Consider the following 57,671-nt stretch of genomic DNA (forward strand, 5'->3'; position numbering starts at 1 on the left):
AACGCCCGGACACATTCCGAACCCGGAAGCTAAGACTCGCAGCGCCGATGGTACTGCAGGGGGGACCCTGTGGGAGAGTAGGACACCGCCGGACAAACATTGAGGAGAGAGGCCACCCGAAGACGGGTGGCCTTTCTTCGTTAACGGGGTACTTCACAAGGTGCCCCATTACGGTTGAGTCCCATGAGGACTCCACACACGACGGGACTATCGTGAGCGACTCCAAGCACGGCTCGGCAGACCAGGGACGACCTGAGCGACGCGATCAGCGCAGCAGCGGCGGCAACGGAGCCGACCGACCGGCGGGAGCGCGCTCCGGTCGAGACGGCGCTCCCTCGAAGAAGCCGTATGGGGACCGTGACGCGAAGAAGCCGTATGGCGATCGCGACGCGAAGAAGCCGTATGGCGATCGCGACGCGAAGAAGCCGTATGGCGATCGCGATGCGAAGAAGCCCTATGGCGATCGCGATGCGAAGAAGCCCTACGGCGACCGGAAGCCCTATGGCGATCGTGATGCGAAGCCGTATGGTGACCGTGGTGCGTCCAAGCCGTATGGGGACCGTGACAACCGCAAGCCCTATGGGGACCGTGACGCGAAGAAGCCGTATGGGGACCGTGACGCGAAGAAGCCGTATGGCGACCGTGACGCGAAGAAGCCGTATGGCGACCGTGACGCGAAGAAGCCGTATGGGGACCGTGACAACCGCAAGCCCTATGGGGACCGTGACGCGAAGAAGCCGTATGGCGACCGGAAGCCGTATGGCGACCGTGACAACCGCAAGCCCTATGGGGACCGTGACGCGAAGAAGCCGTATGGGGACCGTGACGCGAAGAAGCCCTATGGCGACCGGAAGCCCTATGGCGACCGTGATGCGAAGCCGTATGGTGACCGTGGTGCGTCCAAGCCGTATGGGGACCGTGACAACCGCAAGCCGTATGGGGACCGTGACGCGAAGAAGCCCTACGGGGACCGTGACGCGAAGAAGCCGTATGGGGACCGCGACAACCGCAAGCCGTACGCCGGTCGTGACGATCAGCGCGACGCTCCTCCCCGCGAGGTCCATGGCGCGCCCGAACTGCAGGTGCGTCCGCGTCACGACGACCCGTTCATCCCCGAATCGATCGAGGCACGTGACCTCGACAAGGGCGCTCGCGCCGAGCTGAAGACGCTGAGCAAGGAGAACGCCGACTGGGTCGCGCGGCACCTGGTCGCAGCATCCGAACTGCTCGACGACGACCCCGAGCTCGCGCACCAGCACGCACTCTCGGCAGGACGCCGCGCCGGCCGCATCGCGGTCGTGCGCGAGACGCTCGCGATCACCGCCTACGCGACCGGGGACTTCGCGCTCGCGCTCCGAGAGCTGCGCACCTACCGCCGCATCTCCGGCAGCAACGACCAGCTTCCGCTCATGGTCGACAGCGAGCGGGGGGTCGGCCGACCCGACCGCGCCCTCGAGGTCGGTCGTGCGGTCGATCGCTCGACCCTTCCGGCGGCGGTGCAGGTCGGACTCGCCATCGCGATGTCGGGCGCCCGACTCGACCTCGGTCAGCCCGAGATCGCTCTCGCCGAGCTCGAGATCCCGCAGCTCGATCCCGACCGTGCGTTCTCGTACAGCCCAGCACTCTTCTCGGCCTACGCCGAGGTGCTCGAAGAGCTGGGACGCGCCGAGGAGGCCGCGAAGTGGCGGGCCCGTGCCGACCGCGCGGAAGCGGCGCTCGGCGGCCCCGCGGAGGCGGAGTCGATCGAGATCTTCGAGGTGGAGCTCGAGGATCTCGCCGACGAGGTCGACGAGACCGATGCCGGTGAGCCCGAGGTCGTCGACGAGGTCGAGATCGAGGCGGCCGGCGAGATCGAGGCCACGGATGCCGCGGCGACCGCCGATGCCGACGAGGCACCCGAATCCGCCGGCGGGGCCGTCGATACCGACGAAGCCGACGACGCCGATGAGGCCGAGGATGACTTCGACGGCGACCCGCGCGATGTGCTCGAAGACGACGTGCGCGAGGTGCTCGCCGCGATCGAGGCCGACGAGAGCGAGGGCACGTCCGGTGGGACTGTTCCGCGCGAAGACTGAGCACGCGACGCCGCTCGACGGCGTCGACGCCGTGCTCGCCGACCTCGACGGCGTCGTCTACGCCGGCGCCCACGCGATTCCTCGCGCGGTCGAGAGCCTGAACCTCGCCAAGCGCGACCGGGCCGTCGGGTACATCACGAACAACGCGTCCCGCAGCGATGCATCCGTCGCCGGTCACCTGGCCGAGCTCGGTCTCGAGGTCGTACCGGCCGATGTCGTGACGTCGCCGCAAGCGGCGATGTCGCTGCTCGCCGAGCAGGTGGCGCCCGGCGCGCTCGTGTTCGTCGTCGGGGGCGAGGGCATCACGACCGAGCTCGAGCGGCGCGGCTACCGCATCACGCGGTCGGCCGACGATGCACCCGAGGCCGTCGTGCAGGGTTTCACGCCCGAGATCGGATGGCGCGAGCTCGCCGAGGCCTCCTTCGCACTGACCGCGGGCGCGGGCCCGGATGCCGCGTCTCCGGGTATCCCGTGGATCGCGACGAACATGGACTGGACGATCCCCGTCGCACGCGGCATCGCGCCGGGCAACGGCACGCTCGTCTCCGCAGTGCACACGGCCGTCGGCCGCTTCCCGCTCGTCGCGGGCAAGCCCGAGACGCCGATCTTCGACGAGGCCCGCCGCCGGTTCGGCGCCGAGCGACCGCTCATGGTCGGCGACCGGCTCGACACCGACATCCTGGGTGCTCGACGCGCCGGCATGCTGAGTGCTCTCGTGCTCACGGGCATCGACCGGGCGAAGCAAGTGCTCGCTGCGCCCGAATCGAGCCGGCCCGACTTCATCCTCGCCGACCTCGACGGCCTCCACGCCCCGTATCCGGTGACCGAGCAGGCGCGTGGCGGAGTCACCCGCGTCGGCACGGCGCGAGTGCGCGTCTCGGGCAACCGCGTGGAGATCGTCGACGACGGTGACGATCGACTCGATCTGCTCCGTGCTGCCTGCGCTGCGATCTGGGGCTCGGGCATGGGCATCCACGTGCTCGACGTTCCGGCTCGGCTCTACAGCTGACCGGTCGGTCATGGGCCGGTCGTCGGCGGCTCGCGGTAGCGTTGACTCGTGAGCACTGAACCCGATCGATCAGAAGCGGCCGAGACGATCCCGCCCGCGTCCGATACGGCGTCATCGTCGGTGTCGGCCGTGCTCGCCGAGGTGGAGTCGCGACCGCTCGCCGAACGCGCAGAGGCGTACCAGGCCCTCGCCGACGAGTTGCGCACGCAGCTCGAGCAGTCCGACCCGTCGCTGCGCACCTGACGCATGGCCGAACAACGACTCGACGCGGCCCTCGCCGCCCGCGGACTCGCTCGCTCGCGCACCCATGCCGCGACGCTCATCGCCGCGGGAGTGGTGACGGTCGATGGTCGCCCGGTCGTCAAGGCCGCCGCGAAGGTCGGCGATGACGCGGTGCTCGAGGTCGCGGCATCCGATCACTATGTGAGCCGCGCGGCGCACAAGCTGATCGCGGGCCTCGACGGCTTCGGCGTCGAGGTCGCCGGTCGAGTCGCCCTCGACGCCGGCGCCTCGACGGGCGGGTTCAGCCAGGTGCTCCTCGAGCGCGGCGCTCGACAGGTGCTCGCCGTCGATGTCGGGCACGGTCAGCTCGCGCCCGAACTCGCCGAAGCACCGGGCCTCGTGCTCGTCGAAGGCTGCAATGTGCGACATCTCGATGCCGCCCTCCTCGCAGAACTCACCGGGGTCGCCGAGCAGCCGTCGCTCGTCGTCGCCGATCTCTCCTTCATCTCGCTCACGGTGGTGCTGCCTGCGCTGCGCGCGAGTGCGACGGATGACGCGGACTTCGTGCTGCTCGTCAAGCCACAGTTCGAGGTCGGCCGCGGGGGAGTGCGCGAGGGCGTCGTGCGCGACGCAGGGCTCCGCTCCGAGGCCGTTTCGAACGTGTTGTGGGCGGCCTTCGACGCGGGGCTCGGCACCGCCGGCATCCTGTCCTCCCCAATCGCAGGCAGCCACGGAAACCTCGAATACCTCGTATACCTGAGCGCCGTGCGCGGTGCGAATCCGACAGAATGGTCAGGTCGGATCGACGAACTGACAGGGAGGGCGAAGGCGTGAGCGACGCACGGCGCTTCCTGGTGGTCTCCCACACGGGTCGGCGGTCCGCCCTCGAGGCGACGAGCGAGGTCTGCGCGCAGTTGCTGGCCGCCGGTGCGGTGCCCGTCATCGCGGCCGAGCACTGGGATGAAGTGCACGACTTCGTGCCCGAGCTCAACGGTTCGGTCGAGCGGTTCGAAGAGACCGACCCGACCGGTATCGAGCTCGTCATCGTGCTGGGCGGCGACGGCACGATCCTCCGGGCCGCCGAGATCATGCGCGACTACCCGGTGCCGCTGCTCGGCGTGAACCTCGGCCATGTCGGCTTCCTCGCCGAGAGCGAGCGCGACGACCTCGGCTACACGGTCGGCCGAGCACTGGCGCGCGACTACACCGTCGAGGAGCGCATGACGCTCGCGGTGCGCGCGAAGGTCGGCGAGGGCGTCGTCTACGAGAGCTGGGCGCTCAACGAGGTCACGGTCGAGAAGGCCGAACGCGAGCGCATGCTCGAGGTCGTCATCGAGGTCGATCGGCGCCCGCTCTCCTCATTCGGCTGCGACGGCGTCGTGATGTCGACCCCGACCGGCTCGACGGCCTACTCGTTCTCCGCCGGCGGCCCCGTCGTCTGGCCGAGCCTCGAGGCCCTCCTGCTCGTTCCGCTCAGCGCCCACGCGCTCTTCGCCCGTCCGCTCGTCGTCGGACCCGAATCGTCACTCGCGGTCGAGATCCTGCAGCGTACCGAGGCATCCGCGGTCATCTGGTGCGACGGTCGGCGCACCTTCGATCTTCCGCCGGGTGCGCGCGTGATCGTGCGCAAGTCGCCCGTGCCCGTGCGCCTCGCACGACTGCATGAAGCGCCGTTCACCGACCGGCTCGTCAACAAGTTCCAGCTCCCGGTCACCGGGTGGAGGGGGCCGGTCGGGCGTGAGTGAGGCAGAGAGTGATCGAGGGCTGCAGTGATTGAGGTCTGTGTTGATTGAGGAACTCGGCATTCGCGACCTCGGCGTCATCGCCGAGGCGACGCTTCCGCTCGGGGCCGGATTCACAGCCGTGACCGGCGAGACCGGCGCGGGCAAGACGATGGTGGTGACCGCACTCGGGCTGCTGCTCGGTTCGCGCTCCGACGCCGGCGCTGTGCGCGCCGGCGCCAAGCAGGCGTGGGTCGAGGGCCGCTGGCTCGTGCCCGACGACGGCATCGTCGCCGAACGCGTCGCCGAGACCGGCGGTGAGATCGAAGCAGGCGAGCTGCTGCTCGGCCGCTCCGTCTCGGCTGAAGGGCGCAGTCGAGCGGTCGTCGGCGGCCGGAGCGCTCCGGTCGGAGTGCTCTCCGAGCTCGGCGACGAACTCGTCGTGGTGCACGGTCAGGCCGACCAGCAGCGACTCCGTTCGACGGTTGCACAGCGCGAGGCGCTCGATCGCTTCGCGGGGTCGAAGCTGCAGGCCGTGCTCGACGAGTACCGCATCGGGTTCAACGCCTGGCGAACGGATGCCGCGGAGCTCGAGCGGCTGCGAGCCGACCACGAGTCGCGCATGCGCGAGGCCGAGGAGCTCCGGGCCGCGCTCGACGAGGTCGAAGCCGCCGATCCGCAGCCCGGCGAAGACGTCGACTTGCAAGAGCGCGCCGACCGGCTCTCGAATCTCGAAGAGCTGCGGCTCGCCGCCGCGCAGGCCCGTGCACTGATCTCGGCCGAAGACGTCGTCGACGACGTTCCCGACGCGGTCGCACTCGTCGACGGTGCCCGCCGTCAGCTCGAGCGCGTCGCCGAACACGATGCCGCGTTGCAGCCCATCGGCGAGATGCTGACGAACGCGGGCTTCCTGCTCGCCGATGCTGCCGCCGAGCTGTCGGGATACCTCGCCGGGCTCGACGCCGACGGCGCGCGCGAGCTCGAGATCGTGCAGGAGCGTCGAGCCGTGCTCGGCGGCCTCGTGCGGCGCCATGGCGGCGGCCTCGACGACGTGCTCGAGTTCCGCCGCACCGGCGGCCTCCGACTCGTCGAACTCGACAGTGACGACGAGCGCATCGAAGGGCTCGAGGCATCCGTCGCCGAGCTCGAAGCAGAGGTCGACCGGCTCGCCGATTCGCTCACCGAATTGCGCACCGAAGCGGCCGGCCGACTCGCGACCGCAGTGACGACCGAACTCGCGGCGCTCGCGATGCCCGACGCCCAGCTCGCGGTCGTGATCGAGCCCGCCGCGGAGGCGACCGCGCACGGCCGCGACGCCGTGTCGATCCTGTTGCGGCCGCACCCCGGGGCTGAGCCTCGGCCGGTCTCGCGCGGCGCCTCCGGCGGCGAGCTGTCGCGGGTGATGCTCGCGATCGAGGTCGTTATCGCGGGCAGCGATCCGGTGCCCACATTCGTGTTCGACGAGGTCGACGCCGGCGTCGGCGGCGCCGCGGCGATCGAGATCGGGCGACGGCTGGCACGCCTCGCCGAACGCTCGCAGGTCATCGTCGTGACCCACCTCGCGCAGGTCGCCGCGTTCGCGACGAACCACCTGAGCGTGGTCAAGGGCACCGATGGGCAGGTCACCTCGTCGAGCGTGCGCCAGCTCGCCGGAGCCGACCGCGAGGCCGAGATGGCACGGCTGCTGTCAGGGCTGGCCGACTCCCAGAGCGGGCTCGCGCATGCGAGGGAACTGTTGGAGATCGCCGCCGATCGCGCGGCGTGACACGCGATCGACGATCGTGAACGAACGGGATCGAGCGGATCCCGAGAAAAGATGGGGGAGCGCGTGGGGCATGTCGGGTCGAACGATCAGGAACGTGAGTTAGGCTATAAGCCCGTGGTGGATGAACGCGGAACAGCTCGTGCGAGCACAGACAATCAGAACGACACGACCAAGCACATCTTCGTGACCGGTGGTGTCGTTTCTTCGTTGGGCAAGGGACTCACGGCGGCGAGTCTCGGCAACCTCCTGACTGCCAGGGGCCTCAGAGTCGTCATGCAGAAGCTCGATCCATATCTGAACGTGGATCCGGGCACGATGAACCCCTTCCAGCACGGCGAGGTCTTCGTGACCGACGACGGCGCTGAGACCGACCTCGACATCGGTCACTACGAGCGGTTCCTCGACATCAACCTGAGCCAGGCGGCGAACGTCACCACCGGCCAGATCTACTCGACGGTGATCGCCAAGGAGCGCCGCGGCGAGTACCTCGGCGACACGGTGCAGGTCATCCCGCACATCACCGACGAGATCAAGCGGCGCATGCGGCTGCAGGCCTCGGAGTCGCCGAAGCCCGACGTCATCATCACCGAGATCGGCGGCACGGTCGGCGACATCGAGTCGCAGCCGTTCATCGAGTCGGCTCGCCAGGTGCGTCACGAGCTCGGCCGCAAGAACGTCTTCTTCGTGCACGTCTCGCTCGTACCGTTCATGGGCGCCTCGGGCGAGCAGAAGACGAAGCCCACCCAGCACTCGGTCGCGGCGCTGCGCTCCATCGGCATCCAGCCCGACGCGCTCGTGCTGCGCAGCGACCGGCCCGTCACGGAGTCGAACAAGCGCAAGATCGCGCTCATGTGCGACGTCGACGAGCAGGCCGTCGTGAACGCGGTCGACGTGCCGTCGATCTACGACATCCCGACGATGCTGCACGACCAGGGGCTCGACGCCTACATCATCGACACCCTCGGCCTCGACGAGAAGGCGGCAGACGTCGACTGGTCGGGCTGGAGCAGCCTGCTCGACGTCGTGCACGACCCCAAGCACGAGGTCACGATCGGACTCGTCGGCAAGTACATCGACCTGCCCGATGCCTATCTCTCGGTCACCGAGGCACTCCGTGCCGGCGGTTTCGCGAACGACGCCAAGGTCAACATCGAGTGGATCCCGTCCGACGAGTGCCAGACGCCCGAGGGCGCGCAGAAGCACCTGGGCCACCTCGACGGCATCTGCGTGCCCGGCGGCTTCGGTGTCCGCGGCATCGAGGGCAAGCTCGGCGCACTGCTCTTCGCACGTGAGAACGGCATTCCGGTGCTCGGCCTCTGCCTCGGCCTGCAGTGCATGGTCATCGAGTACTCGCGCAACGTCGTGGGCCTGCCCGGCGCCTCGTCGAGCGAGTTCGACCCCGACACGCAGTACCCGGTCATCGCCACCATGGAGGAGCAGGTCGAGATCATCGCCGGTGGCGACCTCGGCGGCACCATGCGTCTCGGCCTCTACCCGGCCAAGCTCGCCGAGGGCTCGATCGCGGCCGAGCTCTACGGCTCGACCGAGGTCTCCGAGCGACACCGTCACCGCTACGAGGTCAACAACGCCTATCGCGATCGCATCGCCGAGGCCGGCCTCTCGTTCTCGGGCATGTCGCCCGACCGGCACCTCGTCGAGTTCGTCGAGCTGCCGCGCGAGGTGCACCCGTTCTACGTCGGCACGCAGGCACACCCCGAGCTGCGCAGCCGCCCGAACGACGCGCACCCGCTGTTCCGCGGCCTCGTCGGCGCCGCGCTCGAGCGCCAGCAGGCGAGCCTGCTCTTCGACGACGTCAGCAATGGCTGATTCCCGCGACGCGTTCATCGGCGGGCGGCGTGAGCCGCTCGCCGATGAACGGGTCGAGGTGCCCGTCGTCTCGAGCGAACGAGTCTTCGAGGGTCGTGTGTGGGACATCCGTCGCGACGCGTTCGACTTCGGCGGCGAGACCATCGTGCGCGAGTACATGGACCACACCGGCGCTGTCGGCGTGCTCGCGATCGACGACCACGATCGCGTGCTGCTGATCAAGCAGTACCGCCACCCCGTGCGCATGCGCGATTGGGAGATCCCGGCCGGGCTCCTCGACATCGACGGCGAGCCGCCCCTGGCCGCGGCCAAGCGGGAACTCGCCGAAGAGGCCGACCTCGAGGCATCCGATTGGGCGGTGCTCACCGACTTCGCGACTTCGCCCGGAGGCAGTGACGAGCTGATCCGGGTGTACCTGGCCCGTGGCCTGTCCGCGACGGCCGAGGCGTTCGCCCGCGAGGGCGAGGAGGCCGACATGGAGACCCGCTGGGTGCCGCTCGACGAGTGCGTCGACGCGGTGCTCGATCGGCGCATCCACAACGCCCCGCTGGCGATCGCGGTGCTCGCGGCCTCGGCCGCCCGCGCACGCGGTTGGTCGAGCCTCGGTGCAGCGGATGCCGCGTGGCCGGGCAACGCCATCGGTCGCACGGAGCCACCGGGCCGATGAACAGGACCCCCGTCGACGACTACCTGCGGCATCTCGCCGTGGAGCGGGGGCTCGCGCAGAACACGATCTCGTCGTATCGACGCGACCTGGCGATCTACGCCGACTGGCTCGCCTCGCACGACATCACCGGACCGTCGGCGGCGACCGAGCAGGACCTCGGCGACTTCGTGCGGTTCCTCGGCGCCGACCGCGTGCCGCCGCTCGCGACCTCGTCGATCGCCCGTGTGCTGTCGGCCGTGCGCGGCCTGCACCGGTTCCTGGCCGAGGAGGGGCTCGTGGCGGCCGACGTCTCGCGTGAGCTTCGCCCACCGAAGCTGCCGATGCGGCTGCCCAAGGCGATCCCGGTCGACGACGTCGAGGCGCTCATCGCGGCCGCCGGCGGCGACGAGCCGACCGACCTGCGCGACACCGCACTGCTCGAGGTGCTCTACGCGACCGGCGCGCGCGTTTCCGAGGCGGTGTCGCTGAACGTCGACGATCTCGTCGACCAGGAGGTCGTGCGGCTCTTCGGCAAGGGCGGCAAGCAGCGCATCGTGCCGCTCGGCAGCTACGCCCGCCGGGCCGTCGACGCCTACCTCGTGCGGGCCCGCCCGTTGCTCTCCGCGCGCGGAACGGCGACGCCCGCGCTCTTCCTCGGCGTGCGCGGCAAGCGGATGTCGCGGCAGGCCGCCTGGGAGGCGATCCGCGATGCCGCCGAGACGGCGGGGCTCGCGACATCCGTCTCGCCGCACACCCTGCGGCACTCGTTCGCGACCCATCTGCTCGAGGGCGGCGCCGACGTGCGCGTCGTGCAGGAGCTCCTCGGTCACTCCTCGGTCGCCACCACGCAGATCTACACGCTCGTCACAGCGGACACACTCCGGGAGATGTACACAGCAGCCCACCCGCGTGCTCGCTAGAATCGACCAAGCACCCGCCCGGCCCCAGGAGAGAAGACGACACGTGACGCACCAGACGAACCACTCAGCGGACGGAATCGCAACGCCGCCAGAGCTCGGTCCCACTGGTCGTCCCAATCGCGAATTCCCCGAGCCCGCGCCGCTCACCTCGCACGGCCCTGCCCGCATCATCGCCCTCTGCAACCAGAAGGGCGGCGTCGGCAAGACGACCACCACGATCAACCTCGGGGCGACGCTCGCCGAGTACGGCCGCCGGGTGCTCGCGATCGACTTCGACCCGCAGGGCGCGCTCTCGGCGGGCCTCGGTGTGCCCACCCACGACGTGCCGACGATCTACGACCTGCTGCTCTCGCGCACGCTCGACCCGGCCGACGTGATCCAGAAGACGAGCGTCGAAGGACTCGACGTGATCCCCGCGAACATCGACCTCTCGGCCGCTGAGGTGCACCTCGTCACCGAGGTCGCCCGCGAGCAGATCCTCGCGAGCGTGCTGCGCCGTGTCTCGGCCGACTACGACGTCATCCTCATCGACTGCCAGCCGTCGCTCGGCCTGCTCACCGTGAATGCGCTCACGGCCAGCCACGGCGTCGTCATCCCGCTCGAGTGCGAGTACTTCGCGCTGCGCGGCGTGGCGCTGCTCATCGAGACGATCGACAAGGTGCGCGACCGCCTGAACCCGGCGATCCAGCTCGACGGCATCCTCGCGACGATGTACGACTCGCGCACGCTGCACTCGCGCGAGGTGCTCGAGCGCGTCGTCGATGCGTTCGGCGACGAGGTGCTCGAGACCGTCATCACCCGCACGGTGAAGTTCCCCGACGCGAGCGTCGCCGGCACGCCGATCACCGAGTTCGCACCCGAGCACCAGGCGTCGCGGGCGTACCGCCAGCTCGCCAGGGAGCTGGTCTTCCGTGGCGCGGTCGCCTGAGGCGGCTTCGGCCCCCGAACAGCACGCGTCCGACGCGACGGTGTCGGCCGGAGCAGATCACGCGCACGCGCGGTCGGATGACTCGGCGACGGCGGTGTCGGCCGGCCGCGAGGCCGTCGAACCCGTTGAGGCCGTCGAGGCAGCGTCTGATGCGCCCGCTGCCGACGACGGCGGTTTCCGCGTCGCGCTCACGAACTTCGAGGGCCCCTTCGACCTGCTGCTCTCGCTCATCACGAAGCACGAGCTCGACATCACCGAGGTCTCGCTGTCGGCGGTCACCGACGAGTTCATCTCGTACCTGCGCGGCCTCGACTCCGAAGAGGAACTCGATCGCGCCTCGGAGTTCCTCGTCGTCGCGGCGACGCTGCTCGACCTGAAGGTCGCAGGCCTCCTTCCGCAGGGCGAGCTCGTCGACGCCGAAGACGTCGCCCTGCTCGAGGCCCGCGACCTGCTCTTCGCGCGCCTGCTGCAGTACCGCGCCTTCAAGGAGGCGGCGCGCTGGTTCTCGGGCAACATCGAGCGCGAGTCGCTGCGGCACCCGCGCAACGTGCGCCTCGAGGAGAAGTTCCGCCAGCGCGCACCCGAACTGCTCTGGACCCTGTCGGCCGAAGACTTCGCCGCCCTCGCGACCCTGGCGCTGACGCCGCGCGAGATCCCGGTCGTCGGCCTCGACCACCTGCATGCACCGCTCGTCTCGATCCGCGAGCAGGCCGCGCACGTCGTCGCCGTGCTCCGCCGCGGCGACCCCGTGACCTTCCGCCAATTGATCGCCGGCGTCGGCCAGTCGGGTGTCGTCGTGGCGCGCTTCCTCGCCGTGCTCGAGCTCTACCGCCATGCGGCGATCGGCTTCGAGCAGCTCGAGCCGCTCGGCGAGCTGACGCTGCGCTGGTCGGCCGAGAACTGGTCGGACGAGAACCTCGAGAGCCTGGGGGCTGACTATGACGAATGAGACGGATGTCGCGGCGACGGACGTGCCCGACGAGCAGATCATCGATGCGGTGAACGAGCCCGCCGACGCGATCGAGGCCGGTTCGGCGGCCGAGGCCGAGGCCGGCGGCCCCGAGCTCTCGATCGTGACCCCGCTCGACGTGCCGGGCCAGCCCCGCCTCGACCTCGACCGCGCCCTCGAGGCGATCCTCTTCATCGCCGACGAGCCGCAGAGCGTCGTGTCGCTCGCAGCAGCCGTCGCGCGACCGGTCGCCGAGGTGCGCGCTGCGATCGCGCGGCTCCGCGCCGACTACGACGGCGCGGGTGTCTCAGGTGAGCCGCGAACGGATGTCGCAGGGGAGCCCGAGCCGCGAAGCATCCGTCGCGGGTTCGAACTCCGCGAGGTCGGCGGCGGCTGGCGCTTCTACGTGCGCGCCGAGTACGACACCCTCGTCGCCGACTTCGTGCTCACGCAGTCGTCGACCCGGCTCTCGCAGGCGGCACTCGAGACGCTGTCGGTGATCGCCTACAAGCAGCCCATCTCGCGCTCGCAGGTGGCGTCGATCCGCGCGGTGAACGTCGACTCGGTCGTGCGCACGCTGCTCGGGCGCGGGCTCGTCACCGAGGTCGACACCGACCCCGAGACCGGCGCGATCCTCTACGGCACGACCGAGCTGCTGCTCACGAACCTCGGCATCAACTCGCTCGACGAGCTGCCCCACATCTCGCCGTTGCTCGACGACGGCCAGGAAGGATTCGATTTTGACTGACGCAACCGGCTGGGGCGGCGAACCCGCCCCTGAGGGCGTTCGACTGCAGAAGGTGCTCGCAGCTGCGGGCGTCGCGAGCCGACGGGTCTCGGAGCAGTACATCGCCGAGGGCCGCGTGGAGGTGAACGGCGAGGTCGTCACCGAGCTCGGCCGTCGCATCGACCCCGAGACCGACCTCGTCGCGGTCGACGGCGTCGCCGTGCAGCTCGACCCCGCGAAGCGGTACTACATGCTCAACAAGCCGCGCGGCGTGGTCTCGTCGATGCGCGACGAGCAGGGCCGGCCCGACCTCACGCGCTTCACCGACGACCTCGAGGAGCGGGTGTTCAACGTCGGCCGCCTCGACGCCGAGACGAGCGGACTGCTGCTGCTCACGAACGACGGCGACCTCGCGCACGTGCTCGCGCACCCGTCGTTCGGCGTCTCGAAGACGTACATCGCGAAGGTCACCGGCCGAGTCACGCCGCAGGTCATCCAGCAGCTGAAGAACGGCATCGAACTCGAAGACGGCCCGATCAAGGCCGACAAGGCGCGAATCCTGCAGCAGCAGGGCGACGACCGGCACTCGATGGTCGAGCTCACGCTCCACTCGGGTCGCAACCGCATCGTTCGCCGCATGCTCGACGCCGTGGGGCACCCGGTCGTCGACCTCGTTCGTCGCAGCTTCGGCCCGCTCAACCTCGGCACCCTCCGATCGGGTCAGATGCGCGAATTGACCAAGGTGGAGCGGGGCCAGCTGCTCACCATCTCCCGCGCCGCGGACGCCGGCCGGGAGGACGGCGCCGACCCGAACGAAGGTGAGTCGTGACCGAATCACGTCTGACCGGCCCGGTTCGCGTGGTCGGTGTGGGTCTGCTCGGCGCGAGCATCGGCCTCGGACTGCGCGCCAAGGGCGTCGACGTCATCCTCGCCGACGCCTCGCCGACGCACCTCGCGATCGCGGTCGACTACGGAGCCGGTCGCGCGGCCGCAGCCGGCGACCGCCCGCAGCTCATCGTGGTGTGCGTGCCGCCCGATGTCACGGCCGACGTCGTGGCCGCCGAGCTCGAGGCGTTCCCCGAGGCGCTCGTGACGGATGTCGCAAGCGTCAAGCTCGCCGTCTACGAGAACCTCAAGGCGCGCGGCGCCGACCTCTCGCGCTACATCGGCACCCACCCCATGGCGGGACGCGAGCGGGGCGGCCCCATGTCGGGCCGCGCCGACCTCTTCGTCGGGCGCCCGTGGGTGGTGGCCGCGCATGGCGGCATCTCGTACCAGGACGGTTCGGCGATCGACGACCTCATCCTCGACCTCGGCGCGACGCTCGTCGAGCTCACGCCCGAGCAGCACGATGCCGCCGTCGCGCTCGTCTCCCACGTGCCGCAGGTCGTCTCGAGCCTCATGGCCCGGCGCCTCATCGACGCACCGCACGCCTCGGTCAACCTCGCCGGGCAGGGCCTCCGCGACGTCACGCGCGTGGCCGCGAGCGACCCCGAGCTCTGGGTGCAGATCCTCGGGCAGAACTCCGAGCCGGTCGCCGAGATCCTCCGCGGCTACCGCGACGACCTCGACCGCTTCATCGACGCGCTCGACAACATGGACGCCCCGGGTGCTCGTCGCCGTGTCGCCGAGGAGCTCTTCGGCGGCAACACCGGTGTCGAGCGGCTGCCCGGCAAGCACGGCGTCGATCGTCGCTACTCGAGCCTCATCGTCATGATCGACGACCGGCCCGGTCAGCTCGCCCGTCTCTTCAACGACGTCGGCGAGGCCGGCGCCAACATCGAGGACCTGCGGCTCGAGCACTCGCCCGGCGCGCAGATCGGCCTCGCCGAGATCTCGGTGCTTCCCGAGGTGCAGCAGCACCTCACCGATGAGCTGGCCGCACGCGGCTGGCGGATTGCAGGTTGAACGTGTCACCCGTCATCCCGTTCGTCGTGGCCGTCGACGGCCCGGCCGGCAGCGGCAAGTCGAGCGTCTCGAAGGAGGTCGCCCGCCGACTCGACTTCGGCTTCCTCGACACGGGCGCCGCCTATCGTGCGCTGGCGTGGCACGCCGAGGCATCCGGGGTCGACACCGACGACGCGGCATCCGTCGTCTCGTGCCTCGATTCGTTCGACTACCGCATCGGCACCGACCCGACCGGCTACTCCGTGCATGTCGGCGACGTCGACGTGACCGAGGCGATCCGCGACCCGCAGATCTCCGCCGTCGTGAGCGCCGTCGCCCGGGTGCCCGAGGTGCGCCGGCACCTCATCGAACTGTTCCGGTCGATCATGGCCGCAGTCGATGCGCCCGGCATCATCGTCGAGGGCCGCGACATCACGACCGTCGTGGCGCCCGATGCCCCCGTTCGCATACTCCTCACAGCATCCGAAGCGGTTAGAATGGGCAGGCGCTCCGCCGAGCTGACCGGATCGTCGGTCGAAGCTGTGGGGGAGCAGCTGCGGAAGCGCGACGCGGCGGACTCCAAGGTCGTGGACTTCATGACCGCGGCAGACGGCGTCACCACCGTCGATTCCACGGAACTCGACTTCGACCAGACGGTCGATGCGGTGATCGACGTGATCCGCGCAGCGCACCCCGCGCTCGCCCAGGAGCATGACGCCATGGGCGCACAGATTTCAGAGGAGACACCATGACCGACAAGAGCGAAGAGTTCGACGCTCCCGACGACGACCTCGCCGAGCGTCTCGCCGGCGTCGACGACGAGCTCGCCGAGCAGCGCGCGGCCACGCTGCGCTCGGGGCTCGCCGACTACGCACTCGACGACGACGACCTCGATGTGCTCGAGCTCTCCGACGAGGGCGAGGAGGGCATCCGCTACCTCCCCGCGCTGCCCGTCATCGCGATCGTCGGCCGACCGAACGTCGGCAAGTCCGCGCTCGTCAACCGCATCCTCGGCCGGCGAGAGGCCGTGGTCGAAGACACTCCGGGTGTCACCCGCGACCGCGTCTCGTACAAGGGCGAATACCTCGACCGTCGCTTCACGCTCGTCGACACCGGCGGCTGGGAGCCCGACGCGAAGGGCATCGACGCATCGGTCGCCGCGCAGGCCGAGGTCGCGATCGACCTCTGCGACGTCGTGCTCTTCGTCGTCGATGCAACCGTCGGCGCGACGTCGACCGACGAGCACGTCGTGCGACTCCTCCGCAAGACGAAGAAGCCCGTCTTCCTGCTGGCCAACAAGGTCGACGACGCTCGCCAGGAGCCCGAGGCCGCAGCGCTCTGGAACCTCGGTCTCGGCGAGCCCTACCCGGTCTCCGCGCTGCACGGTCGCGGTGTCGCCGACATGCTCGAATCGGTCTTCAAGGTGCTGCCGCAGGTCTCGGCCGTCGCGAAGGACGAGTTCGGCGGCCCGCGTCGCGTCGCGATCCTCGGTCGCCCGAACGTCGGCAAGTCGAGCCTGCTCAACAAGTCGGCGGGCGAAGAGCGCGTCGTCGTGAACGAGCTCGCCGGCACCACGCGCGACCCCGTCGACGAGCAGATCGAGCTCGGCGGCAAGATCTGGCGCTTCGTCGACACCGCAGGCATCCGCCGCCGCGTGCACCTGCAGCAGGGTGCCGATTTCTACGCCTCGCTCCGCACGCAGGCGGCGCTCGAGAAGGCCGAGGTCGCGGTCGTGCTCCTCGACGTCTCGGTGCCGATCTCTGAACAAGATGTGCGCATCATCGACCTCGTGCTCGAGTCGGGCCGCGCGCTCGTGCTCGCCTACAACAAGTGGGACCTGCTCGACGATGAACGCCGCCGGTACCTCGAGCGCGAGATCGAGCAGGACCTCCACCACGTCGCGTGGGCCCCCCGCGTCAACATCTCGGCGAAGACGGGCCGTCACCTCGAGAAGCTCGTGCCCGCCCTCGAGACGGCGCTCGAGTCGTGGGACACCCGCATTCCGACGGGCAAGTTCAACGCGTTCCTCACCGAGCTGACGCAGGAGCACCCGCACCCCGTGCGCGGCGGCAAGCAGCCCCGCGTGCTGTTCGGCACGCAGGCGGCCAGCCGCCCGCCGACATTCGTGCTCTTCACGACCGGGTTCCTCGACCCGGGCTACCGCAGGTTCATCCAGCGGCGCCTGCGCGAGATCTACGGCTTCGAGGGTTCGCCCATCGTCATCAACATGCGTGTGCGCGAGAAGCGCGACCGCTCGAAGTAGGTTACGGATGTCGCGGCGCCCGAGTCGTTCCCGCAAGGGAATCGACTCGGGCGTTCGCGGTCTCTACATCGAGATCGTCGTGCGCGCCGAACTCGATGAGGTGTGGCGGCCCGAACTGCATCCGCGGTGGGATCTGCGCTTCTCTTCGATCACCCCCACGGCCTCCCTGTCCGACGGGGCACGCCGATTCACCTACGAACGCGCGCTCGGCGTGCACACGATCCGCGGCACCGGCGTCTCGCTCGGCGAGCGGACGCACGCCGACGGCGGTGCCACTTCCGCGCTGCGATTCGACACGGATGACCCGTGGTCCCCGCTCCGCGACGGCCGCGGCTACTGGCGCTACATCCCGACGCCCGACGGCGTGCGCTTCATCACGGGTTACGACTACGAGCCCGGGTTCGGGCGGCTCGCCGACCTCGTCATTCGCCCGTTCGTGCGTTGGATGACCGCATGGAGCTTCGACCGTCTCCGCATCTGGGCGGAGACCGGCGTGGAGCCCGAGCGCTGGCCGGTGGCATCCGTCATCATGTTCTGGCGGGGCGACCGACCCCGTGCCCGACGATGCCGAACCGCGCCGCCACTGCGCGGAGCGTTCGCGTTCGTGCCCGACAGCCTCGCCGAGCTGGAGCAGCCATGACCGAGACCAGCGGCGACGCCGGGGCAGCTGCGGCCACGACACTGGGGCCGGTGTTCCGCCGGGCGCTCGGCGACGACTTCGAGCGCCTGCATCCCATGATGCAGCGCCGGTTCGGTGTCTCGCTCGACGGCGACGTCGCCTGCATCGGCCGCGGCGTGATGACGAGCGTTCGCCGCGGACCGTGGTGGACGGTGCCGTTCCTGCAGATCGGGCGGCTCCGCAACATCCTGATCCCGGATGCCGGCCGCGACGTGCCGTTCACGATCGAGAACCACGCCTACGTCGATCCGTTCGGTCGGGAGACTGTGACGTTCGTACGCGAGTACCGGGTGCCCGGACGTCGTCGGTCGAGTCGCTTCGACGCGACGATGGTGTTCGACCCGAGACGCGGCGCGGTCGTCGACTACCTCGGCACGCATCAGCACCTCGCCGTCGATCTGATGCTCGAGGTCGATGCCGACGGATCGCTGCTGCTGCGTTCGGGGGCGCAGCGATTTCGCGAGGGGCGGGTCGACTTCAGATTCCCGATGCTGTTCTCGGGGTACGCGGAATTACGCGAGCGGTTCGACGACGACGCAGGCGTGTTCCGAGTGCGCTTGGAGGTGCGCAATCGCGTCTTCGGATTCCTCTTCGGGTACGAGGGATGGTTCGTGAGCGAATTCCCCGACGCGATCGGGGTGCCCGCGCATGTGCTGCCGAAGCGGCACGAGGCACGGTACTGAGCGTGGTGGACCTCACGATCCGGGTGAAGCCCGGCAGCCGCAAGGGACCCCTCGTGGAGGCGCTCGATGGCGATCCTGCGGCCTCGCTCACGGTGTTCGTGCGCGAGCGCGCGATCGACGGTGCAGCGAACGCCGGGGTCATCGCGGCCCTCGCTGACCACTACGGCGTGCCGAAGAGTCGCGTGCACATCCTGCGCGGGGAGTCGTCGCGCGTGAAGCGCGTGCGTGTCGACGACGCCTGACCCGCCGAGGCCGCGACGAGGCGCCTACGATGGCGCCATGGACCTCGTCGGTGCGGACGCTGACGCCGGTGCAGTGGTGCTGGCGGTGCTTCGCGCGATCGGCGACCGATTCGACGAACTCGAGCCGGCGGCCATGGCCGATGAGCCCGACGCCGTGCACAAGCTGCGAACGACCGTGCGACGGCTCCGCAGTGTGCTCGCCGCCTACGGCCCATTGTTCGACGTCTCCAAGGCCGATGAGGTGAGCCGTCGATATCGTGAGCTCGGTCGTCGGCTCGGCACGGTGCGCGACCTCGAGGTGCGGCTCCTGGTGGCGGAGGAGGCGCTGCAGCTCGCCGCCGCGTCGGCGACGTTCGATCCGGCAGTGCTGGAGCGGGTCTCCGCCGGGATCGTCGCGGAGACGGCCGCCGCGCATCATCTCGCGCACCACGGGTTCGTCGAACACCAGCAACGGCCGGAAGCTGCCCGCCGTCGCGCCGCGCTCGACGAACTGCTCGCCGCCGTGCCCTCGTCTCGGCTGGCAGGTGGGGCCGTTGGCCCCGTGCTCGGCACGTTCCTCGCACACGAAGCACGTCGTGCCGTGGCGCGGGCATCGGAAGTGGACGCGGAGAGTGCTCCCGCACAGTTGCACGGAGTGCGGCGAGCCTGTCGCAGGCTCCGCTACGCCGCGGAGGCGTTGGTCGATGGCCCCGGTGAGGCGTTCGGTACGCCGGCGCTCCGGCTGGCGGCCGCAGGGCAGGGCATCCAGGACCTGCTCGGCGCTCACCGGGATCAGATGCTGTTCGCCGAGTACCTGCGGAGCTCGGCGACCGCTGCAGCCGTGCCCTGGCGAGAGCCCGGCGCACTCGAGCAGCTCGCGGATGCTGCCGAGGAGCGTGCCACCGAGCGGATCTCCGATCTCGACCTCGCGGTGCGCGAGCTCCGCAGTGCCGAGCGCGACTGGCTCTCGCTCTGACGGTGCGGTCGGCGGCCCGGTTCAGCGAGCCAGCTCGACCTGCATGATCGCCCGGTCGGGCCGGGGGCGGGCGACCTCGGTGAAGCCGGCGTGGGTGAACATCGAGACCGTGCCGTGGAAGAGCGCGTCGGCTGACACCTTCGCTCGGATCTTCGGGTCGACGGCGTAGGCCTCGACCACGAGCGCGCCGCCAGCGCGGGCGAAGTCGACTGCGGCTTCGGCGAGTGCTCGGGCGACGCCTCGGCCCCGATGGTTGCGCGGTACGACGAAGCAGGAGACGGCCCACACCGCAGCGTCATCGAAGTCGGGGTACGCGGTGCCGCCCTTGACGATGGTGCTCCGGCTGAGCCGGGGAAGGTCGCTGCGGGGCTCGACGGCGCACCAGCCGACCGGTGTGTCGCCGTCGTAGGCGATGAGCCCGCGCCCGATGCCCGAGGCGTGCAACTGGTCTTGCAGCCGGTCGTGCAGGCCCTCGTCGCCGAACCTGCGCCAGTCGCTGCCGGGGATCTTGTACCACTGGCACCAGCAGTGCGCCGGGTCGCCTCGAGTGCCGAAGACGGCTTCGACATCGGCGAACGGAACCTCGCTCGCCGGGGAGACCCGGAGCTGGATCGGTTCGAGATCTTCGGTCACATCGGTGATCACCATTCGAATGTAGCGCCGGCCACCGACATCCGCAGTGGGTCCGACGCCCCCTCTTCCGTCGAATCGTGAAGGTAGGTAACAATGCAGTATCATCATGATATGACTCCCGAGATCACCGTGCTCGACCGGCTGCTCGAGGTCAGCGAGCTCTTCCAGAAGGACATGGCGCAGGCCTTCGCAGGCACCCCGCTGACGCCCTCGCGCACCCGGCTGCTCTGGGAGCTCGCCGCCACCGGGCCATCGACGCAGCACGCGCTCGCGACCCGCCTGGAGGTGAGTCCCCGCAACATCACCGGACTCGTCGACGCGCTCGAGGCCGGGGGATACGTCACCCGCTCGCCCCACCCGACCGATCGCCGGGCGATCATCGTGTCGCTCGCGGCATCCGCCGAGGGGTTCATGCGCGACATGCAGCGCGACCATGCCGAGCTCTCGGCCGAGCTGCTCGGCGCCGTCGAACCCGCCGACCGCGCTGCACTGCTGCGCGGCGTCGAGGCGATCGCCGGTCGCCTGCGCGAGCTCATCGAGGCCGATGAGCAGCGCCGGGCCGCCGGCGGGCCGCAGGCGGTGGGGGAGTGAGCACCGCGACCTCGGCGCGCGCAGAGGCATCCGTCTGGCAGCGCATCGGCTGGTTCCTGCAGCGCGCGCTGCTCATGGAGCTCAGCATCTACACGAGCATCGGGCGATTCGTCGCGCGGCGGCCGGCGATCGCGCCGGGCGCCAAGGGATTCGGGTTCCACAAGCCGGTGCTGACGATCCTCATGATCTTCATCGTGCTGTCGGCCGTCGAGATCCCGATCTTCGACCTCATCGTGCATCGATGGCCTGCGGTGCGCATCACGCTGCTCGTGCTCGGCATCTGGGGCGTCACCTGGATGTTCGGGTTGCTCTGCTCGTACCTCATGCGACCGCACACGGTCGGCCCCGACGGCATCCGCGTGCGCGCCGGGCTCGAGACCGACATCGCGCTGAGCTGGGACGACATCGCCTCGGTCGCGCGCAACCTGCGGGTCGACGAGCCGAAGCAGCCCAAGATCGTCGAGACGGATGCCTCGCGCACCCTCATGCTTCGCATCACCAACGAGACGAACGTGGAGATCGAACTCGAGGGGGCGACCGTCGTGCAGCTGCCCGGGCATGGCGTCGCGGGCGGCGAGCAGGCGGTGACCGGCGTGCGCATCTGGGTCGACGACCCGATCGCCTTCATGGACGAGGTGCGGAAGCACATCTGAACGCGTCGCTCGTCGGGTTCGTCGCCGAATTCGTACCGAGCGGATGCCTCGGAGGTGCCCGTGTGTCACGAGCACCCCTCCGGATGCCGCTATGATGGTCAAGTTGTCTTCGGAGAAATCCGGTGGCATCGGGCTGTGGCGCAGCTTGGTAGCGCACTTGACTGGGGGTCAAGGGGTCGCAGGTTCAAATCCTGTCAGCCCGACCAGAAAGTCCCGGAAACCTCAGGGTTTCCGGGACTTTTGAGGTTAAGAGATTTGATCCTCCCATCGAAAACCCATCACTTTCATCTTTGCAGCACCCCTGATCCGGACTTCCCGTCCGAGACGGCCGTGTCGTCACCGGTCGCTTCCGACTGCTCAGGAGAGCAAAGCGCACCTGACCGGTATGAATACGCACAAGGATCTGCCGATCAGTTCCGCGACGGTACCCGCCGACGCATTCGGGCTCGAGCCGCTCTTGGACGTCACCGAGCTGGCCGCCTATCTGGGTGTGCCCGTCTCGACGCTCTACGACTGGCGCACCCGCGGCAAAGGGCCGACCGCATACCGTTTCGGCAAACACCTGAAGTTCGCCGTCTCGGATGTGCGCGCCTGGGTGGCCGAGCAGCGGGAATCGGCATAGTCGCCGCACCGGTGCTGCGAGAGGCGGCGAACTGACATGGGCCGGCCACGACTGACCATCGGCAGCTTCGGCGATATCACCACGCGGATCCTGCCATCCGGGCGATTCGAGGCCCGCACCCGGTATCGCGACTGGGACGGTCGCTCACGTATCGTGCAGGCCACCGCCGACAGCGCAAAGGCCGCCGAGCGAGCACTGAAAGAGAGGCTGGCGGGGCGCTCGGAGCTCCAACCCGCATCCCGCACCGGCCACTTGACGCCGGACAGCGCCTTCGGTGAACTCGTCGCGTACTGGCTGCAGGACATCGACCTCGAAGGACGGATCTCGAAGACGACTCGGATCCTGTACGAGCGGAACATGCGCACCCTCGTGCTGCCGGTGTTCGAGCACCTGACGCTGCGTGAGATCGGGGTGGCGCGCTGCGACCGATTCATCAAGGAGCAGGCGAGGACCTCGTACAATCGCGCCAAACAGTCGCGCGTCGTGCTGCGGCTCGCGCTCGAACTCGCGGTGCGGCACGAGGTGCTGCCGGCCAACCCGATGCATCACGTCTCCCGCATTCACCGTGAGGCGCGGATGCCCGACTCGTTGACCAGCCTTGAGGTGAACGCGATCCGCGCCGCGATTGCCAAATGGGAGTCCGGCCTCGACCACGTCTCGGGCCCCCGGCCAGATGGGCAGCTCGGCGCGATCGTCGAGGTCATGCTCGGCACGTCCGCCCGCATCGGTGAAGTGCTCGCGATCCGACGGCGCGACGTCGACGTCACCGGCCCGACGCCGACGATTCGCATCGCCGGTACGATCATCAGCCGTCATGGCGAGCCGACGTTCCGGCAGGACCATCCGAAGACGGCGAAGTCGCGGCGCATCGTCGCATTGCCGTCGTTCACAGCCGAGGCGGTGCGGCGTCGACTCGCGGTCAGCCGTGACCCGGACCCGGAGTCGCTGGTGTTCCGCTCGCGCGAGGGCACTCCGCTGACCACGGCCAACGTCCGGCGTCAGCTGCGACAAGTGCTCGGGCGAGCCGGCATCCGCGGCGTGACACCGCACCTGTTCCGGCGCACCGTCGCGACCGCGGTCAATGACAACGCGAGTGTCGAACTCGCGGCCGAGTTGCTCGGGCACACCGATACGAAGATCACGGTGCAGCACTACATCCAGCGTCGGGAGCTGGTGAACCCAGCGACAGCGGAACTGCTAGAGCGGGCGTTCAGGCGGGATGAAGACTGATCGAGACGCCCGGCGGAGGAACGACGGCCAGCACGGATGCGGGTGTCAGGACGGCCTCGCCGATACGACGCCGTCTGATTAGGATTTGACGGTGGGGGCGAATCGCCCCCACCGCGTGATCAGGGCTTTTCTTCTCGATGCACAATCGCGCCGGTGACCCGTGTGCGCGTCACCCGCGCTGTACAGCCGCGACTTGGACGGCATGGGCAAGGCCATATGCGTGACCCAGATCACTCCCATGACAAGTAGGTGCGCACGTGCTCCCTCGCGTGCAGTGCTGCGCATCTGTTGCCCGTCTCGTCGCATAGACCGGTATTTGAGTCGCGCGTCACAGAACGTCGACCGCTTGATCGCGAAGCAACATCGCGGGCTGCTCCGAGTTCAAATCGATCGGGGAGCTGCGCTCAAAGACCCTAGGCTTGCGGCCAGGAGGTCATGCGGATGACACGAGGGGCGGGTTCGCCACACTTGGCGGATGCGACGGATCTTGAACGATGGGCTGACCAACGTTCGGCGCAGTCAGATCTCCCGCGCCTAGTGCGAAGGTTGATTCGGCACGAGAACGATCAGGTCCAGCGTGTCGAGATGCGTGGCGGAGAAGGCGTGGGGCTGCCCGGCTACGACGGCATTGTTGAAGCGACGCGCGCAACGCCGTTCGTGCCGGAAGGTCTGAGTGTTTGGGAGATGGGGACCAGCGACGACCCGGCTGGCAAAGCGACGGACGACTACAAGACGCGGACTGCCGACTCGCTCGACATCGACAAGTCGACGGCGACGTTTGTCTTCCTTACCCCGCGGCGTTGGCGGGGGAAGAAGAAATGGGAACAGAAGCGCCGCGCCGAGGGCACGTGGCGCGACGTCAGAGTCCTCGATGCGGACGACATCGAACAGGCTCTCGAAGAGTCCGCCGCCGTGCGAATCTGGATGTCAGAGCTCTTGGATATGCCAGCTCTCGGTGTGGCGACTATCGAAGACTGGTGGCGACGGTTCTCCAGAGGGTTCGATCCGAGGCTGACTGCGAGCGTGGTCCTTGCCGGACGGGAGGACAGCGCGGCCACATTGCTCAGGAAGTTGGCCGTGGACGTGGGTCGAACCTTTATCAAGGCAGCGAGCGTAGACGACGGCTTGGCGTTCGCTGCATGCGCGATGATGGCGCAAGCACCTGATGAGTCCGAGCCGATGCTGTCTCGATCGCTGTTGGTGCATGACGGAGTGACACTTCGACGACTCGACAGCACGTCGAGCTTGTTGATCCTCCTCCCGTATGAGGAGCATCTCCAACGAGAGGCAAGCCTCGTTGAGAATCATCACGTGGTCTTCGTTGTGACTGATGGCAACGCCGACCTAGAGTTGCCGCCGCTCGATCATCTGACGCTCCGTGCAGCTTTGCAGGAGGCGGGTGTGCTCAAGGACGACCTCGACCGGTTCGTTCGAGCTGGCACAAAGAGCTTGCTCGCGCTCCAGCGGGTTGCCACAAGGTTCGGCCAGATCGATCCCGAGCAGTGGTCGCGCGACTTGTCCGATGTGCCTGTGCGGCGCGCCTGGTTGGCGGGCGCGTGGAGTCAGTTGAGAAGCGGCGACGTAGAAGTGCTCGAGACGCTCACCGGCACGAGTCAGCAAATTCTCGTAGAGAAGCTCGAGTCGATCGTCGGTCAACCGGATCCGATATTCACGCGCGTCGGGGGAACGTGGGCGGTCGCAGCTCCGGAAGACTCCTGGCGGACTGCGCGCCTGACCATTCGAGATGCTGACTTGGATGCGCTCGAGCACGCCGTGCAAACCGTACTCGGGGCAGTGGACCCTCGCCTCGAATTGCCGTCCGAAGAAAGGTGGAAAGCAGGAATCTACGGGAGAACGAGAGTCCACTCAACTGACCTTCGAGGTGGACTCGCGCGAGCTGTGGCACTTCTTGGAGCGCGTGGTGACGACCTCCGCTTGAGCGGCGGTCGATCCGCGCGCCAGTGGGCGGAACGTGTTGTTTGGATGCTGGTTTCGCGAGCCAATGAGGACAGGTCAGCTCAACTCTGGGAGTCGATGAGCGATGTGCTCCCATTGCTGGCGGAGGCCGCGCCCGACGTATTTCTCCGATCCGCCGCTGATTCGGCGAGCGGGCCAGAACCTCTCGCGCGCCGCTTTTTTCAGGATCAGACGGACGCTTGGCATGTGAGTAGCCCGCACACGGGCATGCTGTGGGCTCTAGAGTGCGTCGCGTGGTCCAGCCGACACCTGGGTTTCGCCGCCGAGGTGCTTGCTTCTCTCGCGGAGATCGATCCGGGTGGCAAGCTGAGCAACCGCCCAGCAGCCAGTCTCCGAGAAATCCTTCGGCCATGGTTGCCGCAGACTTCCGCCCCGGTCGAGAGTCGAGTCCTGGTCATCGACGCGCTGCTGCTTCGTCACGAAGGAATCACATGGGATCTTCTCATCGAACTCCTTCCGGGCCCTTCGGAGGTTGCGATGCAGACCTACAAGCCGCGATTTCGTAACTGGGTGGGCGAACCAGAGCGGACGACTACCTACGGGGAGATCTATCAGTTTGTTGACGCTATCTCGGAGCGAGTTATCGAGCGGGCGGCCAACGACCCAGTCCGCTGGGCACGGGTGGTCGGGGTATTTGATCGGTTGCCGAACGAGGCTAAGCGCTCGGCGCTCGAAGGGCTTGGTCAGCTCGATCGGGAGAATCTCGACCCGGCGGCGGTCATTTCGCTGTGGGACGCCATCGGGGGCTTCGTCCGAAAGCATCGGCAGTTCCCGGACTCCGAATGGTCACTACCGGAGGAATGGCTGGAGCCGCTTGAAGATCGAGCCGCCGCGCTTGCCCCGTCCGCCCCGTCCGAGACCAATCGATGGTTGTTCGATGACTGGTCGCCCGACATCGGTGTGTCGATAGCCGACGACTACGCCGCGTACGAAGACTCGCTGGAGAAAGCTCGTGTAGACGCTGCCCAGCAGATCCTCGTTGCACAGGGCTTTGACGCGCTGGCGCAGCTTGCCAACGAGGTTGCGATGCCGGCCGCGCTCGGCGTGGCGGCGGCAGAGACAGGCGCGGAGTTCGAGGCTGAGGCGCTCTCCACTCTGGATAGCACCGACACTAAACTCGCCCAGTTCGCGGACGGGTACGCACGAGCTCGTTTCCGCGGCGACCTTGAACAAATCGGACCCTGGCTTGAGAGACTCGAATCGCGCCCTCTCGCCCAGGCTCGCCTCCTGCAGACAGCAGGCAACATCATCGCGGCGTGGAATGCTCTGTCGGATAGGGGAGAGGCTGTCGAGGAGGCCTACTGGAAGGAGTTCGTCCCGTACGGGCGCGGGGCAGATTTCGCCTACGGCAATGAAGTCGCGCGCAAGCTGCTCGTGCATGGCCGGACCGCGATGGCAGTTGACACGTTGAGCCTATATGTGGATCGCCAAGCCGGAATCGACGTTGAGCTAGTCATTGACGCACTGAGGGCCTTTAGTGGCGACGATAACGAGGCCGGTCGGGTCTCCGAACACGACCTCTCGCGACTGCTGGGCTACCTCCGGTCGAGTGGTGTCGATGAAACACAGGTCGCGCAGCTTGAGTGGAAGTTCCTGCCAGCGCTTCATCACGGGGACGGCGCTCCTTCGCTACAGCGTCTACTCGCGCGCGATCCCGCGTCATTCGTCCAGCTCATCCAGCTCGCCTTCAAGCCCGCGAACTCACGAAACGATGACGAAAGAGCGCTTGACTCAGGTTCCGCGTCGAACGTATACCGTCTGCTGCGCGAGTGGCGTGTAGTACCCGGCACAACACTCGCTGGAACGGTTGATGCGGCCGCTCTGAACGCGTGGCTGGAAACGGCGCGAGCCTCGCTCGCGGAGATAGACCGGGTGAAGATCGGTGAGTTGCAGATTGGTGAGGTGCTAGCCCACTCTCCCACCGACCCAGACGGGACCTTCCCGACGCGTGCAGTGAGAGATGCGCTCGAGGTAGCGCCTAGCGATCATCTGGAACGTGGATTCGTGATTGGGCTACACAACAAGCGCGGGGTCACATCGCGGGGCATGACGGACGGCGGCAAGCAGGAGTTCGATCTAGCGGCGGACTACGAGGCTATGGCCGCCCGGATCGAGGCGACTCATCCTCGGACAGCTGGCGCACTGCGCGCCGTGGCAGAGTCGTACCGGGACGAGGGCCGCCGCAACGATGAAGAGGCGCGGCGCTTCCTCGAGGGCCTCGAATTCTGAACGCAACTCGAGGTGACGGCCAGCGGCGGCCGCGTCCACGTCTGACCGTCCCTGGTCGAAAGTTTGTTGACGCCGACAACGTTCTCGCCACTCCAAGTGAGCGCAAACAGCGCGATAGCTCCCAGGTGCGGACCGCCTACAGGACCATCCAGGGCCAGACATCATCGGAGAAGAACTGAGCAGACGCGGATCCGCTGGCGTGTTCAAGGTTTGGGCTGCTGGCCGCTGGTCATTTCGCCGGTCGTCGCGGTGGCCGGCATTGCTATCTAGTGTCACTATTCGGGCTTCCGTGTACCCCATTTGAGTGACTGCGCGTTGCGTTCTGGAGCCAGTATTGTTCGAAGACTGAGCATCGGAGCCCACGCATGACTACGACCGCCCCTACCGGTTGGTACCCCGACATGAGCCCGAACACACTCCGTTGGTGGGATGGCCAGCAATGGACGGTGCATCTGAACGCTGTCGAGTCCTCAAATGACAGCTGACGGAGACAGATTGATAGGCCAGGAGTACCTGACGGCTGGGCTGCGTGCAGAGTTCGAGCTGTCTGGCGCGCACTCGACTTATCGCGTTCGAGCCGAAGTGGAGAGGCTCAACGAGGAGGAGATCCACTTACTGATGCCTGATGGGCGGACGATAACTGTGCCGCTCAATGCGCTGGCGAGCATCAGCCCAGCGGACGATTCGAGTTCGCCAGAGCGAGGGCGAATGCCGGAAGGTCCCAAGCGTCGGACGCAGGGTGACATAGCGCGTGCGATACAGAGCACGCTGGGAGCCGTTGCATCCGAGCCGCACGCTGTGGCGCGTGCCAAGTTGCTACGAGTCCAACTCGAAGACGTCCGCGGCGATGTCTCGTCGGCACACAATAGGCGTCGCACGGAGGCAGTACTGAGAGTTGCTAGGGCAGTTGAACGGCAATTGGCACACGACGGCCACACAAGCGCCACTGCTCCGCAAAGACGTGCCGCCGACGTGATCCGCCAAGCAAACGCTGGAAATTCGCATCAATCTTCATCAAACACGTTGACGATGGCACTACAGGGTGCGCTGGACAGGTTGATCACGGAGCACGAAGACCATTGGCGAAGCATCACCACGAGAGCCGAACACCCGCCGCTCATCGTCACCCGAGATCGGGTCAATGTCACGCGTGGATACGATCACGAGTTTGATCTGCCTGTCAGAATCAGCCTCGACCAGTCGGCGTCGGAACTCAGCGACGTGACGGTGGTACTGGACAAGTATCGAAATCTGCGGCTGATAGGCCGAACGCCGACCGTACGGAATCTCGTCGGGGGCCAGACAATCACGGTGACCGTGCGGCTCCGCGACAATCGCAAGCAGGGGGCCCGAGCAGACATCCGCATAGACGCGCATCTCAGCTACGTCACGTCAGATGGGCAAACTCACACATCGACACGGCAGACGCTGTTGCTGAGCATACAAGGCAACGAGGCGCGCACGGAGATCCCGAACCCGTTCCGCCCGTACGCCGGCGGCCTCCCCGTATCCAAACCCGAGATGTTTTTCGGCCGCGATGTCTTGATTCGCGAACTCGTGCGCGATCTGGGCAGAACACCGGGTGGAACGTGTTTTGCCATATATGGACAACAGCGGACCGGTAAGTCGAGCGTTCTCGAACAGGTCAAAACGCGCTTGCTTGATCGGCAAGCGATAGTCGCCGCGTTGTCGATGGGTACCATCGACCGCCGGAGCATGACCATCGATTTTGTCGAGGAGATACTGGACCAGTTTCGCGTCCAGATTGACCGTGTGCTTCCAGCGGAGACGTCTCGACTACTTCTGGACCGTTGGCCCGACACGGCAGCGATAGAGACTCGACCCCTGCGAAGCTTTCAGAGAGCATTGGAAGCCGGACGGTCGCTGCTTCGATCGACCGGTTCGACGGGTATCGCATTTGTAGTGGTCGTCGACGAGTTCACCTACGTTCACGAAGTTCTTAGGCGTCGCGGTATCGATCCGTCGGAGCACAACGAGCTCAAGGACTTCATGCGGCAGCTCAAGGGACTGCTCGAATCGAGACTCTTCTCGGCGCTTCTAATCGGTCAGGACACGATGCCAAGATTCTTGGAGTCCTACCCGAACGAATTCAGCGTGATGTCAACTCGAAAGCTCGACTATCTCACGATTGACGAAGCTCAGAGGCTGGCGGACCTGCCCATCAGGAGCCCGGAGGACGTCAGTCGTTATTCGGGCTATGCCCTCAGCACGATTGCCTCATACACAGGCGGCCATCCGTTTTTCACTCAGATTCTCTGCGATCGTGTGATAACCCTCGTGAACTCTCATAACCGCTCCGAAGTTACTCAGAGTGATGTCGAGGAGGCTGTCGAGAGCCTGCTGTCTGGACAGGACCGAATTGAGGCTCACAAGTTCGACTGCCTTGTTACCGCTGACAATACTCACACCCTGATATCGGGCGTCGAAGGCGAGGAAGAGCCTGACGGCACCGAGCGCTCGCTGACCGTACTTCGGAGGATTGCGGATCTATCAGGCAGTCAGAACAGCCCAGTCCCGATCGATCACCTTCAACTTGACTCGAGGCAAAGCGAGGCGCTTGACGATCTGCTCGTTCGCGGAGTCCTTCACCACAACGAAAGTGGGGTCTCCATCCGGGTCCTGCTTTATGCCGACTATTTGCGGAGGCATCACCGGTGACTGATAGAACGGACATTCCCGAGCGAGTGCGTGCGTTGCTCACGGCTCCCGCGAACGTTGCAATGCACGGAAGCCCAGGCTCCGGAAAGTCCTGGATCGGCGATCGGGTTACACAGCTACTTGATGACAGCCAGCAGCCGGTCATTAGAGTCGATCTCTCGACGACCTCGTCCGGCAAGGAAGTTTTTGTCGAGTTGCTTCTCGGACTCAACTGCGGCGGCGATCACATCGAGTCATCCTCCGCAGCTATCCGGGATGTTTGGCGCTCCGTTCGGTCCTGTCTTACGTCGTCAGATCAACATTTTGTTTTCGTACTGGATCAGTTCGATCGAGTTCTCCATTTCGACGACGCCCTCGACTTCTTGCTCTTGTTCCGCGAACTGGTTCATCGTCCGGAGTCACTCCGCTGCACCGCACTGATGATGTCCCGCCGTTCATTGCAGTCCATCGAAACCAAGGTCTCCGGCATTTCCACGCTCGCAAGCGTCTGCTACACGCAGTACCTAGGCAGCCTGAGGGTGGACGACCTCGACGATCTTGGGCCTGGCACCAATGGCTTGACCATCGAAGAACGGGTCGAGTGCCTGCGCTGGTCAGGTGGACATCCCGTGCTAGCCAAGTATTGGCTGACAACTCGACCCGACGTTTCACCCGATCCTTCGGGCGACATGGAGCGGGCCAAGATCGCATCGCGAGTGTTGGATCACCTCGCCGATCTGCGGCTCATAGATGCGGCCGCGCAGTATGTTCTTGGCCCGATCGTCGACGATCTCCTCTTTGAGAGGCAAGAGCTGGAACTGCTGGGCGTCCTCTCCGTAGATGGTGATCACACCGAGGGCTCCATCTCCTTGTCGGAGCAACAGCATTTTCGCGATGCTTTGCGCTACCGCACCTGGAGCATGAACCCGTGGGGCGTTCTGGGACACGCTGAGGTACGCCTGAGGGGCCTAATCGACAACACGCTCAGGGATGTGTACGGGGAGGACTGGGTCTCCGTGGTTGCGAAGAAGAATCAAGCCGTTCAATCAGCTCTATCCGAAGCGCTGGTCAAGCAAGCACGTGACGCCAAGATGTTCTCTCGCCAAGCTCCTTGTCTCTCTTACACCTACCCGGGAGACCTTTGGCAGATTATGCAGGTCGAGTGGGCCTCGTTCGTGTCGGTGTTCAGCACGCACGACAAGGCGTACTGGCGCGGCGTGATGAGTGGACTGTCTCAGTATCGAGCTCCCCTCGCACACGGGCGAGCGGAAGTCCTCGGGGAGGTCCAGCGGACTCAGTGTCGCTTGTTCGCAGAAGAGATCCTCACAAGAATTTCTCAATACGAGAACCCGCAGCTCAACTCCGCGCTCTGACACTGTAGGCGGGGCCTTAGCGTCGACCGACTTTCGCCAGAATGAACGACTGCTCGATGCGGCGCCGGGTGCGGCTTCAGGTCATGCGACTGGCTCGCGCTACTAGGCCAAAGATGTTCAGTTCTTGCTGGCGCGACGCCCGCAAGCCGATGGCCGACTGAAACGCTCGGCTTCTTCTCGAGCCGAGCTATGAGGGCGCAGCATCCGTCGACGGCTCATCTCTCGCATGCCCCCGCGACGGTGCCCGGTCAAGGTGCCTCGCACGAGCCGACGCAAGCTGATTCACCGCCCCGAGCGTTTCGATGAACGACCAGGATCTCGCTTCCAGTGGGACGTCCTCGGAACTCGCGGCGTCGAGTGCCGACCCTCGTCCTGAACCCCAGCGATCCCACGCCTCTTGCAGATCGAGGACTTCCCTGTTTCGTCGGTGACGAAACGGGATAGCTTGGCGCGCACCTTCGGAGTATGAACAACCGGCAGAGAACCACCATCCGGCGGATCCCGCCAAGCCGATGCGCACGGTGTGCAGCGGCGCTACCGAAGCCGGCTGCCACCGGGCGTCCACGCATCTATTGCGGGCCCGGATGCCGCAAGGCGGCCTACGACGACAGGCGGGCCCGGAAGCCGGACGCGTTTCAGATCCGAATTGTAGAGCGCACCGTCATGGAGACGCGTGAGACTACATCGACCGTCGACGAGGGCCACGACATTGTCGAGTGCGTCCGACGGGTTTGTGAATCGCCCCGCGCGGTTACGAATGTTCTCTCCGCTCTGCGTGGTCTGGTCCGATCGGGCATCCTAAGGCTGGACGGCAAGTGGGCGCCCGCCGTGCGCGCGATCACCGAGTTGAACCGCGCCATTCTGGATGCCTCTGCGCGCGATCCGTGGCGCCGAGGGCGTTGAAGACGATTGCATCGGGTTGACCACTCACTGGGGATGTGACTACCTCGGCAACCCGGGAGCGTAGCGCGGCGGCTGCTCGTTCTGGGCGCCGTACCGGGGATCCCCTTACGGGAAGCGGAGGCAAAGTGAGTAGTCGGTTCAAGCCCCGTTACTCCGCCCCTTTCGCTGAGCGGCTTCACACGGAGAGCACTCGAGGACCTTGGAGCAAGCGGTGCATGTACGCGTCAACGATGAACATCACCAGTCCAACGAGCACGAAGGCAAGCGCAGCGTAGCTCCACGGTGCAAACAAGACCTCGGACGTTGAGCGCTCGTAATAGAGCGGCACGATCTTGCCCAGTCGGATCGTCAAGAGACCAGGTGCGAGACCCGCAAACGCCCAACTCATGGCAAACAGCGCAAGTGACCACTTGGCCGTCCTCCACAGGGAGAATGGCTTATCCCATCGCCATGAAGTGGGCCTGCTCACTCTCCACGCCGCGAAACTGGCTGCGAGCAGGCCGCACACAATGGCGACCACTAGAGCAGCTACGACGCCCCATGGCACGTCGATCTCGTCATATGCACGTGGCAGCGATGGCGAGACATAGGTGATCGGCCGCACGATGAACCCGAAGAGGAGAGCGACGGTCCATGGCACGACGGCGGAAAGGGCGAGCGCGATATCACTCAACACTCGGCGGCGCCACGGGACTGACATGACCGCATCGTACCGAAGTCATACCTGCGTTGGTGTCTAGCAGGCGAGCGGATGGCAATCCCGGACCGGGGCATAGGAAGGGGATGATGGGCTGGAAACCCTGCGGATGCGATTCGACGCGCGTCACGTTTAGCACTGGCCGGTCGCGAAGACTGCCCGAGCGTTCGAGCAGGGTCGCGGGCGTTCCCACCTTTTACCCATCAGATTGACCCGTGAGTGACCGCAATCGACCGGGTAGAATCGGAGTCAGTGAACCGCCCGGTTCCCTGTAAATACATGGGAATCCGCGGGTTTCCGGAGATTTCCGGAGGTGACCGGCAGACGCCTGAATCCTCCAAGGGGTCGCAGGTTCAAATCCTGTCAGCCCGACCAGAGAAGCCCCGGTAGATCGGAAGATCCGCCGGGGCTTTCTTCATGCCTGGATGTGTAACCCCTCCAGAACCCCTCCGCTGTTCATGGTCCGATCGGTGCGCCGTCTTGCATGAGCCCATGGCCTTCCTCAGAACCCCGCGACCAACGGATGTGTTCACACCGGGGGAGCTCCCGGGAGAACACCTTCGCCACGCCCGTTGTAGGTGCCGAGCACACTGGTCTCCGAGCGGGGTTGGCCATTGGCCTTGGGCCTGGCGCGCTGTCGGCAAGCCCGATGGATGAGCACAGCCAACGGGCTGTAGTAGCGAGCTCTTTGAATCGGCTACTGTCCATGCCGAAGAACCCACTGCTGCGTACCCCTGAAGTGCTCCCATTGTCGGTCATCGCGGCTGCAAGTAGAAGAAGACTTCGATGTCGGCCGCGCGTTGGGGATCGCGCTCGTGCAGCATCAGCTCCCGCCCAGTGAAGCCGTTAGAGGTTCCGAGGTGTTCCGCGTTGAGCCACACGCGCTCGCCGGACTTTCCTGTCGTCCAGACATGTGCGGAACGGACCCTGAGCCGGCAGAGAATGGTGTGCGGCTCGTCCTGTTCCCAGCCCAGTTCGGCAAGTTCGCCTGGCAGCAGCGCATGCTCAGTCCCAAAGCGATGCCACGGGACTGTCTCGAGGAAGCGCATCGTCCGCTTGCTCGGAAGCCACACCAGACCGGGTTCGAGTTGGTTGATCGGGCCGTGCGTGACCTCCACGGTGCCGTCAAGCCGAACATTCTGGAACCCGAACGATCCGCCGATTCCGCCGCCTGCGATGCTGGCCTGGGCCCAGTGGAGCCTGTCGTGGTCCGTTGTCGGATACGGCAGGTCGAGCTCCACCTCCACGACCGGGTCGAACTCGGCAGGCCTGCATTCGAGCGGGTTGCCCGAAATTCCGATGCCGATTCCTTCGATGAAGGCGTTGTATGGCACATCCAGACCGGTCTGGATCAGATTCTCCACGACGAGGTTGATGGTGCCCTGAGGGCCGAGCAGATTGATCGAGGTGAGGGCGAGAGTTTCGGGCTCGATCGCCGGCTCACCGCCGACGGCGGCGCACAACGCATCCAGCGCCTCCTGGACCGTCGTGGACTGTGCGAGCACATTGCACGCGCCCGGCTGGTACGACGTGCCGGCCGCGGTCGCGAACTGTGCGGTGAACACCATCACGGTGCCCTCCGGGTTGCCGTCGCCGTCCAACAATGTCACCTGCACGCGATGCGCGTCGAGCGGGAACGCGCTGTCGACGCTCCATTCGACCTCGCTCGTGCCGTCGGCGCCTGTTACGACCTCCAGCGTCGCCGCGCCGCCTACCACCGATCCGTCGATCCGCGAGTCCGGTGTGGACAGCGCAGCGGGCGCACTCCAGAGCAGCCGCGCACCCTTGACCGGCGCACGGCCCCGCTGGACGGCGACACGGAGCTTGGATGGCAGGATGGCGAATCCGCCGCCCGCCGGTGCGGGCACTGCCTGGCCGTCTCCTCCCCGGTAGAGGAGTGCCCGGTCGGTGAGGGTGGCGGAGGGGATACGGCAGTCGTCCGCGACCGGGGGCGCCCCGGTGAGCACGGCGAGCGGGGCGTACCGCGTCTCCGGTCCGTGCGGGGTCTCGAAGACGGTGCCCGCCGGCCAGTCGATCGTGCCGTCGGACCGGGCGGCGAACGTCCAGTAGTCACCGCGACGGAACGTCGCCTGGGCAGCCCCACCTGTCCCCGCTCCGAGGCGGACCTTCAGGCCGTCCCCGAGGTCGATGTCCTTCGACACATCCGGCGTGGCCGCGTCGGTAGTCACCGTCGCGATGCCGTGGCCGTCGGCGAACCCGTCCCACAGGCGCAGAAACCACCCCGTCTTGCCTGCAACTGCGGGCGCAGCGGCCGTGGCGACGACCACGACGTCGTCCTCGGAGTAGTTCACCTGGAGCACGCGGTCGGTGGCCGCCGCGTCGCGCGGGTCGATGTCGTCGTGCGCCGATACAAGTTCGGCGAAGGTGCCGGGGTAGAACCAGTTGACCGGATCCAGCGGCGGTGGCTCCACCGTCATCCGCTCACCCTTCACCGAGACGATCCGCACCATCACGGAGGCGTTCCGGCGCGACATCTTCAGCCGCAGGCCGTCGAGTCCGAAGCGGGGCCCGTCCACGGCCGGATAATCCTTCCTTGGCATGCCACCGTCGACCTCGATTCGATACAGGAGGTTCTCCGACCGGGAGTACCCGCCGGCGGGCTCGAGCGAGCACGGGTCGGCAGCCGGAGGCGCCGCGTCCGGGACGACCGCGAGCGTGCCGGTGGAGGGCGCCGTGAGGCGCAGGTAGTCCTTCTGCTGGAGGATCGTCGCGCATGCCGGAGACCCCCACGCGCCCGCCGGCGCGAAGGGGAATACCTGCCAGTCGACGAGGGCGCGCCCTGGGGTCTGCGCGTCGCCGAGGGCCGGGTCCGCGTAGGCGCTCTCCTCGACCGGGTCGATGTGTCGTACCAGCGACTTGAGCACGACCGCGACCGGGTCGGGGATCGGGCCGTCGTCCCGAGCGTGCGGCTGCGTGCCGATCGTGCATCCTGGTTCAGGGCACTCGACGGCCCAGCCGTCGAGGTACCCGCGCCCCGCACCGATGCCGATGGCCGATCCGGTGGGGTCGGGGGTGACGGCGAATGCGCTCGATCCGGTGGGAACCACCAGGCGATCCGGGGACCCGAAGGTGTCTTGGGTCTCCGACTCGATGCGTTCGAGGAGGTGTTGGGACTGCTGATTCAGATCCGCGTCGAGAAGTGCCTGCCCCTGCCGAGACACCACCGAGCGAGCCGGGCGGGGGTCGCGAGTCCTGAGCCGCAGACGCGTGGCGTCGTTGCGAATCGTCATGGCCGGTTCCTCCTTTGCGCGACCGCCGCCGAGCGGGTGTCGTCGATGATGCCGGCGCGTAGCGCCGCCGGGACGAAGTCGTGGAAGAGCGAGGCGAGATTGCCGAGGGCGATGCCGACCCCGATTGATGCGAAGGCGCCCATCTCGGTCTCGCCCTCGCCGCCGCGGGTGATCTCCTCGGGGCAGCGGCCGTGCAGCATCCCGGCGGTCGGCTCGTCGAGCGATTCGTCCAGGAGCACGGGCTGGACCAAGAGCCTCGCGCGGGCTGCTTCCGAAACGCCCAGCGGAGCGCCCTTTCGCTCCTGCGCCGCCGCGAGTGCCATCTGGGGCTGGCAGCGGAACGTTGGCGGCGTCGTAGAGCCGTCCGGCAGGAACGAGTACCGCACGCAACCCGACTGCCTGCGCGTGACCGTCGCCGGCCCGGTGAAGAGCACATTCGTGGCCGCCAGGCTCCGCATCGATGCGGAGCCGAGTACCGTGACGTTCTGCAGGCAGCACTCGAGGCGTGGGGCGGACACGGCATCCGCTGCGATGCCGTCGGCGGATACGATGCTGTCGCGGATCCGCAGGTCGCCCGATACGTCGATGGCAGGCGTGCCCAAGCGGATCGCCCCGATGAGGGAGTGTTCGACATCGATCTCGACCGAGGTCAGTGTTCCCGACGCGGTGAGCGCGACTGCGCCGGGCGATCTCAGCGTGGTATGCCGGATGTGCACGCCCCGCACCGATCGGGCCCTGAGGGTCATGCCCCGGATGAACTCGAGCCCGTCGAGCAGGAGGGTTCCCGCATCGCCTGCGCCAGGTCCGCCGCGCACGCTTACGGGCGCATCGATCGTGAACCGCCGTTCCCTGCGGATCACGTATCCGCGGACGCCGTCATCGATCAGAGTGCCGTCGGCCTGCGCCACCGGTGCGCGCCATTCGGCTGCAATGAGGTGCACTTCGGACAGCGGGTGGACGGTGACCTCGAAGGCCGGCGCGGCCGGCGCGGCCTCGCTCTCGCAGCGCGTGAGCACAACGAAGCTGCGGCGTCCGGCACCCGCGGCCTGCACCTCGGCGAGGGCATCCGCGAGCGAACCGACGATACGTGCGCCGGACTCGGCCGAGCCTCCCATCGGAAGGGCGGGATCGACCACCCAGACGAGGTCGGGCGCGGAACCGCCCGCGCGGATCTCGAACGGCAGGCCGGCGTCGCCACGTTCATGGGCGCCGGCGCCGATCAAGTTCCCCGTCGCGTACGCCACCCGGACCTCTTCGATTTCCGCGACCCCGGCGGCAGGCATCGCCGCTACCAGCCGTCCGGTCACCGGGTCCACCGCGCAGGTGATCGGCATCGACGTCACCTGCGGCGCGGCCTGCACGGGCCCACGCGTGAACCACTCGTGGGTCAGCGTCGCGGCCGGACGTGCCGGCGGTGGGCTCTCGAGGTTGCAGATCCGCAGTTCCTCGGGACGCACCGCGTCGAACGTGGACACCCCCACGCGGCGGACGAACACCTGGAACGGTGCGCTCCGGTCGTCGAACCACGGCCTCTCCGGGAGGATCGCTGGCCGACCCTCCGCCGTGGAGGCGCGCAGTTCCTGGGTTTCGAGGTGTAGCGGCAGTCGGCGGAGCCGGTCGACGGCGTCGCGTTCGCCAAGCCGACCGTCCGCGGCATCCGAGCGGCGACCGGATGAGAACAGCCGCAGCGCCGCTCCGGGCTGGGCGGCGAGCTGGAAGTGACCGGCGCCGACCGGCCACGCGTGCGCGCGCGGAACTCCGGCCATCGTCGCCGCGCTCAGCGCCGCGGCGCCCGGCGGCGCCGGGAACATGGGTGCAACCAGTCGCCGCACATGCACGCCGATGGACGGGATGCCATGCCGCCCCGCCGGGAGTCCCGGCCGGGGGGCGATAGAGCGCAGGTCGACCAGGCGTGGAAGGCGATCGTGGGACGCTCCGGCGCGTGCACCTGTGTCTCCGTCGACGAGTATCGCGGTCGCGGTCCGGTCAGGACGGGGATCGATGAGATTCTGCAGCCGGGCGATGCGCTGGAAGTACTCCACGACGGTCGCGCCGTACCCCGTCACGTCGGACGCGAGTGACTCGAGCACCCGCGCGGTGCCCTTGCCGCGGCGGTATCGGATCGTGTTGGCGATGTACGCCCGGTCGTCGAAAATCGCCCCGCGCGGACGCGGATGGAGCGGGACTGCGGCGACGAGCGCGGCGAGGTCTGGCAGGCTCGCGGGGTTGGCGGTTTCCACGAACAGGGCGTCGTAGTAGGCATCGAGCTCGGCGTCGAGCTCTGCCGTCGCGCGGGCGAGCACGCCGAACAGCGCGCGCAGGGCGCTGCCCTCGGCGTGGTCGATGTCGCGCACATGCGCTGGGAGTAGCCGGTAGAGCGCCTCAGCCGACTCCGCAATACGACCGTGCGGAAGGGAGGACGAGTCGTGACCGGTCATGATGCTGGCTCCGTGAACTCGATCGCATCCGCGCGCAGCGACAGTCGTCGCGCGGGCCGGACGATCCCGCCGACGACGCGCGGTCCCGCGCATGGCAGGCGTCCCGCCGTGTCCTCGACGACCCCGTCCGCGTCGAATCCGACCAGACGCACCGACCGTACGCCCTCGACCGCCTGGACCGCGGCGATCACTTCAGAGCGGTGCACTGCGCGGGCGAACGGACGTACCTCCCGTCCGAAGCGCGCCGTCAGCGCGTGCCTCACCCGATCCTGGACGTCGCGGCGTCGGAACGCGGTGTCGTGTGTGATGTCGAGGATCAGCGACATCGCCTGGTCGACGAAGCCCTGGACCACGACACGCGTGCCGGGCGGCGATGCTTCCTCGATGGCTTGGCGCAGCGCGCGGAGCAGCGGCGAGCCTGAGGCCGGCGCGTCGTAGGAGGTCGTCGCCACCGTGACCACGACGGTGCGGCGACGATCGACGAGGAGCTCGGCCACTGAGGACCGACCGACACCGCGATATCCGTCGGCGAGCGCGGCGAAATCGGAGAGCGCGACAGCTCGACCCAGGGTACGGATGGCGCGCGGAGCTGTTTCGCGGAGCTGGTCGACCGATTCCGCATCGCTTCCGCCCTCCGCGGGCACGCGGTTGCGGACGTTCCTGATGCCCGGCACCGGCGTGACGAGCTGCTCGAGTCGGTTCTCGGCCACGTTGCCCGCCGCCCCGCCGCCGGTGCGGTAGGCCGCCGTGACATTCCCCGTCCCGGTGGGCAGGCGACCGGCGAACTGGACCTCGAAGCTGTCGTCGGCGATCTCGGCAACGCGGTAGGCGCGACTGCTCGGATCGTCGCCGGGGATGCTCTCGGTTCGCTCGTACTCGCGGGAGTCGACGCGCACCTCGAGGGCGGGCGCGTACCCGACGGTCCCGGGCGCGGGCAGATGCGCCAATGGCCCGCGATGAAGCCGGAAGCGGGGAAGCACGGTGCTCGGATCGCCGGATCCGAGCACCTCGCCGCCTGCGGTGGCCGCGCCGGGAAGGAACGGAGCGGACAACGCCTGGGATGCGCTGACCGAGTTGGCGAGGATCTCAAGGCTCGACGCACGGAACCGATGCTCCAGGGGGGCTTCGAACCGCAGCAGTGTCGCTGCTGGCGCACCCGCGGACGTGATCACGGTGGCCGCGGCGACGACGGCCGTCTCACTGATCCGCTCCTGGGACACTGCGCTCGTTCCGATCAGCACGACACGCCGGCCGGTGGGGAGGAGGTGATGTCCAGCGACCTGGAGGCGGTCGGCCTGGGGTGTCGCGGGAACCGCGTCGTGTTGGCGAGCGCCGGGCGTCGTGAGGGGCAGAGCCGGGTCCGCAAGGGGGACGACGAGTGAAAGCCGCGAAGTCTCGATCAGTATCGAGAGCTCGCGGACGGCGTTGTCCAGGGCGCCCTGATTGGCCAGCCCCGCCACGGTGATCCATGTCGTCCGTGCTGACATGCCGAATTCGCTGTGCGGATTCTCCGCCACGGCGGTGATCGTCGCTGGTTGCGTGGAACCGGGAGCGACGAAGAGCACGGCACGGTCCACCGCCGCAGACGCATGCACGGAGTCGAGGAAGAGCGCGCTCGTCCCCGCCTCGAAGACCGTGAAGTTCTTCCAGACCGTCGGCAGGTCCGTCGACGGGGCGAGCGATACGCCGTGGACGCGTCGTACCGCATCCGGCATGAACACGAGATCGGGCGCCAGAGCCCCGAACGGCATCGCGCGTGCGCCCAGCACGATCACCGTCCCGGGCTCCGCCTCGAGCGCGTTGGCTGGTGCGATCAGCTTCACCCCGCCCGAGACGTGGACGGTCGTGACGGCATTCGCGCCTGCGCCCTGCACGACGTCGCGCACGCGTGCTCGCACCCAGGCTCTCGCCGCGGCGACCCGCACGAGGACCTCGTCGCCCGTCCGGATCTGGTGTCCGATGCCCGAGACCGTGAGGCTCCTGACGCCGGGCGTGATCGACGGAGGGTTCGGGCCACGCAGCGGCAGTATCGAGTTCCACTCGCGGTGCGCCTCGATCTCGATGTCCGTCTCGAACGTCTGGACACCCTCGTCGGGCTCGGGGATCGTGCTGACCTTGGTGCCCGACGGCACCGTGACCTGCGCGGGGGCGGCCTCGAAGTCCTCGAGCGTGAACGACAGCACCGTCGTCGCCGACAGCGCCGGACGCCGGCGGTGGCCGAGGAGTCGGGTGAGGAGGAGGATGGCGTCCGAGTCGTTTCCGTCCGGCAGCGTCGAATCCCGGTGCTGGCGGTGCAGGTTCCAGGCGAGCACATGCGCTGCTCCGGCCTGCGCCGAGAGCAGCGCGATGCCCGGATCGTCGAGCGACCGCGTCGTCCACGACCGCAGTGGCCGCGTGCCGTCCACCTCCGTACGCGCGATCGAGTCGAGCATCCGCTCGAGGATCGCGTGGTGCGCGAACATCGCCGGATCGCCCGGCAGCCTCGACTGCGCCGCGATCGCGCCGCAATCGCATGCGTCCGAGGAGCAGCGGCAGTCGCTCATCTTCCACCGCCCATCTCAAGCCGCAGTCGACCGTGTTCGGGGAAGCTCGGATCGTCGCGCAACTCGAGCACCTCGGCGGCGCTCGGCCTGATCACGCCGAGCGTCAGCTCGTTCTGCGCCATCCGCGCGAACCGCTGGAAGACCCGCGGGGTGACGCTCTGCACGCCCGGGACGGCCATCACCGCTGCGACGAGCCGCGAGAGGTAGAGCGGGGTACCGAAGGTGAAGAAATCGGGATGGAAGAATCCGCGGGCGCCGCCTGCCCCGATCGGCCGGAGGGCGGTGCGAACGCGCTCGGCGACGACCGTCCGGATCGCATCCGGGTCGGCGCAGACCGACAGTTCGATGTCGAGAGGGGCAGGACGGGCCGCGCGGACGGCGACGTCGAATCCGGCGAGGCGATAGAACTCGAGGTGCGCGAGCAGGTCCTTCTCGAAGGCCCCGTCGACCGCCCGTCCGGCGATCCGGTCGACGTAGAGGATGATCGTCTGCCAGCTGCCGGTCCACCGCGACTGCGCCAGGGCATTGGACACGCCGGGGTGTCGTTGCGCCGCCCATGCGTAGTCCGCGACGGTGACCGCACGCTGCGGCACGCGGAACGCCTCGGGTGCCCTGGCGCGCACGACCGCCGCCGGCTCCGGAGCCGTTCCTCCGGTCGCCGGCAGGGGATTGGTCACGGTGTCGATGCCGAGGGCCGCGCGGGCGTCCGACACGACGACATGGGCGAGCGAGTCCGCCCCGATGTCGCCTTCCGGCCCGGTTCCGAATCGGCCCTGGACGAGGATCGCTGCTCCGACAGCGGGCATCACCCCGTGCACACCGTCGCCGAATCGGAGTGACGGGGCGCCGGTTCCGTCGACTTCGACGACGAAGTCACGGGCGAATGGGCCGCTGGCGAGAAGGTCGGGCACCGCACTCCATGAGGAGAAGGGGTCCTGAAGCGCCACCGCAGGATGGTGGGTTCGGGGGGCGAGCATCTGCGCTGCAGGGAAGCGGTCCGCCACAGGCGTGTCGGCTACACGAGCGAGCGATCCCCGCGCGGACACGCGCGGACGCCACGGCCGTCCGGCCTCGGGGCGCGGCGGTGCGAGCCGAGGAGCGAGCGCGGCCGCATCGGATGGCGCCACGCCGAGTTCCGAGGCCGGCGGCAGGCTCGCACCGTGCTCGACGAGTACGACATTGCCCCGAGCCGCCGCGCACACGACCCGCGACGGCGGGCCGGTCGGGCCTTGGACGTGAGCGGTGACGACGAGGTCGAACACCAGGGCGTCGGCGTCGCCCCATTCGACGTCGACGAGCGAGCTGGGGAAGAGGAGATCGTTCGTTGCGGTGACCCGGGTGAGTCGAACCACCTGTCGCAATGCGGGATCCGCATCCGCGATCTCGCCGGTGGCGGGGGCGCGGACCTGCTCCAGCAGCACGAGGTCGCCGGGAGCGAGGGGGCCCGCTCCTCCGCTGTTGTCGACGAGCGTCGCGGAGGTGCTCCCGCGGCGGAGGACGCAGTCCTCGTCCCCCCAGGTGTGCAGCGCGATCTCCGTGCGCCACTCCCACAGAGGAAGCGAGGCGAGGGTTTCGAAGACGACGGGAAGATCGTTCTGCGACCGGATGAGATCCGCATACCGCGACGCCACCACGACGGTCGGCAGGTCGGCGCGCCGGGGGAGGACCGGCGTCCGCGCCGGAAGGGGCTCGCCATCCGGGAATGCGCCCGCGGAGTACCCGATCGCGGCGAAGGTTCGGGCGTTGGTGCTCTCCGCAGGGCGGTAATCCACGAGGCGGGCGTGCCGCATGAGCGACGTGCGGCTTCGCGCGGTGTCGAGGAACGCCTCCGTCGAGATCCAGTCGAGACGATAGCTCTGATGGTCGAGGGAGTAGGACAACGCCTCCACGAGCTGCGTCGTGAAGTCGACCGGGTCGTCTTCGCGGAAGCCCGGCACGAGGACCGCGAGCCGGTCCAGCATCAGTCTCCGGAAGCCCTCCCAGTCGCGGGTCCGGTAGTCGAACGGCGGGTCGTCCTCGGGCGCGTCGATCGAGCTCGGAGGGGGCTCCGCGCAGTCCAGATCGGTCGCGCAGTCGATCTTGAAGCCGAAGTCGATGGCGGCGAGGCGCGCATCGAAGAGGGGGTGGGACGAATCCTGATCCGCATCCGCCACGATGCTCAAGCGGTAGGTGGAGAAGTCCGTCTGCTGTCCACCCGGGATGACGACGCGGTACCGTTCGACGGATGCCGGACCCGGCAGCGCCTCCACCAACGGGTCGACGTGCGGAGCGCCGAACCGCACGCCTCCGCTGATCCGGATGTTGTCGCCGGTGAGCGCTGCCGCGGGCAGGGGAAGGGGCTTTACCAGCACGACATCGATCTCGGTCGGTTGCGAGACTGGATTGCCCTGGCGAACCTCGATGTAGTCGATGCCCGAGATGCCGGCAGGAGCGGTGGGCGCGGCGAGCAGCTCGCGGCGCCGGTCATCGCAGCAGTCGTAGCGCACGCTCATGTCAGGTCCGTCCGGACACGGACCTGGCCGGTCGTCCTGGCGCGCAGGGTCTCGTACGTGATGACGACCTCGAGAGCCGCATCGTCGGTCGGGGTGACAGTCAGATCGACCAGCGTGAGCAGATGGCCGAGCCACTGCTGCACCGTCGCCTGGAGGGCGGCCTCGACGGCGATCGCCTGCGTGCCGCCGGCTGACCCGAACACCAGCTGCCGGACGGGGCTGCCCAGGTCTCCGCGCATGGGACGCTCGCCGGGCACGGTGAACACGAGCAGCTCGAGGAGCTGGCGGACGTGCGCGTCACTGCCATAATCCACGGCGTCGGACCCGCCCAGCGCGGTCGGGCGGAACGGGAAGGCGAGCCGGCTCACATCGCCACCACCCTGGTCTGGGTTGCCGTGATCACGGGCGGGCCGCCGGGGATCTGGTCGGCGGACAGGCAGAGCGCCGCGGGCGGGTTGATGAGGACGGGCGTGCCCATCGACGTGACGCGTGTGGCACCGGCGAGCCACTGGGTGCTGACGCACGGCTGCGGCTTCGTGCCCACGGCGAACGCGCATCCCACGACCTGTCCCTGATCGGTGAGGATCGCGATCGGAGAGCCGTCGGCGAGGACCCGCGACCCCGACGGCACGATCGTCAGCCGACCGCCGTGCGGGCAGCTGGCCGTCGCTTGCGCGTGCAGAATCGGTCCGGGCATCGTCGTCTCCTCTCAAGTGATGACCAGCGCGCCGTCGTTGATGACGACCGACTTGCCGGCCATCACGATGGACGCGCCCTGTCCGTTGCTGATCGTGATGCCCGCGTCGCCGAGGACGATCATGGCGCCGCGCGGGGTCAGGATCTGGACCTGCTTCGCGGGGAGATCCGACAGCGTCACCGAGACGCCAGTCGTCGTCTGGAAGTGTATGTTGGGGGTCACCGGGGTAGCCCCCGCGATCGCCATGGTGGGAATCCCGCCGGTGTCAGGCCAGAATGCACCGGTCCACACCGGGTAGTCGGGATCTCCGGCCTCGAACTCGATCCACACTTCGCTGCCGACCGCCGGAAGCGCGACCATCCCGCTCATGTTCCTGCCGGCGAAGGGGAGGGCCGGAAGCGCCCACGTGCTGGGGAAGAGACCGTACCGGTCCGCCAATTGCACCTGGATGCGACCCTGGGTCATCGGGTCGATGTTCGTGAGCACGGTGGCGCGGTACTTGCCGTAGTAGGCCGGGCTGACCGTCATGGCGTCACCGCCTGAACGTTCGACACGAGTCCGTCGCGGGCGAGCTGGAAGCTCTGCTTGCCCGAGCCTCTCCCGAGCGTCGTGGTCACGGAGCGAACGAACCACAGGCCGTCGTGCGCCGCGCCGGCACCGCGCACCCCGACCAGAGATCGCGCGGTGAGGAGCCGCCCGTAGCGGCCCAGCTGCATCGACCCGGTGGCGGTGACCGGATCGGTGCCGCCGCGGCCGGCGAGGAGCGCGGTCAACACCTCGGGCATCTTCATCCTCTCGGTCTCGAGCAACTTGGTCTTGGTGGGGATCACCGGGCGTGCGGCCAGCGGGGGCTTCAGCAGCCCGAGATCGGGCACCGGAACGGGCACCGAGAAGCCGGCCACCTTCGCGTGCGCGAACGGTAGGACCGCTGCGTTGCCGTCGACGGCGAAACTCATCGTGTCGGTGTTCGACGCGGCATCCAGGTCGATCGAGATTGCGGGCTGGACGGCCCCGACGCGGACCGGCGGGCCCCAGTACGCGGTGTTGGCGCCGGGGGCGGGACCCGGCGTGACGTAGAACTCGTAGCCCGCCTCCTTCGCGAGCTTCGTGGCGTACTCGAAGTCGGTGCCCTGCTGGTGCGAGTACTTCTCGGTCGGCATCCACGCCGCCGGGTATGGGGTGGGGATCGTGACCGGGAGCACGCCGAGCGGTGCGTACTTCGCCATCATGAGGGCGACGCGTGCGAACGACGGCATGGCGGGGAACGGGAAGCCGGTGGCGTCGACAACATCCATGTAACCCGACACATCTTCGCCGGTCAGCACGAGCTTGTGCTCGCCGGGCCGGACCGACGCGGTCACGTCCAGTCGCTTGATCGGCCCGTCGGAGAGGACTGTTGGCACACCGCGGATCGTCGCGATCAGCACGACCCGGATCATCGGGTCGAAGTACCCGGAGGGGAGGAGGTCCCGGGCGATGCGGGACGTCTTCGAGTAGGTGAGGCTCAGCTGGAACCCGGACCGGGCCCCGACGGCCTGCGTCACGGTCGCCCCCTCGATCGCGTCGACGACGACGGACGGGGCCGCCGAGACCGCGATGGGGCCGAGGCGCACCGACAGGGCGACCGCGCCCAGCATCAGCTCGTCACCTCCAGGGGCAGCGGGATGATCACGAGCCTCCCAGCCGTCGCGGTGAGTTCCGCGGGGTCGACCTCGCCGCTGGCGTCGACGATCCGCCACCACAGGGCGGGGTCGTCGTACGCGTCGTCGGCGAGGGTGTCGGGACGTTCCGATCCGTCCACGCGCCGCACTTCCATCGGCACGTACCGCTCCACCGCTGGGATCACTCGGCGCGCGAGAGAGACGACGACCGTGCCGTCCGGCATGGTGCGGCGGATCTCCGCCACAGCGTGATAGCGGCTGGAGAGAGGGAAGCTCATGGCGCCCCCTTCAAGCCGAACGCCTGCAGGTCGATCGATCGACGCGCGGACTGGCGCTCCCGACGGCGGGCTGCGACGAGGAACAGGGCGGCGCCCTTGGACCCGAACGGGAGATCCTCAGTCGTCAGGGCCCGCAGTCCGAGGCTGACACGGGCGAGCGTCGGGTTCAGTCGCGTGTCGAACGCTTCCTCGGTGATCGAGAACTCGGTGATCCGCACCGGGATCGTGCGGTTTGCGCCGAGCACGAGGATGAGCAGCGGTGATGGCAGCGGCAAGATCTCGAGCGTCCCGACCCGTGCGAGCGCCTCGCTCGCCTCAATGTCGGCCACGGCGGGGGTGATCATCGTCTCGAGCTCAGCGAGGTCGGCGGCGATCCCCTCACTCACGGTGAGCGGGTTCAGGTCCGGATGCTCGAGCCGATCCGTCGCGTCAAGCGCGATCTCGATCTTCAGCGTCTCGGCGGGCGGACCGGTCAGCCGCAGCGCCTCCAGCCGGTCGCCGCTCTCAGCGGTCGCTCCACGGGGCGCGAGCGAGCGCGTGAGCGTCTCGGGATTGTACTGGAACGGGATGGTGCGCCGCACGGCGAGCCCGTCGGCGTCCATGACGATGAAGCCGCCGCGCACGGTCCGGGGTGAGCGAGGGAACGTCGTCATCTCATCCGTCCTTGGTGCTTCGCTGGACGTCGTCGCGCCCGAGGATGCCCCGAATCGCCCCCAGCGGGTCCAGCTCAGGCTCGAGGCGGATCTGCGACAGGCTCGGCCAGGTCATGCCGCCGGACTTCGTGTACGCGACGCGACCGATCGTGAGACGCACCTTGGGGCCGAGCTCGGCGTTCGCGCTCGCGACGTTCCACGTCCAGGTCTTCTCGAAGATTCCGTAGGCCGCGTAGATCTGCGCGTCGAGTGCGACTTCGGCGGATGCGGTGAGCTGCCCTTCCACGAACGCGTCCGCCGCGAAACTGAAGCCCCCCGCTCCGTACTCGGCATCGACGGCGATCGCGCCCTTCCCGTCGAGCCGCACCTTGGGGGTGACATCGACACCGCCCTTGACACCCGCCAGGCCGCCCGCCAACTCGGCGCCGATGAACGCGCCGAACTGCCCGTAGAGTTCGGCGTACGCGGGCACGACGAAGACGCCCGTGATCTTGGCCTTCACCTGCGGATCGTCCTCGAGCGGGTAGAGCTCGCCGGTGAAGACAGCGGCGGAGAGCATGATCGGACCGACCCCGTAGGCGAAGCCGAGTGACCCGCGCAGCTCCCCGAAGACTGTGACGCCCGGCACCGGGGTGGGGACCGGGAACTTGGCCGATGCCTTGAGGATGGAGAACCTCCCGCCCTCGGGAGACGGCCACATCTTCGTCAGCGGGATGTCTCCGAGCGTGACTCCGCCGAACATCCGCACCTTCCCCGTGGATTCGAGCTCGACGCCGAGGGTCGGCCGGATCGTGGGGGTGATCTGGTAGGCGACGGTCCCCGTGCCGGTGATGCGACCGTCTTCGTCGTACCGGAGGGTCACCTGACCCGCGGCCCGCATGGTCTGGACCTGGAACGTCGCCGAACCCGAGAAGCGGCCCTCGGTTTCGTCGGGTTTGCGCGTGTAGCGGATCCGCATCTTCGAGTCGACTCTGTGCCACGCGATGGCGGCGTCGCCCTCGAGATCCAAGCCCTTGCGGCCGTACCGGCCGCGCAGGTTCACCTCGTCGACCTTGGGTATCGGCTTCGGGATCGTCACCCGTCCTGCGTACGAGACCGCGTCACCATCCCAATCGGCCTCCATTCGGAGTTCGGAGCTTCGGATCCTCGTGACGAATCCGCCCTCGCCGAAGGGCTTGAACCGCTCGCCCTCCATGCGGAATCCGAGCTTGACGTCCGACTGTCCGAACGAAGAGGAGGTCACGTGCATGACGCCCGACCATCCGGTGCGGGAACTCCAGCGGACCTCGCCTTTCGCGGAGGTCACTCCGGGGATGGCCCGGCCCGGCGTCAGCTCGCCCGTGGCGACGAGCGCGCCGCCTTCCAGTGCCACGCGCAGGATCCCGAGGATGACGGGGCTGTTCGCCGGGCCCACGCTGAACGAGACCGTGCCGCTCGGCACGAACTCGGGCGTGAGCTGGAGGTTCAGCGCTCCATCGGTGAAGCGGAAGGCGGAAGGGAACGGCGACTTGAGCTTCTTCGCGTCGATCGGGGCGTTCAGCAGGAGCTGCGCGTCTCGGTAGCTGACGTCGAGCCGGTCGAGCCACGGGATCGACGGATGGATGACGCCGGTGGCGGCCAGCGCGCCCGTGTTGTCGAGCGAGAGCGACGTGAACTCGCCCGGGCTCATGTAGGGATAGAAGAACGTGAGCTTCTCGTTCTTGCGGTCGGCGAGGCTCAGGAATCGCGTTTCGGGTGCGACCTGCGAGGTCGGATCGGATGGCGCCTCACTGGTCGGTTGTGCTGCGACCGGCGCCCCGCTCGCGGCCGCCGGCCCGACCGTCGGGTCGGGTGAGCCCTCGCGCGGGGTCAGCGTCGCATGGAGGTCGGTGAACGGATTCTTCCCTCCGGCGCGGAGCGGCGGACTGTCGAGCTGCGCGAGCACCGTGTCCGCGGCGTTCTTGGCGCCGCCCTTGCCGCGGCGGTAGGCCGTCAGCTTCATTCCCGGCACGAGCCGACGGACCATCATGTCGAGCGGGGTCTCGCCGCTGTCGGTGAGGTTCGCCGTCTCGAAGACCCTTCCGGCCACCAGGCGCACGGGCTTGCCCTGCGTCTTCGCGAGGAGGTCGGCGTCTCCGGTCACACGCCTGCTGTAGAGGTGATCCTCGATCACGAAGCTGGCGTCGGGCTTGCCGGGCGGTACGGTCGCCTTCGCGATGCGGATCTGGATCCGCTTCGCCTCCTTGGTGCGCATCTCGGGGGCGCGGATGTCGTTGACGATCTTCAAAAGGGCCTGATATGTCGCGCCACCCGATGCCTGGTTCGTCGTGCTCGCGAGCAGCTGCAGGTTCGACGGGATGGAGGTTCCCCCGATCTGCTTCTCGACGATGTGGTCGACGTCGCAGCCCGCGCTCTTGAATCCCTTGCCGAGGCCCGTCACGGTGTCCTTCACAGCCGGATCCTTCAGGCTCTCCTGCACGGTGGCGTCGGCCGAGGCGAGGAAGGCCGCCGAGACGGCCGCGGCGTTCTTGAAGCCGTACTTGGCGAGCCAGATCTTCGCGTAGCTTTCCCGGCCCTCCTTGAAGGCGGCCACCCGCCCGTCGATGTCGACCGCACCCTCGGCGCCCTCGACCTGCTTGCCGCCGATGAGGGGCGAGAAGACGAGTCGGCCGCCGGCCGCTGCGTCGTCGTACGCGGTCTGGACCCAATGTCCCGCGCCCTTCTCGAGGGGAAGCGTGAACGTGTCGAGCCTGACGATCAACTCCTCCGTGCCGAGACCGCTCGGGCGGTCGCTGATCACGGTGAGCCCCGGCGGCAGTTTGACGGCCGGGCCGGCCGTCGTCTCCGACTTCGCCGCGGCGGCGGGCGCGCCGCCCGTCCCGGGCGAGGCGGCGGGGGGTCGCGTGGGAAGGGGCGGCGGTGGCGGCGCGGTGCTGGGTGCGCGATGAAGATGCGGTGGGCCGGCTGATCGTGTGACCCGCCCGCGTTCCCCTCGGGCGAGCCGGGATACCGCATCACGCGCCTCCCGCTCGGCCGCGGCGTGGTCGGAAGCCCCGCCCTGCACGACGTGCGCGACTTCGTGCGCGAGCAGCCCTCGCCCTTCCGGAGACTCCGGGCGGAAGGACTCCGCACCCATGCCGATGTGGCCGTCGTACGTGAACGCCCTCGCTCCGACGTCCGCCGCGAACCGCGCCGACACCCCACCCTCGTGCACGCGGATGTGACCTAGGTCCTGCCCGAACGCCGACTCCATCTCCGAGCGGAACGGCGCTTCGAGAGGCCGTCCGCCTTCGGTGAGCACGGGCGCAATCGGCGGCGTCGCGAAGGAAGCCGGGGGAGACGCAGGCACGGGCCGCGGGGACGTCCTCGCTGACGTCGTCGCCGGGCGTGGCGCGCGGACGGGCTGCTGCAGCGCGGCGAGGCGTCTCATCAGGTCACCTCCGATGCGGACCCTCGGGCGGCCTCGACGATCCGCGCGGCGATCGTGGCAGCGGCGCGCTCGGCGCGGTTGCCGAGCGCGCGCGAAGTGGCGGCGGTGGGCACGCGGATGTCAGGCCAGGCGGCGAGTGCGGTCTCCAGTGCGCCGGGGAGTGCGTCGGCGATCCGGTGCGCGTCGATCGCTGAGCCGCCGACGACGCGCATCGTCGTCACTCGCAACTGCACTCGACTCGGGCGGTTCATGATCGCTCCGCCCAGGCCACCCGCGGCATTGGCAGGTTGTGCTTGCGCATCTCGCGCCCGAGTTCCGCCTCGATGATCGCGCGATCGACCGCGGTGTCCTCCGCGGCCGCGATGAACGCGGCTCCGAGGGCCACGTTGCGGATCGATCCGCCGGTGAGCGGAAGACCCGCGAGCCGCTCCCACTCGACCTCGCCGACCGGGACCTCGGCGGGGAACGCCGACCGCCACAGCCGCAGCCGCTCCGCCTCCGACGGCATCGGGAAGTCGACGATGAACCGGAAGCGTCGCAGGAACGCCGAATCTATCGCGGAGCGGAGGTTGGTGGTCACGAGCGTGAAACCAGAGAACGTCTCGATTCGCTGGAGAAGATCGCCCACCTCCGCGTTGACGTGGCGATCCACGGCGTTTCCGACGCCGCCGCGGGCGCCCCACACGGCGTCCCCCTCGTTCCACACCATGACGGCGCCCGAGCGCTCGGCCTCATCGAACACGGCGGCGACGTTCTTGCTCGTTTGGCCGACGAATTTGTCGATGACCTGACTGAGGTCGATTTCCATCACCCGCAGGTCGAGGGAGGCCGTGATCGCCTCCGCGGCCATCGTCTTGCCCGTTCCGGACGGGCCTGCGAAGAGCGCCGCAACACCGCGGCCGCGCCAGCTCGAACGCCCGCCGAGCCGAGTCGCGAATCCCCAGTCGTCGAGCACGCGGCTGGCGTGGCGCACGTGGGTCTCGAGCCGTCGCAGCGCCGCTTCGGTGTCGGGCGGCAGCACGAGATCGTCCCAGGTGTAGGCCGGCTCCACAACCCGTACCCCCGGACGCGGCGCCGGAGTTACCGCCCGAGCCGCCGCGTGCCACAGAGCACGCGCCGCGGTGCGCTCGTCCGTCGCGGCTCCCACCTCCAGGCGCGCTGCCTCGACCGCCCGGACAAGGGCCGCGTCGTCAAGGCGGAAATGGCTCGCGACGGCGCCGACCCCGCAGCCGACCCGGCGGCTCCCCTCCGGCCCGAGGGCGCGGATCCACCGCGAACGCATCGTCGCGGGGTTGTCGGGCTCCTCGACGAGCACGCGCATCCCGCGCTGGAGGGCCGTCGGCGCGAACGACGACACCAGCAGCACGTGGCCCAGCACCCGGTCAAGGAAGGCCTCGAGCAGCTGCCCCGGTGCGGTGCTGTGCACGATGAGCGCCCTGCCATCGAGCGCCGCCTCACGGCTCCATTCACGCGCGAGCCGCGCGAGTTCGTCGCGGTCATCGGGGATCGCCGACGCGGGCATCTCCCACGGAGCGAGTCCGTTGGCCCGCAGAGCCTGGGCGAGTTCGTCGACATCGGCCCCGGCGGCGAGCACGAGCGGGGGGAGCCCCGAGGAGTCACGCTCGGTGAGCGCCGTGCTGAGCTGGGCGGCCATCAGGACGCGGGAGCTCTCTGCGGCGTCGACCTCGAGGGCGTCGCGCACGAGGCTCATCCGCGCGTCGATGCGTGGGTCGCGCACCGGCTCTCCGAGCAGCCGATCGAGCACCGACCCCGACAGCCGAAGCCGCGATTCGATTCGCGGGACACCGACGCCGGCGTCGACGACCCCGAGCCGTGTCAGCGGACCGGACGACGCGAGCGCCGCCGGGCCGAGGTCGGCGATGGCGCGACAGCCGAGCCAGAACGGCAGTCCGCCTCCCGCGACGCCGCCCGCCTCGGCGATCGCTCGGGCGAGCAGACGGGCGACGGGCTCGGACGACTCGGCGGCGAGGAGGAGCACGATCAGTTCGGTCTCGGGCTGGGAGAGTACGAAGCCCGACACCATCCGGCGGATGGGGGCGGTCTCATCCTGCTGCTCCCACCAGTCCCACCAGTCGTCGAAGGGCGACACGGAAGGGTCCGTCCCGGCGGACAACGCCTCCAGGGCGATCGTCGCCGCCGCAGCGCTCATCTCCGCGCAGCTCGACTCCGCGCTCATGACGTCGCCACCGTGGTGATGAGATCTTCGGGGTCCGCGGGTGCGCCCGTCACGTCGGGACGCGCGCCGATGGTCACCCGATCGACCGCCATCGGCGGAGCGAACACCTCATCGACCTCGAGGAACACCGTCGTCACGAGGAAGTACGCCGAGGGGCGCAGCGGAGACTGGAACGCAGACCACAGCTTCGTGGACAGGTCCAGGTCGACGAGCTGCTGGGAGACGGTGATCTGCTCCGGCTGCTCGGCCGGGTCGCCCAACTGCTCCGTGGTGAGCAGATCGAGGATCTTCGTCGGGTTCGCCGGCACCACCACGCCTGCGAGTATCGAGACGATCTTCGGCCGGGGGATGATCCCGAACCTCGAGAGGGCGACGATCCCGAGCCCGAGCAGCACCTCCCGCTCCAGGTCGGTGCCGGTGGCGGCGAGGATGTACTGCAGGTCGAGTGCGACCGGCGACGGACCGGCCCGAAGGCCGGAGGAACTCACGCGCGGATCGTACATGTTCCGCCACGCGGGGTTGGGCGCGACGTGGTGGCACACGAGGTGCAGCTGCGCGGGCTCGGGCGGCGGTGCGCCGTTGCCCGGGTTGCCGTTCGTCGGGGACGGGCGCGGGGGCGGCTCGACGGAGACCGGTGGAGGGGCCAGCGCGCCGTACGCGATCTTCAGGCGTTCCTCGATGAGCGCGCGCAGGACGAAGGTGGTCGCCGGGATCGCGAATCGCGCGCTCATGAGTGCCCCGCATTTGTCGGCTCACGATCGCGCAGGTAGGCCGCGAGCGACGGCCCGGGAGGATCGGGGCGCGAGGCCGGCGGCGCCGAGGCGCGGCCGGCAGGTGGATCGGGCGCGAGGCGAACCTCGATGCGCCCGATCTCGACGACGATCACCGGTGGATCGTCGATAGCGTCGTCCTGCTCGCTCAGCGGTGCGAGCGGCGGTTCGGATCGATCGAGGTCATCCTGTGCGTGCTCGCGCGGTCGTGCTGCGGGGAGAGCGACCTGCTCGTCATGGCGCGGCGCGCCGACGGGGGCCGGCGCCGCTGTCGCGGCGAGCTCGCGATCACGAAGCTCGTGGGGCGGTACGTCGTCGAGGACGGTTGACGGCGAAAGCGTGGGCTGCCCGCTCGGGGGTGGCGCTTGTGGCGGCCCCTGCCGGTCGACCTGCTCGGCGCGCGCGAGGATCTGCGGGGTCGCGGGCCGGACCTCGGGCACCCCGATCGCGGGTCTGGGCGCCGCTGCCCGCACCGGCACCGGCGCGGACGGGGCGTGCACGGGTGTCGGCACCGAAGCCCGCCGAGACTCCGCGGCCGCCGCCGGGGGAGCGCTGGGCCGATCGTTCGGCGTCGGCTGCGGATGTGCGCCCCACTGACCGTGGTGCGATGTCACAGACGGTACCGTCGCGCTCGGTGCCTGAGCGGGGAGTGGGATCTCATCCTCGGCCGTCTCGAACTCGGCAGGCTCGCCGGGTCCCGGCTCGTAGCGCGAGCGTGGGCGCGGACGGGCTCCGGGCACCACGCTGTCGGGCGGCACCGACCAGGAGCCGGCGCGGGCCAGGGCCGCGAGGTAGTCGGCGGCACTCATCGGCCGGCCCCTGATTTCGTCGCCGTACCCACGGGACGCTCGCTCACGAGTTGCACGTACCGTCGACGGCGTGCTTCCGGCAGGTTGAGGATCTCGTCCTCGGTCCATCCGTAGGCTGATCCCAGCGTGTGCACCTCGGCGATCAGGCGGTGGACCAGCCCGTCCAAGCCGCGTGCGACGAATTCGACCGGGTCGACCGCGGTGGTGATCACGGCAGCGCACCTCACGCAACGGAAGTCGACGGTGATCGCGGCGGCCGGGTCGCCGTCGGCCCAGGCCGTCGCGAGCTCGTCGAGTCCGGCCTCGTCGAGCTCGTCCGATCCGGGCGAGAGCCCGGTGCGCCGGGCGAGCACGCGCACGGCCTCGACGAAGCCTGTTCCGCGGGTCGCGAGGACATCCTCGACAGTAGGGATGCGGAAGGCCGCGACCCCGTCCGCGGCGTGGATCTCGACGACTTCGACCGCGTCGGGCAGCTCGACGATGGGCGCGGCCGGGATGGCGAACTCGTTCTCGTCACCACACCTCGGACACGTGGCCAGCGCGTCGAGGACCGATCCGACGCAGTCCTGATGGAGCTCGAGCACGCGCCGATTGTGGCCGCCCAGCGACCGGGAGGTCGCCACCGGACCGTCGATGACGGTCAGCAGCGCGACGATCCGGACGTGCGCGGGCGCCGCGGTCAGCGCCCACGACTGCACGAGGTCTGCGGAACTCGGCGCAGTCATGGCATCTCAGGGCTCGGTGAAGGACGGTTCGCTGGGTTCCGTCACGTCGTAGTCGCGCTCCCAGCCCTCGTTCTCGAGCTTGATCTTGGCGATGGCCACGGCGGCCGTGGCGTTCGCGTCCAGATCGGGGAGCGCCTGATACTCGGACACCCAGCAGCGGTAGATCGCGTAGGAGAGCACCCTTTGCCCGGCCTCGTTGAACACGTCGAGGATGAGGTCCTTGCGAAAGTCCTTGAGCGACACTTCGCCGCCGCCCTGGGGGCCCGAACCGTAGTTCCACACTTTGTTCGCCCACTGCTCGAAATCGAGGTCGTGAGTGACGCCGCGCTCGAGCGTGATCGCGTCGTACTCGGTCCGTCCGGGCGACTTCCGCGATGTCGACGGGTCGGTTCCCTCGCGATGCGTGACGATCCCGGTCTTCCTCGACAGGAGGCTGACCTTGGAGACGCCCGCGACGTAGTGGCCGGCCCAACCGATCCGGAACTTGAAGTTCTTGTACGGGTCGAAACGCGTCGCGTTGATCTCGAACTGGGCCATTTCCGTCTCCCCCTCACACAGCCGGCTGGACGATCTGCCGCAGCGTAACCACCACGAATTCCGCGGGCTTCAGCGGAGCGAAGCCGACGAGCACGTTGACCACGCCGAGATCGATGTCCGCCTGCGTCGTCGTGCTGGCGTCGCAGGCCACGAAATACGCCTCACGCGCCGACCCCCCTTTGAAGGCCCCCTGCCGGTACAGGCCGTGCATGAACGCCGTCACCGATACGCGCAATTGTGACCACAGGTCCTCACCATTGGGCTTGTGGACCGCCCAGCGGAGCGCCTCGGACAGCGAGCGCAGGATGTAGTCCGCCGTACGGCGGACCGGGATGTACTTCCATTCGCTGCCGAGGGCGTTCGAGCCCTCGATGGTGCGAGATCCGAACGCCACGGTCTGGTAGATCGGAAACTTGCGGATCGCGTTCAACCCCAGGGGGTTGAGCACTCCGTGCTCCCGATCGGACACCGCGATCGCCGGTCCGTACGCGCCTGCCACCACCGCATCCGTGCCGGCCGGAGGCTGCCACACGCCCACCTTCGCGTCCGTTCGCGCGATGATGCCGGCGATCGCGCCAGATGGCGGGTGCTCGATGATCGATCCGGGATGCAGCGGGTCGTCGACCTTGATCCGCGGGAACCATCCCCCGGCGTGGCTGGAGGAGAAGCCCATGCCCAGCGAGACCCAAGCCTCCGCCTGCCCGACGTCGGTCACATTCGGCGGCGGGTCCACGATCAGGAACGCGAACTTCTCGCTGCACACACGGGCGGCCTCGGCGTACGCCTTCGCGGCATTCGAGTGGTGCGCGGCCAGCGGGTCCGAGATCTTCGGCCGTACGAGGTCCGGCAGGCAGAGCAGATTGAAGAACGGGTCGCGATTCTCCAGGTCGGTGATCGCCTTCTCAAACTCAATGGAGGCGGGCTGCCCTTCCGGCTTGCCGTCGTCACCCGCGGTCTGACCCGACACGGGGCTCGCGGCGTAGGCGTGCCCCAGCCGGAATCGGGCCGGATTGCTCGACATCGCGAAGTCGCCGGAAGCCCCGATGTCGTAGAACTCACGGAACGACGTATTCGTGGCGTCGCCCTTCAGGATCACCGTGGCATCGTGGATGCGCGTCGCACCGACGGCGCCGGGAGGCCGGGTCAACGACAGGCGGAAGATCTTCCCTCCCTCGAAGACCTCGCCCTGGACCGCGGCGCCGCCGAGCTTCTGAACGGCAGCCGCGTCGTCGCGGAGCGCCGAGTTCAGCGCGGCGACCAGCTTCGTCACGAGCTCGCGTGGACTGATCGGCTGAGCGGACCCCTGTGTGAACACGGTGACGGGAAGGTCCACGATCGACTCCGGGACATCCGCCGTACCGTCGGCCTTGAACCGGCTGATCGAGAGGGTGAGCTTCTGGTCCTTCGGGAAGGTGCCGGCGACCGGGGCCTTCTTCACGTGATAGACCGAACCGGTCGGGACAGGCCCCGCCTGATCCGGGGTGGTCACGGTCAGCTTCACGAGCTTCGAACCGGTGGCCGGGTCGTTGACCACCGAATCCGCCGTCCGGGCGTTTCCCGCGACCGTGGTCAGGTCGCCGAATCGTTCCACGCGCCCGGTGACGGAGTCGACGATCGTCAGATTGAACCGCTTCTTGTCCGCGGTGGCGGGGGCCACTGCGAGCGGATCCGAGCCGATCTCGTACCGATCGAACTCGAGGAAGATGCCGTTGCCGCTCGTGCCCGAGCTCAGTGCGGTGAACGTCACCGAGGTCGCCGCGCCCTCTCCCTGGATCACCGACTGCGCCGGTTTCGCGTTCTCGACGGGGAGCCGCGTCACGAACGCCTCCGAGCCGCCATTGGCGAAGAAGTGCAGGACCGAGTACGACAGCGAACTCGTGGGGTGGAGGCCTCCGAACTCCCGCTCGAAGTCGCCGAAGTTGAAGCAGCGGACCGAGCGCTTGTCGATGCCGGCCCTGCTAGGGCCGATGAAGTGGGCGACCGACGTGCTCGCGCCAGTGATTGCTCGGGCTCCGGAACTCTGCTCCCGGGTATACACGCCGGGGTACGTCAGCTGCAACACGTCAACCCTCCAGATTCCGCTGGGCGATCCCACGTTAGGGAACCGAGTGAGGGGCGGCTATGCGTACAAGTACCACCACACGCGA

The 57,671-nt window shown here is 68.2% G+C and carries 48 protein-coding genes, 1 tRNA gene, 1 rRNA gene and 1 pseudogene; 30 read left to right on the plus strand and 21 right to left on the minus strand.

Annotation, left to right across the window (positions count from 1 at the left end; all coding sequences use genetic code 11):
* The 21 genes from rrf to ACFCVM_RS19230 form a co-directional block, all read left to right on the plus strand.
* Positions 1-94, plus strand: a 5S ribosomal RNA gene (rrf, locus tag ACFCVM_RS19130); the annotation flags it as partial.
* 118 nt (positions 95-212) lie between these two features.
* Positions 213-2,075: a primosomal protein gene (locus tag ACFCVM_RS19135; RefSeq protein WP_375838327.1), complete on the plus strand. Its 1,863-nt coding sequence runs from the start codon at positions 213-215 to the stop codon at positions 2,073-2,075.
* Positions 2,050-3,084, plus strand: a complete 1,035-nt coding sequence (locus ACFCVM_RS19140; protein WP_375838328.1) for an HAD-IIA family hydrolase — start codon at positions 2,050-2,052, stop codon at positions 3,082-3,084. Before ACFCVM_RS19135 ends, ACFCVM_RS19140 begins: the two co-directional genes overlap by 26 nt.
* 48 nt (positions 3,085-3,132) lie before the next feature.
* Positions 3,133-3,327 carry a hypothetical protein gene (locus tag ACFCVM_RS19145; RefSeq protein ID WP_375838329.1) on the plus strand — a complete coding sequence of 65 codons (195 nt, stop codon included), beginning with the start codon at positions 3,133-3,135 and terminating at the stop codon, positions 3,325-3,327.
* A 3-nt stretch (positions 3,328-3,330) separates the two neighbouring features.
* Entirely contained in the window at positions 3,331-4,140 is an 810-nt protein-coding gene (locus ACFCVM_RS19150; RefSeq protein WP_375838330.1) for a TlyA family RNA methyltransferase, read from the plus strand.
* Positions 4,137-5,051 (plus strand): NAD kinase, encoded by a 915-nt coding sequence (locus tag ACFCVM_RS19155; RefSeq protein ID WP_375838331.1) that lies wholly within the window; start codon positions 4,137-4,139, stop codon positions 5,049-5,051. The genes ACFCVM_RS19150 and ACFCVM_RS19155 overlap by 4 nt, the downstream gene beginning before the upstream one ends.
* Positions 5,052-5,091: 40 nt before the next feature.
* On the plus strand, positions 5,092-6,792 hold the full coding sequence (gene recN / locus ACFCVM_RS19160) for a DNA repair protein RecN (RefSeq protein WP_375838332.1): 1,701 nt from the start codon (positions 5,092-5,094) through the stop codon (positions 6,790-6,792).
* Between the two features lie 51 nt (positions 6,793-6,843).
* Positions 6,844-8,619, plus strand: coding sequence for a CTP synthase (locus ACFCVM_RS19165; protein WP_375838333.1), 1,776 nt, complete (start codon positions 6,844-6,846; stop codon positions 8,617-8,619).
* A complete protein-coding gene (locus ACFCVM_RS19170; RefSeq protein ID WP_375838334.1) occupies positions 8,612-9,286 on the plus strand; it encodes an NUDIX domain-containing protein in 675 nt (224 codons plus the stop codon). Before ACFCVM_RS19165 ends, ACFCVM_RS19170 begins: the two co-directional genes overlap by 8 nt.
* Positions 9,283-10,185 (plus strand): site-specific tyrosine recombinase XerD, encoded by a 903-nt coding sequence (xerD, locus tag ACFCVM_RS19175; RefSeq protein WP_375838335.1) that lies wholly within the window; start codon positions 9,283-9,285, stop codon positions 10,183-10,185. Before ACFCVM_RS19170 ends, xerD begins: the two co-directional genes overlap by 4 nt.
* Positions 10,186-10,228: 43 nt before the next feature.
* Positions 10,229-11,113: a ParA family protein gene (locus ACFCVM_RS19180; protein ID WP_375838336.1), complete on the plus strand. Its 885-nt coding sequence runs from the start codon at positions 10,229-10,231 to the stop codon at positions 11,111-11,113.
* Between the two features lie 94 nt (positions 11,114-11,207).
* Complete coding sequence (locus tag ACFCVM_RS19185; protein WP_375838411.1) at positions 11,208-12,062, plus strand: segregation and condensation protein A; 855 nt, start codon at positions 11,208-11,210, stop codon at positions 12,060-12,062.
* Positions 12,052-12,810 carry an SMC-Scp complex subunit ScpB gene (scpB, locus tag ACFCVM_RS19190; RefSeq protein ID WP_375838337.1) on the plus strand — a complete coding sequence of 253 codons (759 nt, stop codon included), beginning with the start codon at positions 12,052-12,054 and terminating at the stop codon, positions 12,808-12,810. The genes ACFCVM_RS19185 and scpB overlap by 11 nt, the downstream gene beginning before the upstream one ends.
* Entirely contained in the window at positions 12,803-13,618 is an 816-nt protein-coding gene (locus tag ACFCVM_RS19195) for a pseudouridine synthase (protein ID WP_375838338.1), read from the plus strand. Before scpB ends, ACFCVM_RS19195 begins: the two co-directional genes overlap by 8 nt.
* Positions 13,615-14,697, plus strand: coding sequence for a prephenate dehydrogenase (locus ACFCVM_RS19200; protein ID WP_375838339.1), 1,083 nt, complete (start codon positions 13,615-13,617; stop codon positions 14,695-14,697). The genes ACFCVM_RS19195 and ACFCVM_RS19200 overlap by 4 nt, the downstream gene beginning before the upstream one ends.
* Positions 14,694-15,428 carry a (d)CMP kinase gene (cmk, locus tag ACFCVM_RS19205; RefSeq protein WP_375838340.1) on the plus strand — a complete coding sequence of 245 codons (735 nt, stop codon included), beginning with the start codon at positions 14,694-14,696 and terminating at the stop codon, positions 15,426-15,428. Before ACFCVM_RS19200 ends, cmk begins: the two co-directional genes overlap by 4 nt.
* The gene (der, locus tag ACFCVM_RS19210) at positions 15,425-16,939 is read left to right on the plus strand and encodes a ribosome biogenesis GTPase Der (protein WP_375838341.1); all 1,515 of its coding nucleotides are present in this window, start codon (positions 15,425-15,427) and stop codon (positions 16,937-16,939) included. Before cmk ends, der begins: the two co-directional genes overlap by 4 nt.
* 7 nt (positions 16,940-16,946) lie before the next feature.
* Positions 16,947-17,579 (plus strand): SRPBCC family protein, encoded by a 633-nt coding sequence (locus tag ACFCVM_RS19215; protein ID WP_375838342.1) that lies wholly within the window; start codon positions 16,947-16,949, stop codon positions 17,577-17,579.
* On the plus strand, positions 17,576-18,301 hold the full coding sequence (locus ACFCVM_RS19220) for a DUF4166 domain-containing protein (protein ID WP_375838343.1): 726 nt from the start codon (positions 17,576-17,578) through the stop codon (positions 18,299-18,301). The genes ACFCVM_RS19215 and ACFCVM_RS19220 overlap by 4 nt, the downstream gene beginning before the upstream one ends.
* 2 nt (positions 18,302-18,303) lie before the next feature.
* Positions 18,304-18,543: a DUF167 domain-containing protein gene (locus ACFCVM_RS19225; protein ID WP_375838344.1), complete on the plus strand. Its 240-nt coding sequence runs from the start codon at positions 18,304-18,306 to the stop codon at positions 18,541-18,543.
* 37 nt (positions 18,544-18,580) lie between these two features.
* On the plus strand, positions 18,581-19,498 hold the full coding sequence (locus tag ACFCVM_RS19230) for a CHAD domain-containing protein (protein ID WP_375838345.1): 918 nt from the start codon (positions 18,581-18,583) through the stop codon (positions 19,496-19,498).
* Between the two features lie 21 nt (positions 19,499-19,519).
* On the opposite strand, the gene ACFCVM_RS19235 is transcribed toward ACFCVM_RS19230, so the two are convergent.
* Positions 19,520-20,143, minus strand: coding sequence for a GNAT family N-acetyltransferase (locus tag ACFCVM_RS19235; RefSeq protein ID WP_375838346.1), 624 nt, complete (start codon positions 20,141-20,143; stop codon positions 19,520-19,522).
* Between the two features lie 99 nt (positions 20,144-20,242).
* Between ACFCVM_RS19235 and ACFCVM_RS19240 the strand changes: the two genes are divergently transcribed.
* The 9 genes from ACFCVM_RS19240 to ACFCVM_RS19280 all read left to right on the plus strand — a co-directional run bounded on the left by ACFCVM_RS19240 (position 20,243) and on the right by ACFCVM_RS19280 (position 31,464).
* The gene (locus ACFCVM_RS19240; protein WP_375838347.1) at positions 20,243-20,722 is read left to right on the plus strand and encodes a MarR family winged helix-turn-helix transcriptional regulator; all 480 of its coding nucleotides are present in this window, start codon (positions 20,243-20,245) and stop codon (positions 20,720-20,722) included.
* On the plus strand, positions 20,719-21,375 hold the full coding sequence (locus ACFCVM_RS19245) for a hypothetical protein (RefSeq protein WP_375838348.1): 657 nt from the start codon (positions 20,719-20,721) through the stop codon (positions 21,373-21,375). The genes ACFCVM_RS19240 and ACFCVM_RS19245 overlap by 4 nt, the downstream gene beginning before the upstream one ends.
* 129 nt (positions 21,376-21,504) lie before the next feature.
* Positions 21,505-21,581 (plus strand) — tRNA-Pro (locus ACFCVM_RS19250).
* 179 nt (positions 21,582-21,760) lie between these two features.
* A complete protein-coding gene (locus tag ACFCVM_RS19255) occupies positions 21,761-21,997 on the plus strand; it encodes a helix-turn-helix transcriptional regulator (protein ID WP_375838349.1) in 237 nt (78 codons plus the stop codon).
* 36 nt (positions 21,998-22,033) lie between these two features.
* The gene (locus tag ACFCVM_RS19260) at positions 22,034-23,227 is read left to right on the plus strand and encodes a tyrosine-type recombinase/integrase (RefSeq protein WP_375838350.1); all 1,194 of its coding nucleotides are present in this window, start codon (positions 22,034-22,036) and stop codon (positions 23,225-23,227) included.
* Positions 23,228-23,812: 585 nt separating this feature from the next.
* The gene (locus ACFCVM_RS19265; RefSeq protein WP_375838351.1) at positions 23,813-27,433 is read left to right on the plus strand and encodes a hypothetical protein; all 3,621 of its coding nucleotides are present in this window, start codon (positions 23,813-23,815) and stop codon (positions 27,431-27,433) included.
* 365 nt (positions 27,434-27,798) lie between these two features.
* Positions 27,799-27,918, plus strand: coding sequence for a DUF2510 domain-containing protein (locus tag ACFCVM_RS19270; protein WP_375838352.1), 120 nt, complete (start codon positions 27,799-27,801; stop codon positions 27,916-27,918).
* Entirely contained in the window at positions 27,908-30,112 is a 2,205-nt protein-coding gene (locus ACFCVM_RS19275) for an AAA family ATPase (RefSeq protein ID WP_375838353.1), read from the plus strand. Before ACFCVM_RS19270 ends, ACFCVM_RS19275 begins: the two co-directional genes overlap by 11 nt.
* Positions 30,109-31,464, plus strand: coding sequence for an AAA family ATPase (locus ACFCVM_RS19280; protein WP_375838354.1), 1,356 nt, complete (start codon positions 30,109-30,111; stop codon positions 31,462-31,464). Before ACFCVM_RS19275 ends, ACFCVM_RS19280 begins: the two co-directional genes overlap by 4 nt.
* Positions 31,465-32,542: 1,078 nt before the next feature.
* Here ACFCVM_RS19280 and ACFCVM_RS19285 read toward each other — a convergent pair.
* The 20 genes and pseudogenes from ACFCVM_RS19285 to ACFCVM_RS19380 form a co-directional block, all read right to left on the minus strand.
* Entirely contained in the window at positions 32,543-33,067 is a 525-nt protein-coding gene (locus tag ACFCVM_RS19285) for a hypothetical protein (RefSeq protein WP_375838355.1), read from the minus strand.
* 752 nt (positions 33,068-33,819) lie between these two features.
* Positions 33,820-36,315: a hypothetical protein gene (locus ACFCVM_RS19290; protein WP_375838356.1), complete on the minus strand. Its 2,496-nt coding sequence runs from the start codon at positions 36,313-36,315 to the stop codon at positions 33,820-33,822.
* Positions 36,312-38,753, minus strand: a complete 2,442-nt coding sequence (locus ACFCVM_RS19295) for a hypothetical protein (protein ID WP_375838357.1) — start codon at positions 38,751-38,753, stop codon at positions 36,312-36,314. The genes ACFCVM_RS19290 and ACFCVM_RS19295 overlap by 4 nt, the downstream gene beginning before the upstream one ends.
* The gene (locus tag ACFCVM_RS19300; RefSeq protein ID WP_375838358.1) at positions 38,750-40,639 is read right to left on the minus strand and encodes a baseplate J/gp47 family protein; all 1,890 of its coding nucleotides are present in this window, start codon (positions 40,637-40,639) and stop codon (positions 38,750-38,752) included. The genes ACFCVM_RS19295 and ACFCVM_RS19300 overlap by 4 nt, the downstream gene beginning before the upstream one ends.
* A 653-nt stretch (positions 40,640-41,292) precedes the next feature.
* The gene (locus tag ACFCVM_RS19305) at positions 41,293-43,788 is read right to left on the minus strand and encodes a baseplate J/gp47 family protein (RefSeq protein ID WP_375838359.1); all 2,496 of its coding nucleotides are present in this window, start codon (positions 43,786-43,788) and stop codon (positions 41,293-41,295) included.
* On the minus strand, positions 43,785-44,156 hold the full coding sequence (locus ACFCVM_RS19310; RefSeq protein ID WP_375838360.1) for a GPW/gp25 family protein: 372 nt from the start codon (positions 44,154-44,156) through the stop codon (positions 43,785-43,787). Before ACFCVM_RS19310 ends, ACFCVM_RS19305 begins: the two co-directional genes overlap by 4 nt.
* Positions 44,153-44,485 carry a hypothetical protein gene (locus ACFCVM_RS19315; protein ID WP_375838361.1) on the minus strand — a complete coding sequence of 111 codons (333 nt, stop codon included), beginning with the start codon at positions 44,483-44,485 and terminating at the stop codon, positions 44,153-44,155. Before ACFCVM_RS19315 ends, ACFCVM_RS19310 begins: the two co-directional genes overlap by 4 nt.
* 12 nt (positions 44,486-44,497) lie before the next feature.
* Positions 44,498-45,013 (minus strand): phage baseplate assembly protein V, encoded by a 516-nt coding sequence (locus ACFCVM_RS19320; RefSeq protein WP_375838362.1) that lies wholly within the window; start codon positions 45,011-45,013, stop codon positions 44,498-44,500.
* Entirely contained in the window at positions 45,010-46,122 is a 1,113-nt protein-coding gene (locus ACFCVM_RS19325) for a hypothetical protein (RefSeq protein ID WP_375838363.1), read from the minus strand. Before ACFCVM_RS19325 ends, ACFCVM_RS19320 begins: the two co-directional genes overlap by 4 nt.
* Positions 46,122-46,424, minus strand: a complete 303-nt coding sequence (locus tag ACFCVM_RS19330) for a hypothetical protein (protein WP_375838364.1) — start codon at positions 46,422-46,424, stop codon at positions 46,122-46,124. The genes ACFCVM_RS19325 and ACFCVM_RS19330 overlap by 1 nt, the downstream gene beginning before the upstream one ends.
* Entirely contained in the window at positions 46,421-47,077 is a 657-nt protein-coding gene (locus ACFCVM_RS19335) for a hypothetical protein (protein WP_375838365.1), read from the minus strand. The genes ACFCVM_RS19330 and ACFCVM_RS19335 overlap by 4 nt, the downstream gene beginning before the upstream one ends.
* A 1-nt stretch (position 47,078) precedes the next feature.
* On the minus strand, positions 47,079-49,856 hold the full coding sequence (locus tag ACFCVM_RS19340) for an HNH endonuclease (protein ID WP_375838414.1): 2,778 nt from the start codon (positions 49,854-49,856) through the stop codon (positions 47,079-47,081).
* 264 nt (positions 49,857-50,120) lie between these two features.
* Positions 50,121-50,486, minus strand: a pseudogene (locus tag ACFCVM_RS19345) (DUF4157 domain-containing protein); the annotation flags it as partial.
* A complete protein-coding gene (locus ACFCVM_RS19350; RefSeq protein ID WP_375838366.1) occupies positions 50,486-50,737 on the minus strand; it encodes a hypothetical protein in 252 nt (83 codons plus the stop codon). The gene ACFCVM_RS19350 and the pseudogene ACFCVM_RS19345, both read right to left, overlap by 1 nt.
* Positions 50,734-52,596 carry an ATP-binding protein gene (locus ACFCVM_RS19355; protein WP_375838367.1) on the minus strand — a complete coding sequence of 621 codons (1,863 nt, stop codon included), beginning with the start codon at positions 52,594-52,596 and terminating at the stop codon, positions 50,734-50,736. Before ACFCVM_RS19355 ends, ACFCVM_RS19350 begins: the two co-directional genes overlap by 4 nt.
* An 83-nt stretch (positions 52,597-52,679) precedes the next feature.
* Complete coding sequence (locus ACFCVM_RS19360) at positions 52,680-53,414, minus strand: Pvc16 family protein (protein ID WP_375838368.1); 735 nt, start codon at positions 53,412-53,414, stop codon at positions 52,680-52,682.
* On the minus strand, positions 53,411-54,262 hold the full coding sequence (locus ACFCVM_RS19365; protein WP_375838369.1) for a hypothetical protein: 852 nt from the start codon (positions 54,260-54,262) through the stop codon (positions 53,411-53,413). The genes ACFCVM_RS19360 and ACFCVM_RS19365 overlap by 4 nt, the downstream gene beginning before the upstream one ends.
* Positions 54,259-54,987, minus strand: a complete 729-nt coding sequence (locus ACFCVM_RS19370) for a hypothetical protein (protein ID WP_375838370.1) — start codon at positions 54,985-54,987, stop codon at positions 54,259-54,261. The genes ACFCVM_RS19365 and ACFCVM_RS19370 overlap by 4 nt, the downstream gene beginning before the upstream one ends.
* 6 nt (positions 54,988-54,993) lie before the next feature.
* Positions 54,994-55,524 (minus strand): phage tail protein, encoded by a 531-nt coding sequence (locus tag ACFCVM_RS19375; RefSeq protein ID WP_375838371.1) that lies wholly within the window; start codon positions 55,522-55,524, stop codon positions 54,994-54,996.
* Between the two features lie 13 nt (positions 55,525-55,537).
* On the minus strand, positions 55,538-57,586 hold the full coding sequence (locus ACFCVM_RS19380; RefSeq protein ID WP_375838372.1) for a phage tail sheath family protein: 2,049 nt from the start codon (positions 57,584-57,586) through the stop codon (positions 55,538-55,540).
* Positions 57,587-57,671 lie beyond the last annotated feature (85 nt).

Origin of the sequence: Agromyces sp. NPDC056389, from assembly GCF_042262385.1 — a bacterium.
Lineage (GTDB): Bacteria > Actinomycetota > Actinomycetes > Actinomycetales > Microbacteriaceae > Agromyces.

What these genes read in the sequence shown, in the direction of transcription:
- xerD (WP_375838335.1), top strand. Translation starts at nt 9,283, where the DNA reads ATGAACAGGACCCCCGTCGACGACTACCTGCGGCATCTCGCCGTGGAG.
- ACFCVM_RS19240 (WP_375838347.1), top strand. Translation starts at nt 20,243, where the DNA reads ATGACTCCCGAGATCACCGTGCTCGACCGGCTGCTCGAGGTCAGCGAG.
- ACFCVM_RS19230 (WP_375838345.1), top strand. Translation starts at nt 18,581, where the DNA reads ATGGACCTCGTCGGTGCGGACGCTGACGCCGGTGCAGTGGTGCTGGCG.
- ACFCVM_RS19260 (WP_375838350.1), top strand. Translation starts at nt 22,034, where the DNA reads ATGGGCCGGCCACGACTGACCATCGGCAGCTTCGGCGATATCACCACG.
- ACFCVM_RS19375 (WP_375838371.1), bottom strand. Translation starts at nt 55,524, where the DNA reads ATGGCCCAGTTCGAGATCAACGCGACGCGTTTCGACCCGTACAAGAAC.
- ACFCVM_RS19275 (WP_375838353.1), top strand. Translation starts at nt 27,908, where the DNA reads ATGACAGCTGACGGAGACAGATTGATAGGCCAGGAGTACCTGACGGCT.
- ACFCVM_RS19165 (WP_375838333.1), top strand. Translation starts at nt 6,844, where the DNA reads ATGGGGGAGCGCGTGGGGCATGTCGGGTCGAACGATCAGGAACGTGAG.
- ACFCVM_RS19350 (WP_375838366.1), bottom strand. Translation starts at nt 50,737, where the DNA reads ATGAACCGCCCGAGTCGAGTGCAGTTGCGAGTGACGACGATGCGCGTC.
- ACFCVM_RS19255 (WP_375838349.1), top strand. Translation starts at nt 21,761, where the DNA reads ATGAATACGCACAAGGATCTGCCGATCAGTTCCGCGACGGTACCCGCC.
- ACFCVM_RS19315 (WP_375838361.1), bottom strand. Translation starts at nt 44,485, where the DNA reads ATGCCCGGACCGATTCTGCACGCGCAAGCGACGGCCAGCTGCCCGCAC.
- ACFCVM_RS19265 (WP_375838351.1), top strand. Translation starts at nt 23,813, where the DNA reads ATGCGTGGCGGAGAAGGCGTGGGGCTGCCCGGCTACGACGGCATTGTT.
- ACFCVM_RS19325 (WP_375838363.1), bottom strand. Translation starts at nt 46,122, where the DNA reads ATGCTGGGCGCGGTCGCCCTGTCGGTGCGCCTCGGCCCCATCGCGGTC.
- ACFCVM_RS19320 (WP_375838362.1), bottom strand. Translation starts at nt 45,013, where the DNA reads ATGACGGTCAGCCCGGCCTACTACGGCAAGTACCGCGCCACCGTGCTC.
- scpB (WP_375838337.1), top strand. Translation starts at nt 12,052, where the DNA reads ATGACGAATGAGACGGATGTCGCGGCGACGGACGTGCCCGACGAGCAG.
- ACFCVM_RS19330 (WP_375838364.1), bottom strand. Translation starts at nt 46,424, where the DNA reads ATGAGCTTCCCTCTCTCCAGCCGCTATCACGCTGTGGCGGAGATCCGC.
- ACFCVM_RS19295 (WP_375838357.1), bottom strand. Translation starts at nt 38,753, where the DNA reads ATGACCGGTCACGACTCGTCCTCCCTTCCGCACGGTCGTATTGCGGAG.
- ACFCVM_RS19170 (WP_375838334.1), top strand. Translation starts at nt 8,612, where the DNA reads ATGGCTGATTCCCGCGACGCGTTCATCGGCGGGCGGCGTGAGCCGCTC.
- ACFCVM_RS19370 (WP_375838370.1), bottom strand. Translation starts at nt 54,987, where the DNA reads ATGACTGCGCCGAGTTCCGCAGACCTCGTGCAGTCGTGGGCGCTGACC.
- ACFCVM_RS19365 (WP_375838369.1), bottom strand. Translation starts at nt 54,262, where the DNA reads ATGAGTGCCGCCGACTACCTCGCGGCCCTGGCCCGCGCCGGCTCCTGG.
- ACFCVM_RS19360 (WP_375838368.1), bottom strand. Translation starts at nt 53,414, where the DNA reads ATGAGCGCGCGATTCGCGATCCCGGCGACCACCTTCGTCCTGCGCGCG.
- ACFCVM_RS19150 (WP_375838330.1), top strand. Translation starts at nt 3,331, where the DNA reads ATGGCCGAACAACGACTCGACGCGGCCCTCGCCGCCCGCGGACTCGCT.
- ACFCVM_RS19285 (WP_375838355.1), bottom strand. Translation starts at nt 33,067, where the DNA reads ATGTCAGTCCCGTGGCGCCGCCGAGTGTTGAGTGATATCGCGCTCGCC.
- ACFCVM_RS19270 (WP_375838352.1), top strand. Translation starts at nt 27,799, where the DNA reads ATGACTACGACCGCCCCTACCGGTTGGTACCCCGACATGAGCCCGAAC.
- ACFCVM_RS19290 (WP_375838356.1), bottom strand. Translation starts at nt 36,315, where the DNA reads ATGACGATTCGCAACGACGCCACGCGTCTGCGGCTCAGGACTCGCGAC.
- ACFCVM_RS19305 (WP_375838359.1), bottom strand. Translation starts at nt 43,788, where the DNA reads ATGAGCGTGCGCTACGACTGCTGCGATGACCGGCGCCGCGAGCTGCTC.
- der (WP_375838341.1), top strand. Translation starts at nt 15,425, where the DNA reads ATGACCGACAAGAGCGAAGAGTTCGACGCTCCCGACGACGACCTCGCC.
- ACFCVM_RS19335 (WP_375838365.1), bottom strand. Translation starts at nt 47,077, where the DNA reads ATGACGACGTTCCCTCGCTCACCCCGGACCGTGCGCGGCGGCTTCATC.
- ACFCVM_RS19215 (WP_375838342.1), top strand. Translation starts at nt 16,947, where the DNA reads ATGTCGCGGCGCCCGAGTCGTTCCCGCAAGGGAATCGACTCGGGCGTT.
- ACFCVM_RS19220 (WP_375838343.1), top strand. Translation starts at nt 17,576, where the DNA reads ATGACCGAGACCAGCGGCGACGCCGGGGCAGCTGCGGCCACGACACTG.